Origin of the sequence: Photobacterium makurazakiensis, from assembly GCF_050336715.1 — a bacterium.
Lineage (GTDB): Bacteria > Pseudomonadota > Gammaproteobacteria > Enterobacterales > Vibrionaceae > Photobacterium > Photobacterium makurazakiensis.
Genome location: NZ_JAKJSJ010000012.1, coordinates 57,672 through 115,342, shown reverse-complemented (window position 1 = coordinate 115,342; position 57,671 = coordinate 57,672). Strand labels below are relative to the sequence as shown.

Annotated in this window: 50 protein-coding genes, 2 tRNA genes and 1 pseudogene (2 of these 53 cut by a window edge); 43 read left to right on the top strand and 10 right to left on the bottom strand. The window is 45.3% G+C overall.

Features of this window, described 5'->3' with window-relative positions; genetic code table 11:
- Positions 1 to 207, top strand: partial view of a hypothetical protein gene (locus L4D09_RS05165; protein WP_428456428.1) — the 3' portion only. 39 nt of this gene lie to the left of the window's left edge; 207 of the gene's 246 nt are visible here — the last part of the coding sequence; the start codon falls outside the window, past its left edge; it ends in the stop codon at positions 205 to 207.
- Positions 208 to 497: 290 nt separating this feature from the next.
- On the opposite strand, the gene L4D09_RS05160 is transcribed toward L4D09_RS05165, so the two are convergent.
- Complete coding sequence (locus L4D09_RS05160; RefSeq protein ID WP_428456427.1) at positions 498 to 1,532, bottom strand: NADP(H)-dependent aldo-keto reductase; 1,035 nt, start codon at positions 1,530 to 1,532, stop codon at positions 498 to 500.
- Between the two features lie 184 nt (positions 1,533 to 1,716).
- On the opposite strand from L4D09_RS05160, the gene L4D09_RS05155 reads away from it, so the two are divergent.
- Complete coding sequence (locus tag L4D09_RS05155) at positions 1,717 to 2,019, top strand: DUF6482 family protein (RefSeq protein ID WP_428456426.1); 303 nt, start codon at positions 1,717 to 1,719, stop codon at positions 2,017 to 2,019.
- Between the two features lie 2 nt (positions 2,020 to 2,021).
- Here L4D09_RS05155 and mutH read toward each other — a convergent pair whose 3' ends face one another.
- The gene (gene mutH / locus L4D09_RS05150; protein ID WP_428456425.1) at positions 2,022 to 2,690 is read right to left on the bottom strand and encodes a DNA mismatch repair endonuclease MutH; all 669 of its coding nucleotides are present in this window, start codon (positions 2,688 to 2,690) and stop codon (positions 2,022 to 2,024) included.
- A gap of 780 nt (positions 2,691 to 3,470) precedes the next feature.
- Between mutH and rppH the strand changes: the two genes are divergently transcribed.
- The 5 genes from rppH (at position 3,471) to L4D09_RS05125 (ending at position 8,951) form a co-directional block, all read left to right on the top strand.
- Complete coding sequence (rppH, locus tag L4D09_RS05145) at positions 3,471 to 3,980, top strand: RNA pyrophosphohydrolase (RefSeq protein ID WP_428456424.1); 510 nt, start codon at positions 3,471 to 3,473, stop codon at positions 3,978 to 3,980.
- Positions 3,981 to 4,029: 49 nt separating this feature from the next.
- Positions 4,030 to 6,285, top strand: a complete 2,256-nt coding sequence (ptsP, locus tag L4D09_RS05140) for a phosphoenolpyruvate--protein phosphotransferase (protein WP_428456423.1) — start codon at positions 4,030 to 4,032, stop codon at positions 6,283 to 6,285.
- Between the two features lie 5 nt (positions 6,286 to 6,290).
- Positions 6,291 to 7,133 (top strand): sulfite exporter TauE/SafE family protein, encoded by an 843-nt coding sequence (locus tag L4D09_RS05135; protein ID WP_428456422.1) that lies wholly within the window; start codon positions 6,291 to 6,293, stop codon positions 7,131 to 7,133.
- 45 nt (positions 7,134 to 7,178) lie between these two features.
- Positions 7,179 to 7,985: a prolipoprotein diacylglyceryl transferase gene (gene lgt / locus L4D09_RS05130; RefSeq protein WP_428456421.1), complete on the top strand. Its 807-nt coding sequence runs from the start codon at positions 7,179 to 7,181 to the stop codon at positions 7,983 to 7,985.
- A gap of 114 nt (positions 7,986 to 8,099) precedes the next feature.
- A complete protein-coding gene (locus L4D09_RS05125; RefSeq protein WP_428456420.1) occupies positions 8,100 to 8,951 on the top strand; it encodes a thymidylate synthase in 852 nt (283 codons plus the stop codon).
- Between the two features lie 141 nt (positions 8,952 to 9,092).
- On the opposite strand, the gene L4D09_RS05120 is transcribed toward L4D09_RS05125, so the two are convergent.
- Positions 9,093 to 10,238 (bottom strand): Na/Pi symporter, encoded by a 1,146-nt coding sequence (locus L4D09_RS05120; protein ID WP_428456419.1) that lies wholly within the window; start codon positions 10,236 to 10,238, stop codon positions 9,093 to 9,095.
- A gap of 479 nt (positions 10,239 to 10,717) precedes the next feature.
- Between L4D09_RS05120 and nhaA the strand changes: the two genes are divergently transcribed.
- The 4 genes from nhaA to L4D09_RS05100 all read left to right on the top strand — a co-directional run bounded on the left by nhaA (position 10,718) and on the right by L4D09_RS05100 (position 13,580).
- Positions 10,718 to 11,875 (top strand): Na+/H+ antiporter NhaA, encoded by a 1,158-nt coding sequence (nhaA, locus tag L4D09_RS05115; protein WP_428456418.1) that lies wholly within the window; start codon positions 10,718 to 10,720, stop codon positions 11,873 to 11,875.
- Between the two features lie 2 nt (positions 11,876 to 11,877).
- Entirely contained in the window at positions 11,878 to 12,144 is a 267-nt protein-coding gene (locus L4D09_RS05110) for a hypothetical protein (RefSeq protein ID WP_428456417.1), read from the top strand.
- A gap of 145 nt (positions 12,145 to 12,289) precedes the next feature.
- On the top strand, positions 12,290 to 13,177 hold the full coding sequence (gene nhaR, locus L4D09_RS05105; protein WP_428456416.1) for a transcriptional activator NhaR: 888 nt from the start codon (positions 12,290 to 12,292) through the stop codon (positions 13,175 to 13,177).
- Between the two features lie 106 nt (positions 13,178 to 13,283).
- Complete coding sequence (locus tag L4D09_RS05100; RefSeq protein WP_428456415.1) at positions 13,284 to 13,580, top strand: ArsR/SmtB family transcription factor; 297 nt, start codon at positions 13,284 to 13,286, stop codon at positions 13,578 to 13,580.
- Positions 13,581 to 13,650: 70 nt separating this feature from the next.
- Here the strand turns inward: L4D09_RS05100 and rpsT are convergent, their stop codons facing one another.
- A complete protein-coding gene (gene rpsT / locus L4D09_RS05095) occupies positions 13,651 to 13,911 on the bottom strand; it encodes a 30S ribosomal protein S20 (protein ID WP_428456414.1) in 261 nt (86 codons plus the stop codon).
- A 208-nt stretch (positions 13,912 to 14,119) separates the two neighbouring features.
- On the opposite strand from rpsT, the gene murJ reads away from it, so the two are divergent.
- The 10 genes from murJ (at position 14,120) to L4D09_RS05045 (ending at position 28,952) form a co-directional block, all read left to right on the top strand.
- Entirely contained in the window at positions 14,120 to 15,679 is a 1,560-nt protein-coding gene (gene murJ, locus L4D09_RS05090; protein WP_428456413.1) for a murein biosynthesis integral membrane protein MurJ, read from the top strand.
- A gap of 146 nt (positions 15,680 to 15,825) precedes the next feature.
- Entirely contained in the window at positions 15,826 to 16,797 is a 972-nt protein-coding gene (gene ribF / locus L4D09_RS05085) for a bifunctional riboflavin kinase/FAD synthetase (RefSeq protein WP_428456412.1), read from the top strand.
- Entirely contained in the window at positions 16,794 to 19,634 is a 2,841-nt protein-coding gene (gene ileS, locus L4D09_RS05080) for an isoleucine--tRNA ligase (RefSeq protein WP_428456411.1), read from the top strand. Before ribF ends, ileS begins: the two co-directional genes overlap by 4 nt.
- Positions 19,634 to 20,164, top strand: a complete 531-nt coding sequence (gene lspA / locus L4D09_RS05075) for a signal peptidase II (protein WP_428456410.1) — start codon at positions 19,634 to 19,636, stop codon at positions 20,162 to 20,164. The genes ileS and lspA overlap by 1 nt, the downstream gene beginning before the upstream one ends.
- Positions 20,165 to 20,262: 98 nt before the next feature.
- Positions 20,263 to 20,697: an FKBP-type peptidyl-prolyl cis-trans isomerase gene (gene fkpB, locus L4D09_RS05070; protein WP_428456409.1), complete on the top strand. Its 435-nt coding sequence runs from the start codon at positions 20,263 to 20,265 to the stop codon at positions 20,695 to 20,697.
- 12 nt (positions 20,698 to 20,709) lie between these two features.
- Positions 20,710 to 21,651: a 4-hydroxy-3-methylbut-2-enyl diphosphate reductase gene (gene ispH / locus L4D09_RS05065; protein ID WP_428456408.1), complete on the top strand. Its 942-nt coding sequence runs from the start codon at positions 20,710 to 20,712 to the stop codon at positions 21,649 to 21,651.
- 134 nt (positions 21,652 to 21,785) lie between these two features.
- Positions 21,786 to 22,595: a 4-hydroxy-tetrahydrodipicolinate reductase gene (gene dapB, locus L4D09_RS05060; RefSeq protein ID WP_428456407.1), complete on the top strand. Its 810-nt coding sequence runs from the start codon at positions 21,786 to 21,788 to the stop codon at positions 22,593 to 22,595.
- 564 nt (positions 22,596 to 23,159) lie between these two features.
- Positions 23,160 to 24,299 carry a glutamine-hydrolyzing carbamoyl-phosphate synthase small subunit gene (carA, locus tag L4D09_RS05055; RefSeq protein WP_428456406.1) on the top strand — a complete coding sequence of 380 codons (1,140 nt, stop codon included), beginning with the start codon at positions 23,160 to 23,162 and terminating at the stop codon, positions 24,297 to 24,299.
- A gap of 17 nt (positions 24,300 to 24,316) precedes the next feature.
- The gene (carB, locus tag L4D09_RS05050) at positions 24,317 to 27,541 is read left to right on the top strand and encodes a carbamoyl-phosphate synthase large subunit (protein WP_428456405.1); all 3,225 of its coding nucleotides are present in this window, start codon (positions 24,317 to 24,319) and stop codon (positions 27,539 to 27,541) included.
- A 556-nt stretch (positions 27,542 to 28,097) separates the two neighbouring features.
- Entirely contained in the window at positions 28,098 to 28,952 is an 855-nt protein-coding gene (locus L4D09_RS05045) for a magnesium transporter (RefSeq protein ID WP_428456404.1), read from the top strand.
- Positions 28,953 to 29,055: 103 nt separating this feature from the next.
- Here L4D09_RS05045 and dacB read toward each other — a convergent pair whose 3' ends face one another.
- Both dacB and L4D09_RS05035 read right to left on the bottom strand, forming a co-directional pair.
- Positions 29,056 to 30,474: a serine-type D-Ala-D-Ala carboxypeptidase gene (gene dacB, locus L4D09_RS05040; protein WP_428456403.1), complete on the bottom strand. Its 1,419-nt coding sequence runs from the start codon at positions 30,472 to 30,474 to the stop codon at positions 29,056 to 29,058.
- Positions 30,475 to 30,587: 113 nt separating this feature from the next.
- Positions 30,588 to 31,583, bottom strand: a complete 996-nt coding sequence (locus L4D09_RS05035) for a porin (protein WP_428456402.1) — start codon at positions 31,581 to 31,583, stop codon at positions 30,588 to 30,590.
- A gap of 761 nt (positions 31,584 to 32,344) precedes the next feature.
- On the opposite strand from L4D09_RS05035, the gene greA reads away from it, so the two are divergent.
- The gene (gene greA / locus L4D09_RS05030; RefSeq protein WP_428456401.1) at positions 32,345 to 32,818 is read left to right on the top strand and encodes a transcription elongation factor GreA; all 474 of its coding nucleotides are present in this window, start codon (positions 32,345 to 32,347) and stop codon (positions 32,816 to 32,818) included.
- Positions 32,819 to 32,908: 90 nt separating this feature from the next.
- Here greA and yhbY read toward each other — a convergent pair whose 3' ends face one another.
- The gene (gene yhbY / locus L4D09_RS05025) at positions 32,909 to 33,205 is read right to left on the bottom strand and encodes a ribosome assembly RNA-binding protein YhbY (protein WP_428456400.1); all 297 of its coding nucleotides are present in this window, start codon (positions 33,203 to 33,205) and stop codon (positions 32,909 to 32,911) included.
- Between the two features lie 226 nt (positions 33,206 to 33,431).
- Between yhbY and L4D09_RS05020 the strand changes: the two are divergent.
- The 15 genes and pseudogenes from L4D09_RS05020 to nlpI form a co-directional block, all read left to right on the top strand.
- A pseudogene (locus L4D09_RS05020) lies at positions 33,432 to 33,709 on the top strand (SAM-dependent methyltransferase); the annotation flags it as partial.
- A gap of 49 nt (positions 33,710 to 33,758) precedes the next feature.
- Entirely contained in the window at positions 33,759 to 35,717 is a 1,959-nt protein-coding gene (ftsH, locus tag L4D09_RS05015; protein WP_428456399.1) for an ATP-dependent zinc metalloprotease FtsH, read from the top strand.
- Positions 35,718 to 35,839: 122 nt separating this feature from the next.
- Entirely contained in the window at positions 35,840 to 36,688 is an 849-nt protein-coding gene (folP, locus tag L4D09_RS05010) for a dihydropteroate synthase (protein ID WP_428456398.1), read from the top strand.
- 60 nt (positions 36,689 to 36,748) lie between these two features.
- Positions 36,749 to 38,086 (top strand): phosphoglucosamine mutase, encoded by a 1,338-nt coding sequence (glmM, locus tag L4D09_RS05005; RefSeq protein WP_428456397.1) that lies wholly within the window; start codon positions 36,749 to 36,751, stop codon positions 38,084 to 38,086.
- A 195-nt stretch (positions 38,087 to 38,281) separates the two neighbouring features.
- Positions 38,282 to 38,614 (top strand): preprotein translocase subunit SecG, encoded by a 333-nt coding sequence (gene secG, locus L4D09_RS05000; RefSeq protein WP_428456396.1) that lies wholly within the window; start codon positions 38,282 to 38,284, stop codon positions 38,612 to 38,614.
- A gap of 11 nt (positions 38,615 to 38,625) precedes the next feature.
- A tRNA-Leu gene (locus L4D09_RS04995) sits at positions 38,626 to 38,710 on the top strand.
- A 59-nt stretch (positions 38,711 to 38,769) separates the two neighbouring features.
- Positions 38,770 to 38,846, top strand: a tRNA-Met gene (locus L4D09_RS04990).
- A 180-nt stretch (positions 38,847 to 39,026) separates the two neighbouring features.
- The gene (gene rimP / locus L4D09_RS04985; RefSeq protein ID WP_428456395.1) at positions 39,027 to 39,482 is read left to right on the top strand and encodes a ribosome maturation factor RimP; all 456 of its coding nucleotides are present in this window, start codon (positions 39,027 to 39,029) and stop codon (positions 39,480 to 39,482) included.
- 22 nt (positions 39,483 to 39,504) lie between these two features.
- Positions 39,505 to 40,992 (top strand): transcription termination factor NusA, encoded by a 1,488-nt coding sequence (gene nusA, locus L4D09_RS04980; RefSeq protein ID WP_428456394.1) that lies wholly within the window; start codon positions 39,505 to 39,507, stop codon positions 40,990 to 40,992.
- A 26-nt stretch (positions 40,993 to 41,018) separates the two neighbouring features.
- The gene (infB, locus tag L4D09_RS04975; protein ID WP_428456393.1) at positions 41,019 to 43,769 is read left to right on the top strand and encodes a translation initiation factor IF-2; all 2,751 of its coding nucleotides are present in this window, start codon (positions 41,019 to 41,021) and stop codon (positions 43,767 to 43,769) included.
- Between the two features lie 95 nt (positions 43,770 to 43,864).
- Complete coding sequence (gene rbfA, locus L4D09_RS04970; RefSeq protein WP_428456392.1) at positions 43,865 to 44,263, top strand: 30S ribosome-binding factor RbfA; 399 nt, start codon at positions 43,865 to 43,867, stop codon at positions 44,261 to 44,263.
- Between the two features lie 3 nt (positions 44,264 to 44,266).
- Entirely contained in the window at positions 44,267 to 45,217 is a 951-nt protein-coding gene (gene truB / locus L4D09_RS04965) for a tRNA pseudouridine(55) synthase TruB (RefSeq protein WP_428456391.1), read from the top strand.
- A gap of 219 nt (positions 45,218 to 45,436) precedes the next feature.
- Positions 45,437 to 45,706 (top strand): 30S ribosomal protein S15, encoded by a 270-nt coding sequence (gene rpsO / locus L4D09_RS04960; RefSeq protein WP_006646210.1) that lies wholly within the window; start codon positions 45,437 to 45,439, stop codon positions 45,704 to 45,706.
- Positions 45,707 to 45,954: 248 nt separating this feature from the next.
- Positions 45,955 to 48,078, top strand: coding sequence for a polyribonucleotide nucleotidyltransferase (pnp, locus tag L4D09_RS04955; protein ID WP_428456390.1), 2,124 nt, complete (start codon positions 45,955 to 45,957; stop codon positions 48,076 to 48,078).
- 147 nt (positions 48,079 to 48,225) lie between these two features.
- On the top strand, positions 48,226 to 49,137 hold the full coding sequence (nlpI, locus tag L4D09_RS04950) for a lipoprotein NlpI (protein ID WP_428456492.1): 912 nt from the start codon (positions 48,226 to 48,228) through the stop codon (positions 49,135 to 49,137).
- A 99-nt stretch (positions 49,138 to 49,236) separates the two neighbouring features.
- On the opposite strand, the gene L4D09_RS04945 is transcribed toward nlpI, so the two are convergent.
- The 3 genes from L4D09_RS04945 to L4D09_RS04935 all read right to left on the bottom strand — a co-directional run bounded on the left by L4D09_RS04945 (position 49,237) and on the right by L4D09_RS04935 (position 53,316).
- On the bottom strand, positions 49,237 to 50,112 hold the full coding sequence (locus tag L4D09_RS04945; RefSeq protein ID WP_428456389.1) for a U32 family peptidase: 876 nt from the start codon (positions 50,110 to 50,112) through the stop codon (positions 49,237 to 49,239).
- A 10-nt stretch (positions 50,113 to 50,122) separates the two neighbouring features.
- The gene (ubiU, locus tag L4D09_RS04940) at positions 50,123 to 51,130 is read right to left on the bottom strand and encodes a ubiquinone anaerobic biosynthesis protein UbiU (protein ID WP_428456388.1); all 1,008 of its coding nucleotides are present in this window, start codon (positions 51,128 to 51,130) and stop codon (positions 50,123 to 50,125) included.
- A 143-nt stretch (positions 51,131 to 51,273) separates the two neighbouring features.
- Complete coding sequence (locus L4D09_RS04935; protein WP_428456387.1) at positions 51,274 to 53,316, bottom strand: sensor domain-containing protein; 2,043 nt, start codon at positions 53,314 to 53,316, stop codon at positions 51,274 to 51,276.
- Between the two features lie 204 nt (positions 53,317 to 53,520).
- On the opposite strand from L4D09_RS04935, the gene ubiT reads away from it, so the two are divergent.
- The 6 genes from ubiT to glgX form a co-directional block, all read left to right on the top strand.
- Complete coding sequence (gene ubiT, locus L4D09_RS04930; protein WP_428456386.1) at positions 53,521 to 54,042, top strand: ubiquinone anaerobic biosynthesis accessory factor UbiT; 522 nt, start codon at positions 53,521 to 53,523, stop codon at positions 54,040 to 54,042.
- Entirely contained in the window at positions 54,032 to 54,535 is a 504-nt protein-coding gene (locus tag L4D09_RS04925) for a GNAT family N-acetyltransferase (RefSeq protein ID WP_428456385.1), read from the top strand. The genes ubiT and L4D09_RS04925 overlap by 11 nt, the downstream gene beginning before the upstream one ends.
- A 129-nt stretch (positions 54,536 to 54,664) precedes the next feature.
- A complete protein-coding gene (locus L4D09_RS04920) occupies positions 54,665 to 55,066 on the top strand; it encodes a DNA polymerase III subunit psi (RefSeq protein ID WP_428456384.1) in 402 nt (133 codons plus the stop codon).
- Positions 55,056 to 55,502, top strand: a complete 447-nt coding sequence (gene rimI, locus L4D09_RS04915; protein ID WP_428456383.1) for a ribosomal protein S18-alanine N-acetyltransferase — start codon at positions 55,056 to 55,058, stop codon at positions 55,500 to 55,502. Before L4D09_RS04920 ends, rimI begins: the two co-directional genes overlap by 11 nt.
- A gap of 188 nt (positions 55,503 to 55,690) precedes the next feature.
- Positions 55,691 to 57,271 carry a peptide chain release factor 3 gene (gene prfC / locus L4D09_RS04910; RefSeq protein ID WP_428456382.1) on the top strand — a complete coding sequence of 527 codons (1,581 nt, stop codon included), beginning with the start codon at positions 55,691 to 55,693 and terminating at the stop codon, positions 57,269 to 57,271.
- 195 nt (positions 57,272 to 57,466) lie between these two features.
- Positions 57,467 to 57,671 carry the 5' end (the start) of a glycogen debranching protein GlgX gene (gene glgX / locus L4D09_RS04905; RefSeq protein ID WP_428456381.1) on the top strand. The gene runs 1,883 nt beyond the window's last position, so 205 of the gene's 2,088 nt are visible here — the first part of the coding sequence; it begins with the start codon at positions 57,467 to 57,469; its stop codon lies off the right edge, out of view.

Genomic DNA, 57,671 nt, shown 5'->3' with positions numbered 1-57,671 from the left:
GTTCAACTCGACCTTCAGAAAGAAGATGCCGCATGGCGGCGTGAACACCGTCGAGTGAAAGTATATTTGCCACATTTATCAGAGCATATGCTTAATGATATTGGTGTTGGTAAAGATCGACGCGTTGCGAGTCATTTGGCTTCAACGCCTGCTAGCCGTAAGGTACGCCATCTTAGGCGGAAGTATCAATCGAAGTTTGCGACGTAATCGTCCCCCTCTGCTTGCGAGCTGGGGGGAGTGACAGCGTGAAGAATGATTATTGATGTCGCTAGACACGGTTCGTAACACTTACCAACGCTTTGCGACGAAAGTGCAGTAGGGTAAGCAGAAGGAATTGAGATAGAGTTACCGGACATCAACAAAGGTATTAACCGACGTTGGTTGAGCTAATGTTTTTCGCCTCCGTATATACGGAGGCTTTTTTTTATTTGTCTATTTTTAGTCAGTTGTTATGTAGCCGTTTCACTGAACAAGTTAACACGGCATCAAGCTGTTCGTTACGGGCATGGATTAGAATATTGGATCCCAACCTCTTGTAAATCGGCAAGTACGGCATCAGAGAGTGCTAAATCGATACTTTCAATATTACTTTCTAGTTGCTGTAAGTTGGTTGCGCCAATAATGTTTGATGCAACAAAAGGGCGTTGATTAACGAATGCCAGTGCCATTTGGGCTGGGTCAAGGCCGTGCTTGTGGGCAATATCGACATAGGCTTCTGTTGCTGCGATACCTTGTGGATTAAAGTAGCGGGAAAAGCGCTCGAACAGTGTACAGCGGGCCCCCTTAGGGCGTTTACCCTGAAGGTATTTACCACTCAGAGCCCCAAAGGCGAGTGGAGAGTATGCCAGCAATTCTACCCCTTCATGGTGGCTGATCTCAGAAAGACCGACTTCAAAGCTACGATTAAGCAGGTTATACGGGTTCTGGATGCTTACCACACGTGGTAGTTCATGTTTTTCAGCCAACTTTAAGTAAGACATCACCCCCCATGGTGTTTCATTTGATAGACCAATATAGCGTATCTTGCCTGCACGCACTAACTCGGCCAGCGCCTCAAGGGTATCAGTTATCGTCACACCAGAGTGATCTTCTTTATATTGATAATTCAGCTGCCCAAAGCAATTGGTTTCGCGTTGCGGCCAGTGCAATTGGTACAGGTCGATATAGTCGGTTTGGAGTCTATTCAGACTATCTTCGACGGCATCATGAATATTACGGCGATCAAGTGCCATGTTATTACGGATATAAGGAAGAGTGCGAGGGCCTGCAACTTTCGTCGCTAATACGACTTTGTCTCGGTTTCCGGTTTTTTTTAGCCAGCTACCAATATACTGTTCGGTAGCACCCTGAGTTTCTGGCTTTGGTGGGACGGGATACATCTCTGCGGTATCAATGAAATTCACGCCGCGCTCGAAAGCGAAATCTAACTGGTTATGTGCATCACTTTCATTATTTTGTTCACCAAAAGTCATAGTGCCAAGGCAGATTTTGCTCACCTCAAGAGTCGAGTGAGGAATTTTGTGGTATTTCATGAGCCCTCCTTGGACTGATTATCTAATACCAATGATAGGCAGTTAGTCTCATTTGAATATACCGTGACTTTTCTGTGGGTGAAAGTAGTTTGAGTACCCAGCCTATTGGCTGCGCTGATATCACTGCAGCCACTATGGTATATAGTTAATACAGAAACGGTGGTATCGATGGCAGGGAGAGTGTATGAAGTTGTCACAACTTAAGCATTGGAGTAAAGCCGATAATGGCTTATTGCCGATGTGTATTTTAACCAGTTATGCGGGATGCTCTGATTACTTGGTTGAAGTTGAGTTTAAAAATAAACTTGTTCCGTTAAAAGGTGATAGCGATGAAATGATCAAGTTTCAGTCGATTGAGCAAGCCAAGAATTTTTTACGTCCGCTTGGTTTTCGTTCGGTTATTTTACGGGTAACAGATCCCTATGACGAATTTTCACCCGACGGACAAGTCTCTAACTGTCGTGAGGATATGACCATTTCCTTATAGTGCTAGATAACAAAGTAACGTTCCAGTAACCCTGCCGTAAAGTGTGTTTTGAGGTAAAAACCGCGTGGTAAGGTTTTTATTGGCTGCCCATTTGCACCATACGCTTCGGTTAACGCCTTGCTATTGGCTGCTTTGGGTCTGAGTTGTAGTACTTCGCCATGGCGTGCCGTGATTTGTTCAACTCGGCCAAGTACGATCATATCCATGAGCTCTTCCCAGTCTTGTTTAAGCTGAAGCTCTTCTTCGTGCGATGGGCTCCAAAGTAACGGCGAGCCGACATGGCGATCAGCTAAGGGAATATCACGCTCCCCTTCTACAGGTATCCACAAAACTCTAGCCAGCTTATGGCGAATATGACTATTTTCCCAACTAAGACCTTGTAGCCCAATGAGTGGTGCGACACAGACAAATGTTGTCTCAAGGGGGCGGCCATTGTAACCGATTGGAATCGTCTTAAGCTCGATACCGAGCTCAACAAAATCAGGCACGGGTTTGCTGCCTGCTGTCGCACCCAAATGCCATTCTAGCAACTGTCCAACCCACCCTTTATCACGTTTTAGATCGGGGGGAGGAACGATGCCAGCGTCATGGGCGAGTTCGCCAAGTGTTAAGCCTGCAAGTGCCTGAGCTCTAGTGAGTAACTCATGCTCTGTTGTGGGTGTTGAGCGCATATTCGATACCATCGATAACGGGGGAGGGATCCTACCATAGCCAAAACAAAAGCCGAATCTGGAATTAAGTAGAAAATAACATATTGATGAAAAAATAGACGATCATTTTCGAACTGCTGTTAATAAATGGTTTTATATGCATGCGGTATACTTTTAACTTATTGATTTTATTGATCTTGATCGTGGGTTTAGGTTGGGGTATACACCAGAGAACGAGTAAAAATGGCATGATGAGGTGCTGAAAATATGATCTTTTCTAAAGATATCCACAGGATGAGCGGCGAATTTATTTAATTTTATCATTACTGACTATTTATACAGGGGTTAGCTGGCTTATTGAGCACTGTTGTGGTGGGTTTTTCATCGGTGTTGATTGTTTGTTGTGGGTAAAGTCAGGATTGGTCGATCTTTGACCGATCGATATTTTGGCTTTGCTTTATCATGATGCTTATTGCTATTTTAAGTGATGATGTTTTTTTAAGTGTTTGTTTTAAATTCTTAATTGAAGCGGTTTTAATTTTTGTATCTATGTTTTTTTTATTTCGTTATGATTGTTTTTTCAGGGTGTTTAAGGCTTCTTCACAAATCTATCCACAGAAAACGTGTATAAATGTGCCCTAGGTCTCATTCGGTTGTTTATAAAACAAACCGTGTGGGGAAGTTATCCAGAATATGAGGCTTAGGTAGGAAAAAGCGCTGATAAATTAGAATGTTTGTTTACCCATAGGGTGGTCTGTGAAAAAATCACTATTAATAAAGATTTATACTTGAGGTCGTCCAGTGATTGATGGCGATGGATACCGCCCAAATGTGGGTATTGTGATCTGTAATAGCCATGGCGAAGTATTCTGGGCTCGACGATATGGACAACATTCCTGGCAGTTTCCGCAAGGTGGCATTGATGAAGGGGAAACCCCGGAGCAAGCCATGTATCGGGAGCTCTACGAGGAAGTGGGGCTAACCAAGAAAGATGTACGAATTTTGGCGTCAAGTCGTCATTGGCTTCGCTATAAATTACCCAAGCGATTGGTTCGCTGGGACTCTAAGCCTGTTTGTATCGGACAAAAACAAAAGTGGTTTTTGCTGAGTTTAGAATGTGATGAGTCAAAGGTTAATATGCAACGCGGCAGTACGCCGGAATTTGATGGCTGGCGGTGGGTCAGTTATTGGTATCCGGTTAGGCAGGTTGTGTCTTTTAAGCGTGATGTTTACCGTCGTGCACTAAAAGAGTTCGCTGCTATGGCAATGCCGTTTAAAGAACGCAAAAAGCGCCGGGGTAAGCGAGGGTAACCTAGCCATAAAATGGGATACCCCAGCATAACGTGGGACAAGGCGAGATATGCTGACGCAACTGAGAGAAATTGTCGAAAAAGTAGCAAGTGCCCCTAATTTGATCGAAGCATTGGATCAGTTGGTTATTAGTACTTGTCGAGCAATGAAAACAGAGTGCTGTTCCATTTATATTGCTGATCATAAACGTCAGCAGTATACCTTGATGGCGACACAAGGGCTGAAAAAACCTCATCGCCATGCTGGACTGGCGTTTGGTGAAGGGTTAGTTGGGTTAGTCGGAGAGCGTGCTGAACCCATAAACGTTGCCGATGCCCGCCATCATCCCCACTTCAAACATCTTCCGGGTACGGGGGAGGAATCCTTCTGCTCGTTCTTCGGTACGCCTATTATTCACCAACGCCAAGTATTGGGCGTATTGGTTATTCAGCAGCGCCAGCAACGTGAATTTGATGAAAGTGAAGAGTCTTTCATGGTTACGCTGGCGGCGCAGTTGGCTGTTTTGTTGGCGCATGCAAAAGCACAAGGTATGTGGCTTGATCAGCATAACGGCCTGCATTTAGTTGGCTCTGCGGCCTCAACGGGCGTTGCTGTTGCTCGGGCTTGGTGGGACGATAACCAGCCAAGATTGGAGACGGTTTACCCTGCATCTTGCCTTGACCGCGAGTCTGAACAAGAGCGGTTGAGTATTGCAATTGAATTAGCCAGTGCTGAATTTCGCCGATTGAGAAAACGGTTTGATAGTGAGTTACACAAAGAAACCTTGGCTATTTTCGACCTATTCAGTCATTTGCTCAATGATCCGATGTTGCGAAAAGATTTATTTGCCAAAGTTTCTGATGGCGATTTAGCCGAATGGGCAATTCGGCAGGTGGTGGAAAGCTACTCGACGCGCTTTGCTCAAATGAAAGACAACTACCTCAAAGAGCGTGCGCATGACATCCGCGAATTAGGCCAACGTTTATTATATTTCCTTCATAATGAAAATGTTGCTGAGCATCAATGGGAAGAGCCCGTTGTATTGCTCACACGAGAATTAACAGCCGCCATGCTCGCAAGTGTCCCTAAAGGCAAACTTGCCGCTGTTGTTTCGCAAGAAGGTGCAGCGAACTCTCATGCTGCTATTTTATCGCGGGCATTAGGGATCCCGGCAATTATGGGGGTTGATTTTGTTCCTGAGAAAATCCATAACTGCCAAGTGATTGTTGATGGTTACCGAGGTGATTTTCTCGTAAACCCCAACCGACATGTATTAGCGGAATACACGCGGCTGCTGAAAGAAGAAAATGAGTTAGCCAAAGTCGTTGAAGATGGACTCGATCAACCCGCTTCGACACGGGATAATCATCGTATTCAGATCCATTTAAATGCCGGTCTGAGCGCTGATACCAGTATCGCGGTGAATAAAGGCGTCGATGGCGTTGGGCTATACCGAACTGAAGTGCCTTTCTTATTGCAACGTAGCTTCCCTTCTGAAGAAGAACAAACGCAACAATATCACTCTATTTTATTAACCTACCGTGATAAGCCAGTGGTCATGCGCACCTTGGATATTGGCGGTGATAAACCATTACCTTATTTGGCGATAGAGGAAGATAATCCTTTCCTTGGCTGGCGTGGGATCCGTTTTACGTTAGATCATCCAGAAATATTCATGATCCAAGTGAGAGCGATGCTTAGGGCAAGCATTGGTCTAAGTAACATGGATATTTTGCTGCCCATGATTTCGGGAATTGCCGAACTCGACGAGTCGATTGCTTTGATAGATCGAGCGTATATAGAGGTCGCGAAAGTAGCCCAGCAGCGTGGTGAGGTGCTCACGCGACCGCGCATTGGTATTATGATAGAAGTGCCATCAATCTTGTATCAATTGCCAGTTCTGAAGGGAAAAGTCGACTTTATTTCCGTGGGTAGTAATGATTTAACTCAGTATTTATTGGCGGTCGATCGGAACAATTCACGGGTTGCGAGTGTCTATGATGCATTGCACCCTGCGGTCTTGCATGCAATGAAGCATATTATCGATGCCAGTCGGCAGTTACAGCTACCTGTAAGTGTCTGTGGTGAGTTAGCTGGTGATCCGGTAGGGGCGTTATTATTGGTCGGTATGGGGTATCGTTCACTCAGTATGAATACCCGTAATGTCGCAAAAATTAAGTATATTCTCCGACATATTTCGTTAGAAGATATGGAGCAACTTGCTCAATATGCGCTGACAGCGACGTATGCCGATGAAGTACGTGATAATACGATAGACTTTGTTGACGGGCATGGGTTAGGCGGCTTTATCCGCGCAGGTAAGTAGGTGTAATGTTTGAAAAGATAGCGTGGCTGCCCACTGTATTTATAGGCTTTGAGTCAGAGCTGTGGTTATTTAGCCTGTGTTTGCTGCTTGGTTGTTTAGTGGGAACGTTAGCGGGTTTGCTGGGAATTGGCGGTGGTTTACTTGTAGTGCCAGCTTTAGTTTGGCTATTGCCAAAAGCAGGTATTGAACCATCACTGGTTATGCATATTGCGTTAGCGACATCATTAGCAAGTATTGTTTTAACATCAGGGGCATCAGCTCGTAACCATTATAAGCTGGGCAATATTGATTTTGGTATTGTGAAAAGCTTAGCGCCTGGGGTGATCCTTGGTGGTTTTGGCGGAAGTGTGGTTGCAGAGCTTGTGCCTGCGGAACTATTACCAAGGATTTTTGCCATAATAGTATTGTTGTTGGCATGCCAAATGTTGGCTTCAATACGATTTAGTGGTCGAAGCCCGCTACCGGGTAGTACTGGTATGTTTAGTTCTGGGTCGGTGATCGGGGTGGTTTCTAGCCTTGCTGGTATAGGCGGTGGCTCACTTACCGTTCCCTATTTGAGCTGGCACGGTATTGAAATGCGAAGAGCAATTGGGTGTGCGTCATTTTCAGGCGCATTAATTGCTGTTGCAGGTATGAGTGGGTTCATTATTGCAGGTGTGGGTGATGAAGCATTACCTCCACTGAGTCTTGGTTATGTTTATTTACCGGCATTGATAGGTATTGCTCTTACCTCAATGTATACCACGCGCTTTGGCGCGGCATTGGTCAGTAAACTGCCTACATTAGTATTAAAAAAGATATTTGCCGTCTTTTTACTGTTTATCAGCATTAAGATGTTTTTGGGATAAGTAAAGAGTAAGCACGTTGTGCTTGCTGTCGATTGAGATGATTACATGAGTCAAGGTTATTTAACGTTTCCGAATATCGATCCGATATTGATTGAAATTGGTCCATTAGCTATACGCTGGTATGGCATGATGTATCTATTAGGGTTTGCTTTTGCGATGTGGCTGGCAAATCGACGGGCAGATAAACCAGGCAGTGGTTGGACCCGCGATCAGGTAAGCGATTTATTGTTTGCTGGATTTTTAGGGGTCGTGCTTGGTGGGCGAGTCGGCTATGTCCTCTTCTATAATTTTGATCTGTTTGTCTCTAACCCGCTGTACTTATTTCAAGTGTGGACAGGGGGAATGTCATTCCATGGCGGGCTGCTAGGTGTTATTACCGCGATGTTCTGGTATGCGCGTAAGCATAACCGTACCTTCTTTAACGTCGCAGACTTTGTCGCGCCTCTTGTGCCTTTTGGTTTAGCGGTTGGGCGTTTAGGTAACTTTATTAATGGCGAGCTGTGGGGACGAGTTTCAGATGTGCCTTGGGCGATGGTGTTTCCTACCGGAGGACCTCTGCCTCGTCATCCGTCCCAACTTTACCAGTTTTTCTTTGAAGGCTTTTTACTGCTGATCATTCTGAATGTTTTCATTCGCAAGCCACGTCCTGCGGGGGCGGTATCAGGCTTGTTCCTATTCGGTTATGGTAGTTTCCGCTTTATAGCTGAGTACTTCAGAGAGCCGGATGCCCACCTTGGCTTATTTGCCGGTTGGATCAGCATGGGGCAGATCTTATCATTGCCAATGGTCTTTGGCGGTATTTTGATGATGATCTGGGCGTATAAGTATCAGCCAAAAGGAAAAGCGGCTTAGGCGTATAGCTCGATAAGTTAAGTTTTCTTGTAAAGGGCAGTCTCTATGGGGACTGCCCTTTTTCGTGTAGAATTATCACCAATTTTTATCGGTTAAATTAAGGCCAGCGGAAAGATGAAACAATATTTAGAGCTGTGTCAGCGCATCGTTGACGAAGGGGTATGGATTGAAAACCAGCGTACAGGCAAGCGTTGCCTGACCGTGGTAAATGCCGATTTGAACTACGATGTTGCTAATAATCAGTTTCCGCTGATCACGACCCGGAAAAGCTTCTGGAAATCGGCGATTGCTGAATTGCTGGGTTATATCCGTGGTTATGATAATGCAGCAGATTTCCGTCAGCTGGGTACCAAAACTTGGGATATGAATGCCAATGACAACCAAGCTTGGCTTAATAACCCTCACCGTAAGGGGGAAGATGACATGGGGCGTGTTTATGGTGTGCAAGGCCGTAGCTGGCAGAAGCCTGACGGCACTACGATTGATCAGCTCCGCAAGATTGTTGAGAATCTAACGAAAGGGATTGATGACCGCGGTGAAATTCTGACGTTTTATAACCCAGGTGAGTTTGATATGGGCTGCTTGCGCCCTTGCATGCATACACATACCTTCTCGCTGCTTGGTGATACCTTGTATTTAACCAGTTACCAGCGCTCTTGTGATGTGCCGCTAGGGCTTAACTTTAACCAAATTCAAGTTTATACCCTACTGGCGTTAATCGCTCAAATCACGGGTAAAAAGCCAGGTCAGGCTTACCACAAAATCATTAATGCCCACATCTATGAAGATCAGCTTGAGCTAATGCGTGATGTACAACTACAGCGTGAACCACTTGCGTTACCGCAGTTGAAGATTAATCCAGAGATCAAATCACTCGAAGACTTAGAGACTTGGGTCACAATGGATGATTTTGAGGTTGTCGGTTATCAGCATCATGAACCTATAAAATACCCTTTTTCTGTGTAAGTTTATTTCAGAAGGTAACCATTGGTGCAGATTGACACATTTGACTTTGTTTTTTATTTGTGATTTCTTTTTTGCTCTGTGAGTTCTGAAATAAAAAAAAAGCCCCGCGATGCGGGGCTTTTTTCGTTTTTAATTAATGGGTTATGCAGTCAGGGCTAGGATTGTACCTGGAATGGCAACAAAGACTAAACCAAGGTAGCCTGCAACAGCCGCTTTATTTTTTGTCCCAAGCTCACCGATAAAGAAAGCACCTTTCAATGGTAATTCTCGTAGGAATGGAATACCAAAGATAAGCAGGGTAGCTAAGACATTAAATACAAGGTGTACTAAAGCAATTTGTAATGCAAAGACCGCGTACTCACCTGTTACTGCCGTTGCTGCAAGCAATGCCGTGATACAAGTACCGATGTTAGCACCAAGTGTGAATGGGTATACATCGCGTACTTTTAGTACGCCAGTACCTACTAGCGGTACCATCAAGCTAGTCGTTGTTGATGAAGACTGCACCAAGATAGTAACAACCGTGCCTGACGCGATACCGTGGATTGGACCACGACCGATAGCGCTTTTTAGGATATCTCGAGCACGGCCTACCATTAAGCTACGCATGAGTTTACCCATAACGGTAATTGCCATGAAGATAATCGCAATACCAATGGCAATCATGATTAGGCCACCTGTTTGGCCGAATGATTGCAATGGACCTTTAATTGCAGAAACCGCTGGCTGAGTCAGCACTTTCATGAAATTTAACCCGTCCATGCTCATGTCGCCCGCGCTCATCATTGGCGAGACTAACCATGTTGAGATTTTATCCAGCAGGCCAAACATCATCTCTACAGGTAAGAAAATGACGACGGCAAGTAGATTGAAAAAGTCATGGATAGTGGCACTTGCAAATGCACGGCGGAACTCTTCTTTACAACGAGCGTGGCCTAAACTAACTAACGTATTGGTTAATGTTGTGCCAATGTTGGCACCCATTACCATAGGGATAGCTGTTTCAACTGGCAAACCACCAGCAACTAAACCAACGATGATAGATGTTACTGTACTTGATGACTGGATTAGTGATGTGGCGACAAGGCCGATCATTAATCCTGCAACTGGGTGAGAGGCAAATTCAAACAATGTTTTTGCTTGTTCGCCAACAGACCATTTAAAGCCGCCGCTTACCAGTGAAACTGCAACTAATAGTAGATACAGCATGAATACAAGGTTAGCCCAGCGGACCCAACGCATAGAGCTGCTCAATGGCTGTTCAGCAGTAGTGGCTTGGGTAGTCATAATCATTTCTCCATGACAGGAATATGTCGTTTTGGTTTCATTTTTTTGAAATCTGTGGGCGATGGTAGAGATCGAATATTTCAGAAATATGACACCGTCTGTCATAAAGTTAATTTGTGCTTCTTTTGTGAGCTGAACAGAAATTAATTACTGTAAAGAATATTGAACTGGTTTTTTAAGTTGGTGATTTATATGCATTTATTGTTGTGCTGTGCTAGTTTTACGAAGAAGGCATTTTTTTTGTTTTATTTGTTTTTTTTCGATTCTATATTGGTTATTACTGCGTTTATGACAGTTACTAGTGATAAGTTTGGCTTTAAATAGAGATAGTGCGGATATTGCTTTGTATACATATGTAATGCTCGGTTTTTCCGATGTCTAACTTCTGAACAAACGATTTAACAATTTCGTGCTGTGACGGCTAAACTAAATTTACATTTTATTTGTAAAATTTGTTTCATTTAAAGGAGTTCCGGTCAATGACCGATGCGATTCGTAAATTTCTAAAGTTAGAGTCTGCTGGCGGGATTATCTTAATCATTGCTGCGATTGTTGCGATGGTAATAGCAAACTCCCCGTTACAAGAAATTTATAACGGGACTCTACATACTTATATTGCAGGACTATCAGTCGCCCACTGGATTAACGATGGCCTAATGGCGGTGTTTTTCCTTTTGATTGGTTTGGAAGTTAAGCGTGAGTTAATTGAAGGTGCGCTTAATACTAAAGAGAAAGCGATATTTCCCGCAATTGCAGCTGTCGGCGGTATGCTTGCTCCTGCACTTGTTTACGTTGCGTTCAACTATGCAGATCCACTAGCGTTACAAGGGTGGGCGATTCCAGCCGCAACAGATATCGCTTTTGCGCTTGGCGTAATGGCGTTGTTAGGTAAACGTGTTCCGGTTAGCCTGAAAGTATTCCTACTTGCGCTGGCCATTATTGATGACCTTGGCGTTATCGTTATTATTGCACTGTTTTATAGTAGTGATCTGTCTACGCTGGCATTGGCAGTCGCTTTTGCTTCAACAACAGCTTTGTTTGTGATGAACGCAAAGAACGTCACTAAATTATCTTGGTACGTCATCGTGGGTGCCGTGTTGTGGTTCAGCGTGCTGCAATCAGGCGTGCATGCAACACTTGCAGGTGTCGTGCTTGGGTTTGCGATCCCATTATCTGGCGAAGACGGGCGCTCTGATACGTATTCACCGTTGAAACATCTAGAGCATGTATTGCACCCTTATGTTGCATTCTTGATCCTACCGTTGTTTGCGTTTGCAAATGCAGGTATCTCGCTACAAGGTGTTTCACTGTCGGGCTTAACCTCCATGTTGCCTTTAGGCATCGCGCTTGGACTATTGATTGGTAAACCACTGGGTATTTTTACATTCAGCTACCTCGCGATTAAAACGGGGATGGCAAAAATGCCTGAAGGGATAGGGCTCAAACAGATTTTTGCAGTATCAGTGCTATGTGGTATCGGCTTTACGATGTCGATCTTCATTTCGTCGCTGGCCTTTGTCGGCGCACCTGAAGACTTCAGTACATATTCTCGCTTGGGTATTTTACTGGGGTCGACGATTTCGGCGTTGCTTGGTTATGCCTTGCTGAGTCGCTCGTTGCCAAAAACCGAGGGGTAATTATGAAAGGACTTTTGATTATTATCGCGGCGCTAACATCAGCATCTGTTGTTGCTGTGCCTTCTGACTATGACAGTTGTCTACATGAAAGCGACAGTAAGCTCTGCCAAGCTTATCTTGCGGGCTTGAATCACGGGAAAGAAAGTTTACAAGTGGCAGCCATTGAGCCAGTCAGTACTTTCCGTTCGCGCGCGTTAGAACAACGCGTTGGTGAACGCTCGCGAAGAATGGTGTCGGTTGATAAAAAGGCAGCATCATCAGCAGAATAGACTATTACGGCCAATTATCGGTATTATAGTCGGTAATTAGTGTTGAAGCTCCCAGGTCCTGAGCGTAAGCTGAGCCCTGGGATTTTTATATGGGTAATATTAAGTACAAGATATTACTTTATATTTTGGATAATGGTTTCTTACGATGTCTCACTTAAACTATAACCACTTATATTACTTCTGGATGGTATGTAAGCAGGGGTCGGTAACTAAAGCGGCTGATGCGCTTTTTCTTGCGCCACAGACAGTTACAGGACAAATTCGAGCACTAGAAGAACGGCTAAAAGGCAAGTTGACCAAGCGAGTCGGGCGTAATATCGAGCCTACAGAGCTGGGGCAGCTAGTTTTTCAGTACGCCGATAAGATGTTTGACTTGAGTTATCAGATGCTTGATATCGTCAACTACACCCAACGAGAGAACCTTTTGTTGGAAGTGGGTGTTGCGGATGCTCTCTCTAAGCGGCTCGTCAGTAAAGTGCTGATGGAAGGGTTACCAGAAGATGAACGTATTCACTTGCGGTGTTATGAGTCGACTCATGAAATGCTGCTTGAGCAGCTCTCTCTACATAAAGTGGATATGATCCTATCGGATTGCCCTGTTGATTCGAGTCAAAGCCCTGGCTTGTATAGTAAGAAGCTGGGTGAATCGACCATGAGTTTCTTTTGTACTGAACCTGATGCTGTGCTGAATTTCCCTGCTTGTATTGAAGATTTCAAGCTATTGATCCCAGGGCAACGTACCGCGATGGGGCGTAAGCTACACCATTGGTTCGATCAAATGGGTCTTACACCTAATATTCTCGGTGAATTCGATGATGCGGCACTGATGAAAGCATTTGGTCGCTATCAGAAGTCGATGTTTGTTGCGCCTTCCATTTATGCCGCAGAGCTTGAAGATGACAGTAATATCCGCGAAGTAAGGCGAGTGAAGGAAATTAAAGAAGAATACTATGTTATTTTTGCCGAGCGAATGATCATGCACCCTGCGGTGAAGAAGATATGTGAGGCAGATTTTAGCAAGATGTTTAAATAAGGTTTCAGTTTTTTGCTGAACAGTTGGATTATTTGCTGTAGGTGGCTAGAAAACCCCTAATAAATTAAGTACATTAGCATTAACTGAATTTAAAGGTGGTAGCAGTATGGAACTGCAGCAAATGGAGCAGAATGCTCCTAAGGCCGTAGCGCTGCTTAAAGCCATGGCGAATGAACGGCGTTTGTTTATTCTTTGCTATTTGCTTGAAGAAGAAATGTCAGTGGGAATGATGAGTGATAAGCTAGGGCTTAGCCAGTCAGCGTTGTCCCAGCATTTAGCCTGGCTTCGGCGGGATGGTCTAGTGGAAACGAGAAAAGAGGCTCAGACCGTGTTTTATCGCCTTAAAAGCGATGAAGTGAAGGCTATGATCCAATTACTTCATAAAATGTACTGTCGAGCCTAGTGCGACAGTAAAATGAAGATATAAAAAAACCGGCGCAAGCCGGTTTTTTTATCAAAAATCAGAACTCAAATTAAAGAGCTTTGATCTTAGTCACTAGACGAGCTTTTTGACGTGCAGCTTTGTTTTTGTGGATCAGGCCTTTAGTAGCCATGCGGTCCAAAACAGGTTGCATTTCATTGAAAGCTTGAGTAGCAGCTTCTTTGTTACCAGCTTCGATAGCAGCAACAACTTTCTTGAAGAAAGTACGCATCATAGAACGACGGCTAGCGTTATGCTGGCGGCGTTTTTCTGAAGTAAGCGCACGTTTCTTAGCAGATTTGATATTTGCCAAGGGTATAACTCCAAATCTTGGTACGGTGACAATTTAAGGCCGAGGACTATGCCTCTTAAACCGAATAATGTCAAATGATTTGTGCAAATAACCGCCGAACCAATTGAATTGGCACTTGCGGATTAACACAGTTAATATGGCGGCAGATTTTACCAGCATTTGGACTCAGAAGTCACCTTTTGGGGCCATCTTTTATGAGGTTTTTTTTGTGAGCAAGCGTCTTTTACGCTCAGGACTGATTGTTAGTACGATGACACTGGTCTCGCGAGTGCTTGGTTTAGTACGTGATGTGGTGGTAGCAAACCTAATGGGGGCGGGGGCTGCGGCCGATGTTTTCTTTTTTGCCAATAAGATTCCGAACTTTCTACGGCGGTTATTTGCAGAAGGGGCTTTCTCGCAGGCATTTGTGCCTGTCTTAACCGAATATCATGCCTCGGGTGATATAGATAAAACCCGCCAACTAATTGCCCGTGCATCGGGCACGCTGGGTATCATCGTCACCATCGTAACGCTCCTGGGGGTATTAGGCTCAGGGGTTGTTACCGCATTGTTTGGTGCCGGCTGGTTTATTGATTGGCTAAATGGCGGCCCAGCAGCACCAAAATTTGAGTTGGCGAGCTTGCTGCTGAAAATTACGTTCCCCTACCTATGGTTTATCACCTTTGTTGCACTGTCTGGGGCAATATTGAATACCTTGGGTAAATTTGCGGTTTCATCATTTACCCCTGTATTTTTGAATGTCGCTATTATTGGCTGCGCCTGGTTTTTAGCGCCTAACCTTGCTCAACCTGAAATTGGGTTAGCCATTGGTGTTTTCCTCGGTGGCCTCATTCAGTTTCTATTTCAACTGCCTTTTCTTTATAAAGAAGGCATGCTGGTTAAACCTCAGTGGGGTTGGCGTGATCCTGGGGTTGTTAAAATTCGCACTTTGATGATCCCCGCCCTGTTTGGTGTATCGGTGAGTCAAATTAACTTATTGTTTGATACCTTCATTGCAAGCTTCCTTACGACGGGGTCAATCAGCTGGTTGTATTACGCTGACCGACTGTTGGAGTTTCCGTTAGGTTTGTTCGGCATTGCTATTGCGACAGTCATATTGCCTGCTCTGTCACGAAAGCACGTTGACCAAAACCCAGAGCAGTTTTCCCAGACCATGGATTGGGGCGTACGAATGGTACTGTTACTCGGTGTGCCAGCGATGCTAGGCTTGATGGTATTAGCTAAACCGATGTTAATGGTATTGTTCATGCGTGGTGAGTTTTCAGCATTTGATGTTGAGCAAGCGTCACTATCGCTGCTTGCTTATGCGTCTGGTTTACTCAATTTTATGATGATCAAGGTATTGGCCCCTGGCTATTACGCTCGTCAAGATACTAAAACACCAGTGCGTTACGGCATCATAGCCATGATCACGAACATGGTATTTAATGCCATTTTTGCTTATTTTTATGGTTATGTAGGTTTGGCAATGGCAACGGCGCTGTCAGCATTGGTCAATGCCGCGCTGTTATACCGCGGACTTCACCGTGGTGGCATATATCGAATTAGTAAAGAAACGTTGGTATTCGTTGTTAAATTAGTGATTGCCGGCACTGCAATGGTAGCGATGCTGTTATCGGTGTTGCCTGCAATGACTCAATGGCTCGGCTGGACGCTATTAATGCGTGTCGGCTGGTTAGTTGGCTTGATTGGTGTGGGTGCACTTGTATACTTAGTCTCGGTCTTATTGCTAGGGGTTCGTCCTCGACATTTGAGAGCGGCGAGCTAGAAAGTTAAGCATATTTATGGTTTGAACATTTAGAAAAGGTGATAAATTATTCGCTAAGTGGTCAGAATCTGAATCAGATTGGTATGATGGGTTGAGAGTAGTATATAATCCGTCAGTTTTTCACTCTGCGAAAATAATAACGGCGCATGGAATTAATCCGAGGTATACATAATATCCAATCTAGGCATCGTGGATGCGTATTAACGATTGGTAATTTTGACGGTGTTCATCTTGGCCACCAAGCTGTGTTGCGCAAGGTGATAGCCAAGGCGCAGGCACTTGGCTGCCCCGCGACGGTGATGAGCTTCGAGCCTCAGCCGCAAGAGCTATTTGCTGGCGACCATGCTCCGGCCCGTTTAACCCGCTTTCGAGACAAGTATTCGCATCTCAAGCAAGTCGGGTTAGATCGCTTTTTATGTGTTAATTTTAACAGCCATTTCGCCAGCTTATCTGCGCAAGATTTTATCCGTCGCTTGTTGGTTGAGCAATTGGGTGTTAAATTTTTGGTTGTCGGTGATGATTTCCGCTTTGGCCAAGGCCGTAGCGGTGATTTTGCTTTATTAGAAGCCGCCGGAAAAGAACATGGCTTTACCGTCGTTAGTACGCAGAGTTTCTGTGTCTCAGAGCAACGTGTAAGTAGTACGGCTATTCGCCAAGCCTTGGCGAGTGATCAACTTGTACTTGCTGAGTCTATGTTAGGGCGTCCATTTAGTATCTCTGGGCGCGTATCACATGGGCGGAAGCTTGGGCGGACTATTGGTTTTCCAACCGCAAATATTCCACTTAAGCGTCGAGTTTCTCCGGTATCTGGCGTTTATGCAGTTGAAGTACACGGTATTGCTAGCACCCCGCTACCCGGGGTTGCAAATGTTGGTCGTCGACCAACAGTCAACGGGGTACGCCGCCAATTGGAAGTGCACCTGTTTGATTTTAAAGCTGACCTTTACGGAGTTCAGCTAGATGTCGTATTGCAGCATAAGCTGCGCGACGAAATAAAATTCGAATCATTCGATGCGCTAAAAGCACAAATCGAGCGTGATGCTCAAACAGCACGGGTGTGGCTGTCTGAGCGTAATAATGTCCAACTTCGCCCAAGTAACGGAATCGAGAATCAATGAGTGACTATAAAGATACCCTGAACTTACCTGAAACAGGGTTTCCGATGCGAGGCAACCTGGCACAACGTGAGCCAGTAATGCTAAAACGTTGGAATGATGAAGATCTTTACGGTGAAATCCGTAAAGCTAAGAAGGGGAAGAAATCCTTCATATTGCACGATGGCCCTCCATACGCCAACGGTGATATTCACATTGGTCACGCGCTAAATAAAATTCTTAAAGACATTATTATTAAGTCAAAGACACTTTCTGGCTTTGATGCTCCTTACATTCCAGGTTGGGATTGCCACGGTCTACCTATCGAATTGATGGTAGAAAAAAAGTGGGGTAAGCCTGGTCGTAAACTGACAGCTGCTGAATTCCGTCAAAAGTGTCGTGAGTACGCAGCGGGTCAAGTTGAAGGTCAAAAAGAAAGCTTCGTTCGCCTAGGTGTACTAGGTCAGTGGGACAAGCCTTACCGTACAATGGATTTTGCAACAGAAGCGAACATCATTCGTTCTCTGGGCAAAATTGCAGATAACGACCACCTACTGAAAGGCTTTAAGCCTGTTCACTGGTGTACTGATTGTGGTTCTGCATTGGCTGAAGCTGAAGTTGAATACCAAGATAAAGTATCACCTTCTATCGACGTTAAATTTAAAGCGGTTGATGAAGCAGGTGTTGTTGCTAAATTTAACTGTGCCGAAGGCCATGAAGGTCAAGGTGATGTGTCTGTTGTTATTTGGACAACCACGCCTTGGACGCTTCCAGCTAACCGTGCCGTTGCTGTACGTGATGATCTTGAATATGTATTAGTTCAAGTTGACGCAACAGATGAGCAACCAGCACACCGACTTATTGTTGCAGCAGAGCTAGCTAAAGATGTGATGGATCGTGCTGGTATTGAGCACTTCCATAACCTTGGTTTCTGTAAAGGTGCTGATTTAGAGCTTGTACGCTTCAATCACCCATTCTACAGCTTTGATGTGCCAGTGATCCTTGGTGATCACGTGACGACTGAATCTGGTACGGGTTGTGTACATACCGCTCCAGGCCATGGTCAAGAAGACTTCGTAGTTGGTCAAAAATACAACCTTGAAGTGGCGAACCCAGTTGGTAGTAACGGTGTTTACTTACCTGATACTGAGCTGTTTGCAGGTCAACACGTCTTTAAAGCTAACGATGTTGTTGTAGAAACACTAAAAGAGCACGGTGCGCTATTACACCACCATGCTTATGAGCACAGCTACCCACATTGCTGGCGCCATAAAACACCTATTATCTTCCGTGCAACGCCGCAGTGGTTCATCTCAATGGACAAAGCAGGCCTTCGCGCTAAAGCACTAGGTGAGATCAAGGGCGTTCAATGGTTACCTGAATGGGGCCAAAGCCGTATCGAAGGTATGGTTGAAGGTCGCCCAGAATGGTGTATCTCTCGTCAACGTACTTGGGGTGTACCAATTGCCCTGTTCGTTCATAAAGAAACTCAAGAGCTTCACCCTGACACGCGTGAGCTTATTGAAAAAGTGGCACAGCTTGTTGAGCAAAAAGGCATTCAAGCATGGTGGGATCTTGACCCAGCAGAATTAATGGGCGAAGCGGATGCTGCTAACTACGAGAAAGTACTTGATACACTAGACGTATGGTTCGATTCTGGTGTAACGCACTTCTCTGTTGTTGATAGCCGCGAAGAATATAACGGCCATGCTGCTGATCTATATCTAGAAGGTTCAGATCAACACCGAGGTTGGTTCCAGTCTTCATTGATTTCATCTGTCGCAATGAAAGGCAAAGCACCTTACAACCAAGTATTAACGCACGGTTTCGTGGTTGATGGCCAAGGTCGTAAGATGTCTAAATCTGTTGGTAACGTTGTGGCGCCAAAGGATGTAACTAACAAGCTGGGTGCTGATATCTTGCGCCTATGGGTTGCATCAACGGATTACACTGGCGAAGTTGCGGTTTCTGATGAAATCCTAAAGCGTTCGGCTGATGCATACCGTCGTATTCGTAACACATCGCGCTTCTTCTTAGCGAACTTGAGTGGCTTCAACCCTGAAACCGATCTAGTTGCACCAGAAGATATGGTTGCACTAGACCGCTGGGCTGTGGGTCGCGCAATGGCGGCACAAGAAGAAATCATTAAAGCGTATGACGAATATAACCTACACGGTGTAACGCAGCGTTTGATGCAATTCTGTTCTGTTGAGATGGGTTCTTTCTACTTAGACGTAATCAAAGATCGCCAGTACACAGCCAAGCAAGGCGGTCACGCACAACGTAGCTGTCAGACTGCGCTGTACTACATCGTAGAAGCACTGGTTCGCTGGATGGCACCGATTATGTCATTCACTGCAGACGAAATCTGGAATGAGATGCCAGGCCAGCGTGACAAGTTTGTCTTTACTGGCGAATGGTTCGACGGTCTATTTGGTCTTGCAGAAGGCGAAGAGCTAAACAACGAATTTTGGACTGAAATCCAGACCGTTCGTGGTGTAGTAAACAAATTGCTTGAAGGTGCGCGTAAAGACAAAGTCATTGGTGGTTCTTTACAGGCAGAAGTTGTTCTGCATGCAAATGAAGCATTGGCGACGAAATTGAATACGCTTGAAGATGAACTGCGCTTTGTCCTATTAACGTCGAAGGCTGCTGTTGCAATTGCAGATAGCAAGCCGGAAGGCGCTCAAGAAACGGATGTTGAAGGTCTATTTGTGACTGTTAATGCATCTGAAGCGGCGAAGTGTGATCGTTGTTGGCACCATGTTGCTGATGTTGGCACTATCGAGGGGCACGAAGAAGTTTGTGGCCGTTGTGTGACTAACGTTAGTGGTGAAGGCGAAGAGCGTAAGTTTGCCTAATGACTAAGTTATCGCCTGAGAAAGGACTACCGCTTAAACAATCAGGAGTTCGCTGGCTTTGGCTAGCGGTTCTGGTATTCATTGCCGATGTTGCGACTAAGCTTATCGTGATGAATACGATGGAGTACGGTTGGCCAAACCGTATTGAGCTGCTGCCATTTTTCAATTTGCTCTATGTTCATAACTACGGTGCGGCATTTAGCTTTTTGAGTGATGCTGGTGGTTGGCAGCGTTGGTTATTTACAGCGATAGCTTTGGGTGTTTGCGCAATGCTGACCTATTGGATGCGAAAAGCCCCTGCGACAAATAAAATCGCTAATGTGGCTTATGCGCTGATCATCGGTGGTGCATTAGGTAATTTGTTTGATCGGATATATCACGGCTTTGTGGTTGATTTTCTAGACTTTTATGTTGGAACTTATCACTGGCCAGCCTTTAACCTAGCTGATACAGCAATTTGTATTGGCGCTGGTTTGATTATTTTAGAAGGCTTCTTGTCAGATAAAAAGAAACAACCCGTTAAGCACTAAAAGCGGATATACTCGATAACCCTAAGCGCTGTCCGTTGATACGGGTGGCGCTTTGTTGTTAAATGGGCACAATAAAGGCAGTAATCAAAGGATGTAACATGTCGGTAATTGTGGAAAACAGTGAAGTACTCATGCACTTTGCCATTAAGCTGGATGATGGTTCAGTCGCAGATTCAACCCAAGCAATGGGCAAACCGGCAAAATTTCGGATGGGTGATGGTAGCCTAACGGATAACTTCGAAAAATGCTTACTGGGTTTAGAGCAAGGTCAAAAGAGTAGCTTTGTCCTTGAACCTGAAGATGCATTTGGAATGCCAAATCCAGATAATATCCACCATGTTGATCGCACTAAATTTGGGGCGGATGCTCCTGCTGAAGTCGGCAATATTATTGCCTTTGCTGGCCCTGATGGTGGCGATATTCCTAGTATTATTACTGACGTTGCCGGTGACTCTGTGACCGTTGACTTCAATCACCCTCTTGCAGGGCAGCGCGTTACTTTCGATGTGGAAGTCGTTGCCATTGAACATTAAGAGCTGTTAGCAATGAAAATCTTACTTGCAAACCCTCGTGGTTTTTGTGCCGGTGTTGACCGTGCCATCAGTATTGTTGAACGTGCATTAGAAATGTACCAACCACCGATCTATGTTCGCCATGAAGTTGTTCATAATCGTTTTGTCGTCGAAGGCTTGAAGCAACGAGGGGCGATCTTTGTTGAAGAGCTTCATGAAGTGCCTGATGACAATATTGTGATTTTTTCTGCTCATGGTGTATCACAAGCAGTACGCAGTGAAGCTAAATCCCGACAACTCACCGTCTTTGATGCCACTTGCCCATTGGTGACCAAAGTTCATATGGAAGTGGCGCGCGCGAGCCGCCGCAACATGGAAGTGGTCTTGATTGGCCATGCTGGCCACCCGGAAGTTGAAGGAACGATGGGGCAGTATGCGAGTGATGAGGGTGGTATGTATTTGGTTGAAAAACCAGAAGATGTCGAGCTATTGCAAGTTAAAGATCCAAGTAACTTCCACTATGTAAGCCAAACTACGCTATCAGTTGATGAAACAGCAGATGTAATCACCAAACTGCGTGAAGTATTCCCTGAGATCCAAGGGCCACGTAAAGATGATATTTGCTATGCAACGCAAAATCGCCAAGATGCAGTACGAGAAATGGCAGCAAACGTTGATGTCATGATAGTCGTCGGTTCTAAAAACTCATCAAACTCGAACCGACTACGCGAACTCGCTGAAAAATTAGGGACGCCAGGTTATTTAACCGATTGTCCTGAAGATGTCGATGGTGCATGGTTTACGGGTAAGGCGAAAGTTGGGGTAACAGCTGGGGCATCTGCACCTGAAGAGCTGGTAAACCAAATCATTGCACGTATTCAAGAATTGAGCGGTGCTGATGTGGAAGAGCTTAGTGGCCGTGAAGAAAATATGTTCTTTGAAGTGCCGCGAGAGTTACAAGTTAAAAACGTGTAACCAGCCGGGACATAGCATGATCTGGTCATATTGAAAGCCTTGGTAGCCACCGAGGCTTTTTTTTGTCTTTTTTTATCAGTCTCAACAAGCTACATTGGTGTTCACGAAACAGAAAACTAGGGAGATGTAACGCAATGGTTAGAATCGCGATTGCTGGTGCGGCAGGACGTATGGGCCGGCAGCTATTGAAGGCGACATATTTATCGGAAGCGGCAGAGATTGGTACTGCCACTGAGCGAGCAGAGTCGACATTGGTTGGCGCCGATGCTGGTGAATTAGCTGGTGTTGGTGCAGTATCAGTCGTTATTGTTGATGATCTCGCAAAAGCGATTAATGATTTTGATGTCTTGATTGATTTCACTGCGCCAGCTGCGACGTTAGCCAATATTAAAATTTGTCAGCAACACGGTAAAAAGGTGGTGATTGGCACGACGGGCTTTACCGAAGAAGAGCGTGTAATTATCGACCAAGCGGCCAAGGCGACGCCCATAGTGATGGCACCCAACTACAGCGTTGGGGTGAACTTAGTCTTTAAGTTGCTCGAAAAAGCGGCCAAGGTGATGGGTGATTATTGCGACATCGAAGTCATCGAAGCTCACCACCGCCATAAGGTGGATGCACCTTCTGGTACAGCAATTGGTATGGGCGAGGCGATTGCTGGTGCAATGGGCAATGAACTTAGTGATGTTGCCGTGTATGCGCGCGAAGGGATAACAGGCGAACGTAGCCGTGATGAGATTGGTTTTGCCACGATCCGCGCCGGTGATATTGTTGGTGAACATACCGCAATGTTTGCTGATATTGGTGAACGTGTAGAGATCACCCACAAAGCGACTGACCGAATGACATTTGCTAACGGCGCAGTGCGTGCCGCTGTTTGGTTAAATAATAAGCAATCTGGCTTTTATACCATGCATGATGTGCTGGGGCTTGATGAGTTGTAATCAAGCTAATTGATACCAGAACATACTATTAATACCCTTTGGTCACTTATTGCTAGAGGGTATATTCACTATTGTTAGCGATTTGCTCATTTCTTTTTATGCATAAACGTGTAAAAAAAAGCCCTACCTTTTATTTTATCTTATATGCGAAATATGCGTGATCTTAGCTAATTTTAGTGTGTGATGTTTTTGGTTTTCGCTGTGTATTTGTAGTGAAAGCATTAAAAAGATAACTTTTGTTGGCTATTTTTGGGCTTTTTACTTGAGAAGAGTTGGTGTCCGTTGCGCAAGAAAAAAGCAAACGATAAAACGGATCTTGCTTCACACAATGAGTCATTAAACAGATGCAATTCTTTGCGTTTTTTATGTTTAGAGCTGTTTTTGTCCTGAGTCTTCCGTAATGTGATTTTATTTTGGCGGAAAAGTTGACAGAGTCCACTCTGAAACATAGAATGCGCGCAATTTGTCAAAATTGCGCTTGACTCGGTTTTTGACGTTGTATGGAATGGGTAATTGCAAGTTTATCTGTTTTGACTGCATTTTTATTATTTTTTGGAGGTTGTCTTGAGCAAATTAGCACTGTTAGTCCTAGAAGATGGGACAGTGTTCCGCGGCGTGTCCATTGGGGCAGATGGTTCGGCCGTTGGTGAAGTTGTTTTTAATACCTCGATGACGGGGTATCAGGAAATTCTCACTGACCCTTCTTACTCTCAACAAATTGTTACTCTTACTTATCCCCATATTGGCAACACCGGAACCAATTCCGAAGACGAAGAATCAACTTCAATCCACGCGCAAGGCTTGGTAATTCGTGATCTCCCTCTTATTGCTTCAAACTTCCGCTGTGAACAAACTCTCTCTGATTACTTAAAATCACAAAATATCGTTGGTATTGCCGATATCGATACCCGCAAGCTGACACGAATTCTTCGTGAGAAAGGCGCACAAAACGGTTGTGTGATTGCGGGTAATAACCTTGATGAAGCGCTAGCACTAGCGAAAGCGAAAGAGTTCCCAGGCCTGAAGGGCATGGACTTAGCAAAAGAAGTAACAACCTCAGAAGCATACACTTGGAAACAAGGTTCTTGGACGCTTGAAGGCGGTTTACCAGAAGCAAAGGCTGACAGCGAATTACCGTTCCACGTTGTCGCGTATGATTTCGGTGCTAAACGTAACATCCTACGTATGTTGGTTGACCGAGGCTGTCGTTTAACGGTTGTTCCTGCTCAAACTTCAGCTGAAGACGTATTGGCTCTGAATCCAGATGGTGTGTTCTTATCGAACGGCCCTGGTGATCCAGAACCATGTACTTACGCAATTGAAGCAACCAAGACGTTCCTAGAAAAAGGCCTACCGGTATTTGGTATCTGTCTTGGCCACCAAATTCTTGCTCTGGCAAGTGGCGCGCAAACAGTAAAAATGAAATTTGGTCACCACGGTGCAAACCACCCGGTTAAAGACCTAGACCGTGATGTAGTAATGATCACTGCACAGAACCACGGTTTTGCCGTAGATGAAGCAAGCTTACCTGAGCACCTACGAGCAACGCATAAATCACTGTTTGATGGTTCACTACAAGGTATTCATCGTACAGATAAACCAGCATTTAGCTTCCAAGGTCACCCTGAAGCAAGCCCTGGTCCACACGATGCAGCACCATTGTTTGATCACTTTATCGAATTGCTAAAAAAGCACAGCGCCTAAGTCCGGAGTAGTAAAAGATGCCAAAACGTAATGATATTAAAAGTATTCTGATTCTAGGTGCTGGCCCGATTGTTATCGGCCAGGCTTGCGAATTTGACTACTCGGGTGCGCAAGCGTGTAAAGCACTTCGTGAAGAAGGCTACCGTGTAATTCTTGTTAACTCGAACCCAGCAACAATCATGACTGACCCAGACATGGCTGATGCGACTTATATCGAACCAATCCACTGGGAAGTGGTTCGCAAAATCATCGAAAAAGAACGTCCAGATGCAGTTCTGCCGACTATGGGTGGTCAAACAGCATTGAACTGTGCGCTTGATCTTGAAAAGCACGGTGTGCTGGCTGAGTTCGGCGTTGAAATGATTGGTGCAACGGCCGACGCGATTGATAAAGCAGAAGATCGTTCTCGCTTTGACAAGGCGATGAAATCAATCGGCCTTGAGTGTCCACGTGCTGATACAGCAAAAACGATGGAAGAAGCATACCGCGTTCAAGAGATGGTTGGCTTCCCTTGTATTATCCGTCCTTCTTTCACTATGGGTGGTACCGGTGGCGGTATCGCATATAACAAAGAAGAGTTCGAAGAAATCTGTCGTCGTGGCCTTGATTTGTCACCAACGAACGAACTGCTTATCGATGAATCATTGATCGGCTGGAAGGAGTACGAGACAGAAGTCGTTCGAGACAAAAATGATAACTGTATCATTGTTTGTACGATCGAAAACTTCGATGCCATGGGCATCCACACGGGTGACTCGATCACAGTTGCACCGGCACAAACATTAACAGACAAAGAATACCAGCTAATGCGTAATGCATCGCTAGCAGTATTGCGTGAAATTGGTGTTGAAACGGGCGGTTCAAACGTACAGTTTGGTATTAACCCGAAAGATGGCCGTATGGTTATCATCGAGATGAACCCACGTGTATCGCGTTCTTCTGCACTAGCATCAAAAGCGACAGGTTTCCCGATTGCTAAAATCGCAGCGAAACTTGCGGTTGGCTTTACGCTTGATGAACTGATGAATGACATCACAGGTGGCGCAACACCAGCTTCATTTGAACCAACTATCGACTACGTTGTTACAAAGATCCCTCGTTTTAACTTCGAAAAATTTGTTGGTGCTAATGACCGCCTGACTACACAGATGAAGTCAGTTGGTGAGGTGATGGCGATCGGTCGTAACCAACAAGAATCACTACAAAAAGCGCTGCGTGGCTTAGAAGTTGGCGCTAACGGTTTTGATGAAATGGTTGATTTAGATGCACCTGATGCACTAACAACTATTCGTCATGAACTAAAAGATGCGGGCTCTGAGCGTATTTGGTACATCGCCGATGCATTCCGTGCGGGCATGTCAGTTGATGGCGTATTCAACCTAACCAATGTTGATCGTTGGTTCCTAGTACAAATCGAAGATCTTGTAAAAGAAGAGCAAGCGGTTAAAGACGGTGGTTTCGCTGGTCTGAACGCAACGGTACTACGTAAGCTTAAGCGTAAAGGCTTTGCTGATGCACGTCTTGCGACGCTACTTGGCGTGGCTGAGTCAGAGATCCGCAGGCTGCGTGACCAATTTGATATCCACCCTGTGTACAAGCGTGTTGATACTTGTGCGGCAGAGTTCTCATCTGACACCGCTTACATGTACTCATCATACGATGAAGAGTGTGAAGCTCAGCCAACAGACAACGACAAAATTATGGTACTTGGTGGCGGTCCAAACCGTATCGGCCAAGGTATCGAGTTTGACTACTGTTGTGTACATGCATCATTAGCACTGCGTGAAGATGGTTATGAAACCATCATGGTTAACTGTAACCCAGAAACGGTATCGACAGATTACGATACGTCTGACCGCCTATACTTCGAGCCAGTTACACTGGAAGACGTACTGGCTATCGCACGTGTTGAAAAGCCGAAAGGCGTTATCGTGCAATACGGTGGTCAAACACCACTGAAATTAGCGCGTGCGCTAGAAGCGGCAGGTGTGCCAATTATTGGTACCAGCCCTGATGCGATTGACCGTGCAGAAGACCGTGAACGCTTCCAAGCGGCTGTTGAGCGTTTAGGTTTGCTACAGCCAGAAAATGCGACCGTAACAGCAATGGAACAAGCCGTTGAGAAATCAAAAGAAATTGGTTTCCCTCTTGTTGTTCGTCCATCGTATGTTCTAGGTGGTCGTGCGATGGAAATCGTATACGACGAGCAAGACTTACGCCGTTACTTCAACGAAGCCGTTAGCGTTTCAAATGAATCACCAGTACTGCTTGACCGCTTCCTTGATGATGCGATTGAAGTAGATGTGGATGCTATCTGCGATGGCGAGCGTGTGGTTATCGGCGGTATCATGGAGCACATCGAGCAAGCGGGTGTTCACTCAGGTGATTCAGCATGTTCACTACCTGCTTATACCTTAAGCAAAGAAATCCAAGATGTAATGCGCCAGCAAGTTGAAAAGCTAGCGTTTGAACTGGGTGTTCGCGGCCTGATGAATACGCAATTCGCGGTTAAAGACAATGAAGTTTACCTGATTGAAGTTAACCCGCGTGCAGCGCGTACTGTCCCGTTCGTTTCTAAGGCGACAGGTGCACCACTGGCGAAAATTGCAGCGCGTGTAATGGCTGGTCAATCTTTAGAGTCGCAAGGCTTTACTAAAGAAATTATTCCACCTTACTACTCAGTGAAAGAAGTGGTATTGCCATTCAATAAATTCCCAGGCGTTGACCCACTATTAGGCCCAGAAATGCGCTCTACTGGTGAGGTTATGGGTGTTGGTGATACGTTTGCTGAAGCCTTTGCTAAAGCTGAGCTTGGTTGTAGCAAAGAGAAGCAAGCAAAAGGTCGCGCACTGCTGTCTGTTCGCGGTAACGACAAGCAACGTGTAGTTGACCTGGCTTCTAAGCTGGTTAAACAAGGTTATGAGCTTGATGCTACACACGGCACAGCTGTGGTACTTGGTGAAGCTGGCATTAACCCTCGTTTGGTTAACAAGGTACACGAAGGTCGTCCTCATATTCTTGACCGTATCAAGAACAATGAGTACACCTACATCGTGAACACCGCTGAAGGCCGTCAAGCGATTGAAGATTCTAAAGTACTTCGTCGCGGTGCGTTGGCAGAGAAGGTGAACTACACCACGACGCTAAATGCAGCGTTTGCAACGTGCATGGCATGGAGTGCAGATGACCGCAATAAGGTTACTTCAGTTCAAGAACTTCATGCTCGCCTGAAAGATGCATAATCATCATTGATTAAAATTGAAAATGGCCTGCTTATGCAGGCCATTTTTTTATCTATGCTAAGCCCTAAATATGGTTAATAGGCAGGCGTTAGAAATATTTAATTCAAACTAATGTCATAGTCTTGTGAATGTGTTAACCCATTAATATTTTGTGTTGTTTATAATGTAAATATCGCTTGAACTGATAACTGAATTGCGTAAAATTAGCCGCGTCGTATAAACGACATTTATTCTTTGGAGACTTTAATGAACGATACCGACCATCCCCCGAGTATGAAGGTGGAAAATCAAACCTGTTAATGGTGTCGTCGGTCTCTAATTTCCGAACCACCCTCAGGTTCGGAACAGTCTGTTCTCTTTATCACTTCTGATAATCTTTTTAAGACAAACTTTTCCTCGATTTTCTTGCCGTATTCTCAATAATGAATGTTTTTAACATAGCGTAACTGTGCGTGATTTTCGTGGCTTTACTCAAGTCTTGAGGTCAGATGTAGCACGTACTTTATGTTAGATATATTCTGGTGGTCGTTACTGTTAGCCAATCGGGAGATTCGCCATGGCGGTAATGAACTATGCAGCTGATGCTGCACTGGTAAATGAAAATTTAGCTCAGAACGATGTTCTAGCTGTTCGTAATGCATTTTTGAAGTATGACATTAATGAGCAAGCAAGATTGCTCATTAAAATGCCGATGTCTGAAGCGATTGCAATGCTTCATGAGGTGCCTTTGCGCCATGTACAGACGCTGCTTGATCTACTTGATGAAATGGATGAAGAGGTCTGCATGCGCCACTTGGCCAACGGCCTTGGTTTGATTTGTTCTGAAGCAGAGCCTGCTGGGCACTACTTGCAAAACAGTGTATTTAGTCATGTTCGTGAGCGTATTGGCTGGATTGTCGGCTTAGCATTGCTAGGCATTGTTTCTGGCTTGATTATTTCACATTATGAAGACACGCTAAGCCAGCTAGTATTATTGGCAATTTATATGCCTGTAATTGCTGCAGCGGGTGGTAATACGGGCTCTCAAGCCGCGACCTTGGTGGTTAGGGCCCTCGCGATGGAAGAAATACGCTGTCGTGACTGGGCTAAAGTGATGTGGAAAGAGTTTCGCGTTGCGATGGTTATTGCTGGCGTTCTGGCTGCGGTTATCGTTGGTCGAGTGATGATGTTCAGTGATAGTTCTTCGCTTCCGGCTGGGATGCAATTAATTGATATCGCACTGGCGATTGGCGTTGCTATTTCAATGCAGGTGGTACTATCTACAACCGTTGGTGGCGTGCTGCCGATGATTGCCCGTGCTTGTAAGCTCGATCCTGCAGTATTGGTAAGCCCGGTTTTAGCCTCTGTGGTTGATATCACCGGTATGATCATCTACTTCAAGACGGTAAATCTGTTTTTGGGGTTAGCTTAAACGTAAGTTAAAGGCAAAACCCAAGCAAAGCATCATTGATTAAAGCGAGTGGCTTAATAAACCACTCGCTTTTTTGTTTGGGCTTTAACCAGTAAGACTGAACTTAATAGCGTTCATATAATTCCCGGTACAATTGCCTTTCAAATGCTTCAATCGGGGGAGCTACCTTTGGCGCATTCTCATCACCTTGAGGCGGATGATAGTTGGTAACCATCTGGACAAAGATCAGCGTTTTACCTGATTTTGCTTTTAACGTACCAGCTAGATTGTACGTACCATACAGCGATCCACTTTTTGCATTAATTATGCCCTTTAACGGTGGCTGACGCAGGCTCTGTCTATAGTGTAATGTGCCACTTAGCCCACTAATTGGCAGGGTATCAAGCAGTTGTAATTGTTGATCGTGTTGATAAAGGTAAGTGATCACTTCGGCCATTGTGCTTGCAGTTATTCGGTTGTTGCGTGACAACCCTGAACCATCAACCAAAATGCTATTGGTAAGATCAATGCCTGCGTGTTCTTTGATAATTGCCTTGATGGCTGCCGTACCATTCGCAAAACTACCTGGTTGTTGATAATAACGAGCGCCGAGTGTTTTGGTTAGGTTATCAGCGATCAGGTTATCTGATGCCTTCATCATAGTATCAAGTAGCTCAGGAAGTGGCTTTGAGTTGTGAGCAGCGATGAGCTTGCCCTGTACGTTATCATCACGCTTCACTGTGCCTTCAAGTCCAATCCCTTGACTACTTAGTTCACGTTTAACCACCTCACTGATATAGCGCGTTGTGTTCTGCACCGCGAAATTTAGTGGCAGGGGCTTGTCGCGTTGAATCAGGCAGCCATTAAGCTGGTAGTTATTGTTTTGGCCTGCAATAAGCTCTAAATCGCAATGCTTTTGTTTTTGTTGCTCTTTAGTGACGACTGTCGCGTTGGTTGATACCGTAATAGGCTGGTGGCGAGGCACATTGACTCGGGTATTTTCGCCAATCGACTTATTGCTATATAGCGCGCCCTGTACGCAATTGTGCTCAAGGCTAAGGCTACTTGCTGGGGCACTGTAACAAACCCCTAGAATATCCCAAGGCCAGCCCGCTGCGCGCTCATAACCTGCGAACTGACTGCCATTAAGCAGTACATCCCCTTGAATGGAGGTAATGCCTTTCCGTTTGATTTGTTTGATCAATCCCGATAAGTCACTGCGCATTAGGGTCGGATCACCACTAAAACGAATGATCACATCATCGTTAGATTGCTCTATTTGGGTGGTAAACCGAAAATCTGCTGGCAGATAATGCTTAGCGGCAAGCGCCGTAATGGCTTTCTGGGTACTGGCGGGGGGCTGGTAGCGTTCTTCCCGCTGCTGGTAAAGCGTACGACCACTATCGGCATCAATAACCACTAAGGCGGTATCATGGCCTGCTGGTAGCATAGAGAGCGTGTTATCTAAAGAGAGGGAGTTACCTTCAGCTAAGCTCTGGTGAGCGGTTAGCGAAAGCAGCACGGTAATAAAAAAACGAAGCATGATGAACCTATTAAGGTATTAGGCAACAGGGATAGCCATCATCATAAAACAAAAAAATGCAGACCCGAAGGCCTGCATTCTATTTGCTTGTAACGCTTTTAATCCAAATGGGATTAGAAGTCGTAACGTGCACCTAGTACGAACTCGTCAGATGCAGCAGCGTTGCCAACATCTTTCTTGTCTAACATGTTGAACTTGTACGAAGCGTAAGTACGGAAGTTCTTGTTAAAGTAGTGAGTTGCGTCAATAGCAACAGAGTCTTTAAGGTCAGAGTCGCTACCAGAAGCCTTTGAGTCTTCTAGGTAGTTGTAAGTTGCAACAAATACAGTTTTACCGTATGTGTACGCTGCAGCAAATTCGTAACCAGTTGATTCAGCAATTAGCTCGCCGCCAACAACTGTGTTGCGTGAATCTTGGTATAGACCTGCAACGTAGATGTCACCAAACGTGTAAGAAAGGCCACCAAATGCTTGCTTGCCAGTCTTATCTTGACCGTCTTGACCTTCTTGCTCACCGTAACCAGCACCGAACGCTAGACCCATGTCTAGAGCGTAGATACCACCGATAGAGTAGCCGTTGTTGTCAAAAGACTTAGTCTCAGAATCATCAAATACGTAGTTAGCTTTAACAGTTAGGTTATCGCCACCTAGGTCGAAAGAACCCACGTATGCTAGGTTGTTGCCAACACGGTCAGCAGCAGCGATTTTGTTGCCAGCTTCGTTACCGTGGTAAGACATGATATCAGTCATGTCAGTGATCATGCCTAGAGAACCGTCAGTTTTACCGTAACGAACTTGACCGAAATCACCACCGATACCAGCGTTGATGTGACGGTGGTTTACATCGTTACCGTCTGTGTACTCAGCTTCGTAGAAACCTAGCGCGTATACAGTGTCAGTGATGTCTGTTTTACCAGCGATGTTTAGACGTACACGAGATGCGTCAGATACTTTGCTGTCACCAAGATCGTTATCAGCTAGTACTGCACGCGCTTCAAAACGACCGCCAACAGCTAGGCTAGATGTTTCGTCAGAGTAAACTTCTGCAGCTGTAGCTACTGAAGAGATAGATGCTGCTGCTACTGCTAGAGCAATCAGTTTCTTGTTCATTGTCGAATCCTTTTGGAATTATTTTGATGTATGCATACATAACTGTGCTAAATGCATGGTGTTCTTTTTACGTTGTCTAGGCGGCAAGAGTTAGTAAAAAATTCTTAAAAATTACAATTGTCTGAGTGGGTGAGGGGTTTACTTTGTGTTTTGGTCTATTAAAAACAGTGGCTTAGCTTTAGTTGTAAAAGTTCCATTTACATGTGGCTTTTTAGTGGTATTTAGGTTTATTTTTAGGTTTTTTGTGGTTTAAATATTTGTTACTTGATGTGTTTTTGTGATGTTCTGCACGTTAAAAAAGTTGATTTTGTGGGTTATTTGTACGTTCTCGTATTGGCTGGATATAAGCGGGAAGGTAGCTGTTAGCGTATAAGCCGAGGGTTAGATGGCATGAAAGGCGTGATGTTATCTTTGTGGGGTATGCTTCAAGTGTTGATTTGAGGTTGATGTAGTGGCTGGAAATCATGATTGATACTCGAATAAATAGAATGGCCGACAAGCCGCTGCTTTTTCATCAGGCAATGACGCACCGTTTACGCTGTACCGTCGTTGGACGGTATTTTCCAATGGTTAATGTGTTTTCTTTTGTGAGCGGCTTGGAAAAATTAAAACCGCATTGAATCACAGGTGATCTTCGGCGTATCTTTGTTTAGAATGGTTAGGTTCCCTATTAACAATCTGTAAGTTCGGTGATGGTGCCGGGCTGGCTTTTTTTTGTCTTTAATAGCAGCTGCTATTGAGGCGTTGAGGTAAGTAAATTTATGGATAAGATCCCAATGACAGTTCGTGGCGAGAAGCTGCTACGTGAAGAACTGGATGCATTAATGAAGCGCCGCCCAATCATTTCTCAAGCTATTGGCGAAGCGCGTGAGCTCGGTGACCTTAAAGAAAATGCAGAATACCATGCTGCACGTGAAGAGCAGGGTATTTGTGAAGCGCAGATCCGTGATATCGAATATAAGTTATCGGTATCTCAGGTGATTGATGTCACAAAAATTAACAATACCGGTAAGGTTATTTTCGGTGTCACCGTTACGCTGATTGATGTTGATACTGAAGAAGAAGTGACATACCAAATTGTTGGTGACGACGAAGCTGATATCAAGGCGGGGCGTATTTCGGTTAACTCACCGATCGCACGTGGCCTAATTGGTAAAATGCAAGACGATGAAGTCGTTATCACCACCCCGGGTGGCCAGCGCGAATTTGAAATCTCTGAAGTGGCTTATTGCTAACAGTTTTGTTAGTAAATATGACTAGAAGTAATAAATCACGGCATTCCATGCCATGATTAGGTATAAAAAAGGCCGCAGCGGCGGCCTTTTTTATTTGCGAGGAAGCTCGATTTTACGCTCTTCGCTCTGGCGGTAAAGAACCAGTGTCTTACCGATAACCTGAACTTTCTCAGCTTTGGTTTCGCGGACAATTGCGTCAACGATCAAAACTTTGGTCTCACGCTCTTCAGCTGCGATTTTAACCTTGATGAGTTCATGGTGGTTAAGTGCTAGTTCAATTTCAGCCAAAACTGCTTCAGTCAGGCCATTTGCACCCATAAGGACAACAGGTTTTAGGTTGTGAGCAATACCTTTTAGGTGTTGCTTCTGTTTGGTGCTTAGATTCATGTCGACTCTATTTATATATTAGGGTTGAAAACACGGTATTCTAACGCCATATAGTCTAGAAGACTAATTTGTTTAGTATACGCCATCCATTCAGTGGTTGAGTATGCTTAATTAGTACTCAAACTCATTAGCTAAATCATGAGTAGAAAAAGCAGTCGGCTAGTTCAGGCTGTTGGCTGAAAGAGCATTTTGATGATAAATATGTTCTAGAGGCGCAAAAAAGGCTATCGCTCTCGTGCTTTCGGATATGGCACCGAACATGAGTGGCAACTTGGCTTCAGATCAGCCTAGAGCAATGTATCTTGTTGAACTAGCATTAGATATGTATAGGCAAGTACTGGCACCAAACGGCAGCTTTGCGGTAAAAGTTTTCCAAGGTGAAGGCTTTGACCAATATCTGGCTGATGTGCGCAGTATGTTTAAGTAGTCAAAATTCGTAAACCTGATTCTTCACGAGATCGTTCTCGTGAGGTATATATTGTGGCTACAGGTTATAAACTGTAGTACCCTAAATTCATCTATTAGTTATCGCGGGGTTAACACCTTGAGTGACATGGCAAAAAACTTGATTTTGTGGTTGGTCATCGCTGTGGTTCTGATGTCTGTTTTTCAGAGCTTCGGTCCAGGTGATAGTGCTGGCCGTCAAGTCGACTATACAACCTTTGTCCGTGAAATCGGTCAGGATCAGATAAGGGAAGTACGATTCAATGATCGTGAAATTACCGTATACAAACGTGATAACTCGCGATACGTCACTTATCTACCTGTCTATAACGATCAAAAGCTGTTAGACGACCTTATTAACGCTAACGTAAAAGTAATGGGTACACCGCCTGAAGAGCCAAGCCTACTGGCTTCAATCTTCATATCGTGGTTCCCGATGTTACTTCTCATCGGTGTTTGGATTTTCTTTATGCGCCAAATGCAGGGCGGCGGTGGCAAAGGTGCCATGTCGTTCGGTAAGTCTAAAGCTCGAATGATGGGTGAAGACCAAATCAAAACACTGTTTACAGATGTAGCCGGTTGTGATGAAGCGAAAGAAGACGTAAAAGAATTGGTTGACTATCTGCGTGATCCTAGCCGCTTCCAGAAGTTGGGTGGTAAGATCCCAACGGGTGTGCTGCTGGTTGGTCCTCCAGGTACAGGTAAAACGCTGCTAGCAAAAGCCATTGCGGGTGAAGCAAAAGTACCATTCTTTACTATTTCGGGTTCTGACTTTGTTGAAATGTTTGTTGGTGTGGGTGCATCCCGTGTCCGTGACATGTTTGAACAAGCGAAGAAAGCGGCACCTTGTATTATCTTCATCGATGAAATTGATGCAGTCGGTCGTCAGCGTGGTGCTGGTGTTGGCGGTGGTCATGATGAACGTGAGCAAACGCTGAACCAAATGTTGGTAGAGATGGATGGCTTTGAAGGTAATGAAGGTATTATCGTTATCGCTGCAACTAACCGTCCAGATGTTCTTGACCCTGCGCTACTTCGCCCAGGTCGTTTCGACCGTCAGGTTGTAGTTGGTCTACCGGATGTTCGTGGTCGTGAACAGATCCTAAAAGTGCATATGCGTAAAGTACCGCTTGATGGTGATGTAAGACCTGAACTGATTGCACGTGGTACACCAGGCTTCTCAGGTGCCGACCTTGCAAACCTTGTGAACGAAGCTGCGTTATTTGCTGCTCGTGGCAACAAGCGTGTAGTGTCAATGGTTGAGTTCGAATTGGCGAAAGACAAAATCATGATGGGCGCAGAGCGTAAATCAATGGTTATGTCTGAAGACCAGAAAGAATCAACTGCCTACCATGAAGCAGGCCATGCCATTATTGGTCGTTTGGTACCTGATCATGACCCTGTTTACAAAGTGTCTATCATTCCTCGTGGTCGTGCGCTTGGTGTAACTATGTACTTGCCTGAGCAAGATCGTGTTAGCCATTCGCGTGAATTCCTTGAGTCGATGATTTCAAGCTTGTACGGTGGTCGTTTGGCTGAAGAGCTTATCTACGGTGTTGATAAAGTATCGACGGGTGCATCGAATGATATCGAGCGCGCGACTGATATCGCCCGTAAGATGGTAACTCAGTGGGGCTTCTCTGATAAATTAGGTCCATTGCTTTATGCTGAAGATGAAGGTGAAGTATTCCTTGGCCGTTCAGTGACGCAAAGCAAGCACATGTCAGACGACACGGCGAAGCTTATCGATAATGAAGTTCGTACGCTTATTGATCGCAACTATGAGCGAGCGCGTGAAATCCTTGAGCAAAATATGGATATCATGCACGCAATGAAAGATGCGTTAATGAAGTACGAAACGATTGATGCTGGTCAAATTGATGACCTCATGGAGCGTAAGACAGTTATTCGAGCACCAAAAGGCTGGGGTAATGAAGACGACACCATGAAATCTACTGACGAGTCAGTAAAAGAGGAAAAAGCGGAGGAAGCACCAGCGGCTTCTGAAGATACCTCTGAGACTCAACCAGTACAAAATAAAGAAGACGATACTAAGCCTCAGGCTTAATCATCGCTTTGTGATACCAAACCCCGGCTTAGGTCGGGGTTTTTTATTTATGCTGAATAAATAAAACAAATTAACCATAATTTGATACGCCAGTGCGATAATTTGCCAGTGATCGTTAAGGCATGCTTAGGAGCAAGGTTGTGATACTGACCAGCAAGGATAAAACCCTCAATTTGTCGCGCCCTCATACAATGGGGATTCTGAATGTTACGCCAGACTCTTTCTCTGATGGCGGCCAATTTAACCATCTTGATAATGCATTATTCCATGTAGAGCGTATGTTAGATGCAGGCACTAGCATCATTGATATTGGTGGTGAATCAACCCGGCCAGGCGCTGCTGATGTAGAGCTAGATCAAGAGTTAGACCGTGTTGTCCCTGTGATTGAAGCGATACGCCGACGCTTTGACTGTTGGGTGTCAATTGATACGAGCAAGCCCCAAGTAATGGTTGAGGCGGTGAGTGCGGGCGCAGATTTGATCAATGATGTGCGGGCACTGCAAGAGCAAGGCGCATTGCAAGCAGCGGCTAGTACTGGTGTACCTATATGTTTGATGCATATGCAAGGGCAACCACGTACAATGCAAAGCCAGCCAAGCTATCAGGATATTATCGCCGATGTGGGTGATTTTCTTACTGAGCGAGTCAATGCTTGTGAGCAGGTAGGCATTTCGCGTAGCCAGCTTTTACTTGATCCCGGCTACGGCTTTGGCAAAACATTAGAACATAATTACCAATTGCTTGCGCAGTTGGATAAATTTCATCGTTTTGGATTACCCTTACTGGTTGGGATGTCGCGTAAATCGATGATTTTTAAATTACTCAATAAACAACCTGCTGACTGCCTGGCGGGCAGCCTCGCTTGTGCGGCAATTGCCGCAATGAAAGGCGCACAAATCATCCGAGTACATGATGCTCAGGAAACCGTTGATGTGTTGAAAGTGTGCGAGATGACGCTGTCGCAAGGGTAAGTGCTTATTCACTTACCAGTAGGGTGAGCAAATAAATGATAAATTGGCTAGGAGCGAATAATGTCTGAACGTAAGTTCTTTGGTACTGATGGAATACGCGGTTTAGTTGGGCAGGCCCCAATTACACCTGATTTTGTTTTGAAACTTGGATGGGCTGCTGGCCGTGTATTGGCGAAGCAAGGCACCAAAAAAGTTATCATCGGTAAAGATACGCGGATCTCGGGCTACATGTTGGAATCTGCGCTAGAAGCAGGTTTAGCGGCTGCAGGTCTACAAGCTGCTTTCACTGGTCCAATGCCAACGCCAGCGGTTGCCTATTTAACGCGTACATTCCGCGCGGAAGCAGGAATTGTTATTTCCGCCTCTCATAACCCATATTATGACAATGGCATCAAATTCTTCTCATCTGAAGGTACCAAGTTACCAGATGAAGTTGAACTAGCAATTGAAGCTGAAATGGAAAAGCCGTTAACCTGTGTTGAATCGGCCATGCTAGGTAAAGCTTACCGTATCAATGATGCGGCAGGGCGTTACATTGAGTTTTGTAAAGGCACCTTCCCTAGCAAGTATGATCTGGCTGGCTATAAAATTGTGGTTGACTGTGCCCATGGTGCAACGTACCACATTGCGCCGAACGTATTTAAAGAGCTGGGTGCAGAAGTGGTCACTATTGGTTGTGAGCCAAATGGTACCAATATCAACGATAAAGTGGGTGCGACTGATGTTGCGGCACTGCAAGCCAAAGTGTTGGAAGAAAAAGCCGACTTTGGTATCGCGTTGGATGGCGATGGCGATCGCGTGATCATGGTTGACGAGGAAGGTAACAAAATCGATGGCGATCAAATTGCCTATATCGTTGCTCGTGATGCGTTACGCCGTGGAGAGTTGAAAGGTGGCGTAGTTGGTACCCTTATGACCAACTTGGGCATGGAAAATGCCTTGAAAAACCTCGGTATTCCATTTGTACGCGCTAACGTTGGTGACCGCTATGTGATGGAAGAGCTGAAAAAGCATGGTTGGCTAATTGGTGCTGAGAATTCAGGCCATGTTATCTTGCTGGATAAAATTACAACCGGTGATGGCATTGTTGCAGGTTTGCAGATTATGGCCTCGATCGTTGGGAGCAAGATGACACTGAAAGAGCTGGCTGATGGCATGACCATGTACCCGCAGGTGTTAGAAAATGTTCGCTTTGCTGGTGAAGCGAACCCGCTGGAATCTGACGCGGTACTTTCTGCTCAGGCGGCAGCAGAAGCTAAACTTGGTGATAAAGGGCGCGTGTTACTGCGTAAGTCTGGTACAGAGCCTTTGATCCGAGTGATGGTAGAAGGTGAAGATGCTGAGTTAGTACAATCATCAGCTTTAGCCATTGCTCAAGCCGTGAAAGATAACTGCTAAATAGCATAAAATCTTATCTTTAATGCCGGCTTTGCTTATTTATTGGACAAGTGATTCACTGTTATGACTTTTTGTCTAAATTTTACTTGTCAGTAGCGGTGGCTTTCGCTAGTATTTGTCCCGCTCCTTAATTAAGGGGTGCGCTGGCGGTGCTAAAGTAAAGTCGGCACAATAATTTAACCATAGGTGGAACCCATGTACGAAATTCTACTTGTGATTTACCTGGTTGCTGCGCTTGGTGTTATTGGCCTAGTCTTGGTTCAACAAGGTAAAGGCGCAGATATGGGAGCTTCATTTGGGGCTGGCGCATCAGGAACACTGTTTGGCGCAAGCGGCTCTGGAAACTTCCTGACCCGAATGACTGCAGTTTTTGCAACTGTGTTTTTCATTATTAGCCTTGTTCTTGGTAACATGAGCACGAAAAATGCCACACAGACCAGCGGTTGGGAAGACCTAAGTGCCCCAGCAACTGAGCAAGCTGTAGAAAAAACTGAGAATGCACCTATAAATAGCGACATTCCTCAGTAATTAAAGATTTAGCCGAGATGGTGAAATTGGTAGACACGCTAGCATGAGGTGCTAGTGCCGCAAGGTGTAGGGGTTCAAGTCCCCTTCTCGGCACCATTATTCTGGTTACTTGAAAGAGTAACATCTGAGCGTTATAATCGCTTTCAGATTACGGACGCGGGGTGGAGCAGCTTGGTAGCTCGTCGGGCTCATAACCCGAAGGTCGTCGGTTCAAATCCGGCCCCCGCAACCACTTTCCGAAAAAACGACTATCCTATTAAGGACGTATGTTTTTTCTATCACAGCTCAGTGTTGTGATAATCAGGGTCCAGTGATAAAAAACCCCGTAATTCGGGGTTTTTTATTATCTGAAACATGACCATTCAGGTATCTACTGGGCTTTTAGCCCTTTTTTTGTTTCCGGGGGGTTGTTTTGACAGCTTTAGAGATGCAATTGACCGAACTGCTTGAGGCGCCGGTAACGGCAACTGGCTTTGAGTTGGTCGGTTTGGAATTTATTCGTGCCGGTGAGCACTCAACACTACGCGTTTTTATTGATCATGAAGACGGTATTAATGTTGATGCTTGTGCCGAAGTTAGCCGTCAGGTTAGCGCAGTAATGGATGTTGAAGATCCAATCACTGTTGCTTATAACCTGGAGGTATCTTCCCCTGGTCTTGAAAGGCCGCTATTTAAAGCCGCACATTACCAACAGTTTATTGGCCACGAAGTCAGTCTAGTGTTGAAAATGGCGATGGATAACCGTCGCAAGTGGAAAGGTGACATCGTTACCGTTGATGGCGAGCTCGTTACGCTAAAAGTTGATGGCAATGAAGAAACATTTGCACTAAGCAATATTTCCAAGGCCAACCTGGTTCCAAAATTCTAACCGCTAAATTGGGGCATTAGAAATGAACAAAGAAATCTTGGCTGTCGTTGAAGCGGTATCCAACGAAAAAGCTGTTCCTCGTGAGCGTATCTTCGAAGCACTCGAGATTGCACTAGCAACAGCAACAAAGAAAAAAAGCGAAGCAGAAATTGAAGTACGTGTTGAAATCGACCGTAAAACGGGCGAATTCATTACTTACCGTCGCTGGAAAGCAGTTGAAGAAGTAACTCAGCCTACGCTAGAGATCACTTTAGAAGCTGCGCAGTATGATGATGAAACCATTGAACTTGACGATTTCGTTGAAGACGAAATTGAATCTGTAACGTTTGACCGTATTACGACTCAAACGGCTAAGCAGGTTATCGTGCAAAAAGTACGTGAAGCTGAGCGTGCACAAATCGTTGAGCAGTTTATTGACAATGAAGGTGAGCTAATCACTGGCATAGTCAAGAAAGTTAACCGCGATGCTGTTATCATTGACCTTGGTAACAATGCAGAAGCTGTTATCCAGCGTGATGATCAGCTACCTCGTGAAAACTTCCGTCCGGGTGACCGTGTGCGTGGCCTACTGTATGCAGTTCGCCCTGATGCACGTGGCTTTCAGCTATTCATGACGCGTTCAAAAGCTGAAATGCTGATTGAGCTATTCCGTATTGAAGTGCCAGAAATTGGCGAAGAAATGATTGAACTAATGGGCGCAGCTCGCGATCCTGGTTCTCGTGCGAAAATTGCTGTTAAAACTAACGATAAGCGTATTGACCCTGTGGGTGCGTGTGTTGGTATGCGTGGCGCACGTGTTCAAGCTGTTTCTGGCGAGCTTGGCGGCGAGCGTATTGATATCGTACTTTGGGACGAAAACCCAGCTCAGTATGTTATCAATGCAATGGCGCCTGCTGAAGTTAGCTCTATCATCGTTGATGAAGACAACCACACTATGGACATCGCTGTTGAGAAAGATAATCTTGCTCAAGCAATCGGTCGTAGTGGTCAGAACATTCGTCTAGCTTCTCAGCTTACTGGCTGGGAACTGAATGTGATGACAGTTGAAGATTTACAGAAAAAACACCAAGAAGAAGCGCAAGAGTCTATCGAGCTATTCGCTAAGCATCTTGATGTTGATGCAGACTTTGCAACAGTTCTTGTTGAAGAAGGCTTCACCACGCTAGAAGAAATTGCTTATGTGCCAGTGGCTGAACTAATGACCGTTGAGGGCTTAGATGAAGACACTGTAAATGAACTGCGTAGCCGTGCTAAAGAAGCACTGACAACGCTAGCTCTTGCTCAGGAAGAATCTTTTGAAGGCGTTGAACCAGCAGAAGATCTTCTTGGTCTTGCCGGCCTAGAACGCGAAATTGCGTTTAGATTGGCCGCAAAAGGTGTTTCAACACTGGAAGACTTGGCTGACCAAGGTACTGACGATATCTCTGATATCGAAGGGCTTGATGAAGCTAAAGCGGGTGAGCTAATTATGGCTGCTCGTAATATTTGTTGGTTCAGTGACGAAGCATAAAATTCATTACGCAAGGGAGAAGCAGCATGTCAGAGGTTACAGTTAAAGCATTAGCCGAGGAAATTGGTACGCCGATTGACCGTGTGCTTCAACAGTTTGCCGATGCTGGTATCAGCAAGAAAGCTGAAGAAAGCGTAAGCCAACAGGAAAAACAGACGTTGTTAGCCCACCTGAAGAAAGAGCATGGTGGTGATAGCAGCGCTGGTGAGGCTCCTACACGCCTTACTCTGCAACGTAAAACTCGAAGCACGCTGAGTGTTTCGGGTACAGGTGGCAAGAATAAAAGTGTTCAGGTAGAAGTGCGCAAAAAGCGTACCTACGTTAAACGTTCTGCGCTTGAAGAAGAACAGCGTGCCGCAGAAGAAGCTAAGCGTGAGGCCGATGATGTGGCAGTTCGTGAAGCGGAAGAAGCAGCTCAACGTGCAGCCGAAGAAGCTGCCAAGCGTGAAGCAGAAGAGCAAGCGAAGCGTGAGGCTGAACTAGCCGCACAGCGCGCCGCTGAAGAAACGCGCTTAGCTGACGAAAAAGCTAAGCATCAAGCAGAACAGAAAGCTGAACTTAGCGCTGAGGAACAGCAGCTACGTGAAGCTCAAAATAAGCGTTTAGCTGAAGAAAAAGCAAAACGCGCCGCCGCTGATGAACAGGCTAAGATTGATGCCGAGGCGCTCCAACGTCGCCGGGAAGAGGAAGCCAAGCGTAAAGCCGAAGAAGAAAGTCAGCGTCAGCTAGAAGAGGCACGCAAGATGGCAGAAGCAAACGAAAAGAACTGGTCAAAGCCTGATCAGGAAAAAGGTAATATGGATAAAACAGACTACCATACTACGACGTCTAGCTACGCACGCGCAGCAGAAGACGAACAAGATCGTAAAGAAGAAGGTGGTGGTACTACCCGCCGTCGTAAGAAGAAAAAAGCGGGTCCTAAACAAGACAACCGCGGTGGTCGTAACCAACGTGGCCGCAAGCCACAGATGACCAAACCAACTTCGATGCAGCACGGTTTTGATAAATCAGCTACCGTAGCTAAGCAAGATGTTGTGATTGGCGAGACTATCGTCGTTTCTGAACTTGCTAACAAGATGTCTGTAAAAGGCGTTGAAGTTATCAAAGTGATGATGAAGATGGGTGCAATGGCAACCATCAACCAGGTTATTGACCAAGAAACTGCAGCACTTGTTGCAGAAGAAATGGGTCACAAAGTTGTTCTTCGTAAAGAGAACGAACTAGAAGAAGCAGTACTATCTGACCGTGATGCAGATCTAGCTGTTGTTCCTCGTGCACCTGTTGTTACTATCATGGGTCACGTTGACCATGGTAAAACATCTACACTGGATTACATTCGTAAAGCACACGTTGCTTCTGGCGAAGCCGGTGGTATTACCCAGCACATTGGTGCATACCATGTTGAAACTGACAACGGTATGATCACTTTCCTTGATACTCCTGGACACGCCGCGTTTACCGCTATGCGTGCACGTGGTGCTCAAGCGACAGATATCGTTGTTCTTGTTGTTGCTGCTGATGATGGCGTTATGCCACAAACAGTTGAGGCTATCCAGCACGCGAAAGCGGCAGGCGTTCCTCTGATTGTTGCAGTTAACAAAATCGATAAAGAAGACGCGAACCCAGACAACGTTAAGAATGAGCTAGCTCAGTACGATGTTATTCCTGAAGAGTGGGGCGGTGAGAACATGTTTGTTCACATCTCTGCGAAACAAGGTACTAACATTGATGGCTTGCTAGAAGCTATCTTGCTTCAGTCTGAAATTCTTGAGCTGACAGCAGTTGAAGAAGGCATGGCTAGCGGCGTTGTTGTTGAATCTCGCCTTGATAAAGGTCGTGGTCCAGTTGCAACTGTACTGGTTCAATCTGGTACGTTGCGTAAAGGCGATATCGTGCTTTGTGGCCTTGAACACGGTCGTGTTCGTGCTATGCGTGATGAGCTTGGTCAAGACATCGAGACTGCGGGTCCTTCGATCCCAGTAGAAATCTTAGGCCTATCTGGTGTTCCTTCATCTGGTGACGAAGCAACAGTTGTTCGTGATGAGCGTAAAGCTCGTGAAGTTGCGCTTTACCGCCAAGGTAAATTCCGTGACGTGAAACTAGCACGTCAACAGAAAGCGAAACTAGAGAACATGTTCTCTAACATGACTGCTGGTGAAGTTGCTGAGCTTAACGTTGTACTGAAAGCTGATGTACAAGGTTCTGTTGAAGCGATTGCTGATTCACTACTTAAACTGTCAACTGACGAAGTTAAAGTTAACATCGTTGGTTCTGGTGTTGGTGGTCTAACCGAGACTGATGCAGTACTTGCTGCAGCATCAAACGCTATTCTTCTTGGCTTCAACGTTCGTGCTGATGCATCAGCGCGTCGTACGATTGAAAACGAGAACCTTGACCTACGTTACTACTCAATCATTTACCAATTGATTGATGAAGTGAAATCGGCAATGGGCGGTATGCTTGCTCCTGAATTCAAACAGGAAATCATCGGCCTTGCTGAAGTTCGTGATGTATTTAAGTCACCTAAGATTGGTGCTATCGCGGGCTGTATGGTTACTGAAGGCGTCATTAAGCGTAACAATCCTATCCGCGTACTGCGTGATAACATTGTTATCTACGAAGGTGAGCTAGAATCACTACGTCGCTTCAAAGATGATGTTCAAGAAGTTAAGAATGGCTACGAATGTGGTATCGGCGTTAAGAACTACAATGATGTTCGCGTTGGTGACCAAATCGAAGTATACGAAATTGTTGAAATCCAGCGTACTCTTGACTAATACTCAGAGATAACAAGCTGTTTTATAACAAATGATTTATGGGGAGCTTCGGCTCCCCATTCTTTCAAGAGAGTTTTCTCTAAGAGAGGAATTGAATGTCTAAAGAATTTAGCCGTACTCAGCGCGTTGCTCAGCAACTGCAAAAAGAGCTAGCGGTGATCCTACAGCGCGAGCTAAAAGACCCACGTATCGGTATGACGACTATCTCAAGTGTCGACGTATCTCGTGATATGGGTTATGCGAAAGTGTACGTTACCTTCCTGACTATTGGTGAGCAAACACCAGAAGGTAGCCTAGAAGTACTACGTGAAATGGCACCATACATTCGCTCATTGCTCGGTAAGCAAATTCGTCTACGTGTAACGCCAGAACTGACGTTTATCTACGACCAATCGCTAACTGAAGGTATGCGTATTTCTAATCTGGTATCAAAAGCTGTGCGTGACGATGAAGATCGCCGCGGCGACGAACCAGAAGCAGAAGGCGAGGAATAAAGCATGGCACGTCGTCGTAAGGGCCGTCCAATTGACGGTGTAATTCTGGTGGATAAGCCAACGGGCATTAGTTCAAATGATACGCTTCAAAAAGTGAAGCGCATCTTTTTTGCTCAAAAAGCCGGCCATACAGGTGCGTTAGATCCTTTAGCGACGGGCATGCTGCCGATTTGTTTTGGTGAAGCAACCAAGTTTTCGCAGTTTTTGTTGGATTCAGATAAGCGCTACCGTGTAGTCGCTAAACTGGGTGAGCGAACAGATACCTCTGACTCTGATGGTGAAGTGGTACAAACGCGTGATGTGAAAGTTGACCGCGGCCAACTTGAGCGCTGTATTGCTAAGTTTCGTGGTACAACCGATCAGATCCCATCCATGTACTCGGCACTGAAGTACCAAGGCCGTAAATTGTATGAATATGCCCGTGAGGGGATTGAAGTACCACGTGAATCACGCAAAATTACGGTTTACTCGCTGGAGTTGTTGCGTTTTAGTGACAATGAGGTTGAGATGGAACTGCATGTGTCAAAAGGCACCTATATCCGTACCATCGTCGACGACCTTGGAGAAATGTTAGGTTGCGGCGCACACGTTACTTATTTACGTCGCACGGGAGTGTCTAATTTCCCAATGGATCGCATCATGACCATTGAGCAACTAGAGGCACTATTTGAGCAAGCGAAAGCCCAAGGTATTGAGCCTGGCGAGCTGCTTGACCCGTTAATGTTACCAACGGATACCGCGGTACAAGACTTACCAGAAGTGAATATTACCCCAGCATTGGCAGTATTTATTTTAAATGGTAATCCAGTACAAGCTGGTCGTGTACCCGCTGAAGGTACACTTGTACGTATTACGGTTGCAGATAAACGTGAGTTTATTGGTATTGGTACAATTGATGCTGATGGTTTACTCGCACCAAAACGTGTGATGGCCAACAAGCAAAGCGAGTCGTGATACTGGCAGCTTTCTTTGTAACTGCATGACAGCTAATTATTTCGTTGATTAATGAGAGCAGAATATCCGTTAAAGATATTCTGCTCTTTTGTTTCTCATCCTTTTCACTCGAATATTCGCTTGTAGTCATGCTGACCTCCAAGTATAATCCGCGGCTTGGGTGCCGGCTGAATCAGAGATTGGCGGCACAAATTAAAACATTTAGTATTAGGAAGAGTTATGTCTCTGAATGCAGAAACTAAAGCAGCAATCGTTGCTGATTACGCGCAGTGCGAAAACGACACTGGTTCACCAGAAGTTCAGGTTGCTTTGCTAACAGCACAGATCAACCACCTTCAAGGTCACTTTGCTAACCACAAACACGACCACCACAGCCGTCGCGGTCTACTACGTATGGTTTCTCGTCGTCGTAAGCTTCTAGATTACCTTAAAGGTAAAAACCTAGATCGCTACCAAGACCTAATCAAGCGTCTAGGCCTACGTCGCTAAGATTGCTTTCAGAAAGGAGCCGAATGGCTCCTTTCTTTTTATCTAAGTACTTTATTTAGTAATTGCACGAGTCGTTTTCGTCGACCTTAAGGTCGCGGCTAATGACAGTTCTTCCAAAGTTGGAGAGTTTTCATTAGTCGCGATGCGTGAAATTACCGTAAAGTGCCTTTCATCACATGACGCTTTTCCTTGTGTCAGATATACTTAACGGCGCAAATAGAAAGCGGAATTAATTTAAGGAAATTCACGTGAATCCTATCGTAAAGACTTTCCAGTACGGTAACCACACAGTTACCCTTGAAACTGGTGTAATGGCTCGTCAGGCTACTGCAGCTGTTATGGCTAGCATGGACGATACTTCTGTATTCGTTTCTGTTGTTGGTAAGAAAGCGGCAGTTGAAGGCCAAGACTTCTTCCCACTTACAGTAAACTACCAAGAGCGTACATACGCTGCTGGTAAAATCCCTGGTGGTTTCTTCAAGCGTGAAGGTCGTCCTTCTGAAGGCGAAACACTGACTGCACGTCTGATTGACCGTCCAATCCGTCCGCTATTCCCAGATGCATTCAAAAACGAAGTGCAGGTTATTGCGACAGTGGTTTCTGTAAACCCTGACGTAAACCCAGACATGATCACGATGATCGCAACGTCTGCCGCGCTTGCAATTTCAGGCCTACCGTTCAATGGTCCTATTGGTGCAGCTCGTGTTGGTTATGTTAACGATCAATTCGTTCTTAACCCAAGCAACACAGAACTAGAAGAAAGCCGTCTAGACCTAGTTGTTTCTGGTACTAAAGACGCCGTTCTGATGGTTGAATCAGAAGCTGATCGTCTGTCTGAAGAAACAATGCTACAAGCTGTTGTTTACGGTCACGACCAGCAACAAGTTGTTATCAACGCAATCAACGAGTTTGCGGCTGAAGTAGCGACACCTGCATGGGATTGGACTGCTCCAGTAGTTAACACTGAGCTTAAAGCCCTTGTTGCTGAAAAAGCAGAAACACGTCTATCTGACGCGTACCAGATCACTGAGAAGATGGCACGTTACGACCAAGTTGGCGCAATCAAGAATGACGTTGTTGAAGCGCTTCTTGGCGAAAACGAAGAACTTGACGAGCGCGAAATTCGCGGCATGTTAAGCTCGCTAGAGAAAAACGTTGTACGTAGCCGCATCATTGCTGGCAACCCACGTATCGACGGCCGTGAAAAAGACATGGTTCGTGCGCTAGACGTACGTACTGGTGTACTTCCTCGTACACACGGTTCTTCTTTGTTCACTCGTGGTGAAACTCAGGCGCTTGTTACGGCTACGCTTGGTACACAACGTGATGCTCAAATCATCGATAGCCTAATGGGTGAGAAGAAAGATCACTTCCTTCTACACTACAACTTCCCTCCATACTGTGTAGGTGAAACTGGTTTCGTTGGTTCTCCTAAGCGTCGTGAAATTGGTCACGGTAAGCTAGCTAAGCGCGGTATTGCTGCGGTTATGCCAACAGTTGAAGAATTCCCATACACAGTACGTGTTGTATCGGAAATCACAGAATCTAACGGTTCATCTTCAATGGCTTCTGTATGTGGTACTTCTCTAGCACTTATGGATGCTGGTGTGCCAATCAAAGCGTCTGTTGCGGGTATCGCAATGGGTCTTGTGAAAGAAGGCGACGATTTCGTTGTTCTTTCTGACATCCTAGGTGACGAAGATCACCTTGGTGACATGGACTTTAAAGTAGCGGGTACTGACGACGGTATCACAGCTCTTCAGATGGATATCAAAATTGAAGGTATCACTCAAGAGATCATGCAGATCGCTCTAAACCAAGCTAAAGGTGCACGTAAGCACATTCTTAGCGTGATGGACGATGCGATCGGTACTCACCGTGATGATATCTCTGAGTTTGCACCTCGCATCCACACGATGAAAATCAACTCTGATAAGATCAAAGATGTTATCGGTAAAGGTGGCGCAGTTATCCGTGCACTTACGGAAGAAACTGGCACGACGATTGAAATCGAAGATGACGGTACTATCAAGATTGCAGCAACCGAAGGTACTGCAGCGAAAGAAGCTATCCGCCGTATCGAAGAGATCACTGCTGACGTTGAAGTTGGTCGTATCTACACAGGTAAAGTAATGCGTATCGTTGATTTCGGTGCGTTCGTATCTGTTATCGGTGCGAAAGAAGGCCTAGTACACATTTCTCAAATCTCTCAAGAGCGTATCGAGAAAGTTGCTGATCACCTAGAAATGGGTCAGGAAGTACAGGTTAAGGTTCTTGAAATCGACCGTCAGGGCCGTATCCGTCTAAGCATGAAAGAAGCACAAGCTGATCAGAACCCTGCTCCAGCAGGCGAAGCGAAGCCAGAAGCATAAGTCTTTTTTCTAAAAGCATGATATAAAGGGGCTATTGAGCCCCTTTTTTATTGCTATTGCTTTTGTATGCCCTTGTATTGCCCTGTATGGTATATGCTAGAGATAGACTTAGAAGAGTCAGTTGTATTCACCCTAGGGAGAACTGCATTGATTGCAAACAGGATAAAAATCGCATGTCTGGCATTAGTCTTTATGCTGGCAGGCTGTTCGTCACCTAATACTCAATGGACCCAGCCTCCGATGGCTGTCCCATTCCAGCCTACGATTCAGCAGCAAATTCAGCTCGCGCGAATTGATCAGTTATTAAAGCGTGACGATTTAGATAACCAAACGTTGGCTCAAGTTTATTATGAGCGTGGCTTATTACATGACAGCCTAGGGCTGCGTGATTTGGCACGACTGGACTTTAATCAGTCATTATCACTCAAACCTGATCAGCCTGATGTGTTTAATATTCTTGGTGTCTATTTTACGCAAAGTGCCCATTTTGATGCCGCCTATGAAGCATTTGATTCAACCCTTGAGCTGAATGTTCGTCACCCTTTTGCCCAGCGAAATCGAGGTATTGCATTATATTATGGGGGACGCTACGAATTAGCCTTTGATGATCTTAATGCGCATTATCAGCAGGATGTTAATGATCCCTATCGGGTTATTTGGTTGTATCTTACTGAGTTAGAGCAAGATGAAGCGACCGCATTAGAAAAGTTACGCATCCGTTATGAAGCCAGTGATAAGCAAGATTGGGGCTGGCAAATTGTGCGCTACTATCTAGCAGATATCACTGAGAGTGACTTTTTGCGCCAGATAGCCGTAGAGAGCGAAGGCAATGATATGTTGGCTGAGCGTTTAACCGAAGCGTATTTCTATATGGGTAAAATCTACCATTACAACCAAGATTACCCTGCGGCATTGATGCTATATAAACTTACGTTAGCAGGTAATGTCTATGAGTTTGTTGAGCATCGTTTTGCGACATTAGAACTAAGCCGCTTGATGATTGAAGCCAATAAAGAACAACTCGTGACCACACCAGTCAATGAGGTTGAAGGCGAGTAATTATTGATTGCGAAATGCTAAAAAGCCGCGAAATATCGCGGCTTTTTTAGGTCTCAACTGACATAGTCAGGCTTTGCTAAGAGGTTTTAGCTAGTCACTTTACTCTATGTTTAACCCCGCCACATTATGCCAGTAGCCATTACAGTGATGGCCCCCTTCAAGCGGGTGCTGAATCGCACTGTTTTTGTTTGAGCGGAAGTCATCAACCAAAGACAGCGTATCAATACCAAGCGGACTTAAACGCACCACATCGACCAGCTCGGCCATACCTTTTTGGTCGTTAATCAGGTTATAGCAGTAACCCGATTGAGTCTGAATACCATTTAACGTGAAGATTTTTTGCTCTTCCTGGCTGTTAACCGTGATCCCTGTCGGGTACTTAATACAGCAGGTTTCACAGTCGTCTTTCGCTTTGTCTTCTGCGCGAGCAGTAAAACAGCGCGCCGAGTAGGCGAGTGGTAAATAGCCATAGCTGAAGACCTCGGTTTCAAACTTATCGCGAATACCTATTGCTTCACACTCTTTGACAACGTTGTGTAGCCATTCGCGTGACAGTTCGACAGGCATACACCAGCGAGTCATCCCCTTTTTTAAAAATAGGTTCAGGGTTTGTGCGTTGTAGCAATTTACCGCCGGCCCTACCACAAAAGGAACCTTTGATTCGTGCGCCAGCTGGATGGCGGAAACATCGTTGGCTTCAACAATGAAATCGCCGTTATCAATGTATTTTTTCATCACATTGACTTCGCTTGGTGCTTCTAGCAGTGCCATGGTCGATAACACAACTTGCTTGCCTGTGGCAGAGATGTCTTTGGCAATCTCTAACCAATGAGCGGGCTTCATCTCACGGCGCTTAGAGCACACAGTTTCGCCTAAGTAGATGATATCGCTATTACTGTTTTTTGCTTGCTGATAGAAATCTTCAACGTCGGTTTTCGGCCAGAAATACAAGAGAGGGCCAAGGGAATATTTCATGCTGGCTCCTTTATTGCCATTTACGGTGGTAAGCACCGAGTGTCGTTTGCTTACCTTCTGAGACATTGCCTAAGCAACTGTTCCAAGCGGGTTCAACGCTGTAGTTTTCAGGATCTGCTTTATAGCGATCAATCGCTGCGCGCCATGTGCGTGTTACCTGTTCAACATAGGCAGGGCTACGCTGACGTCCCTCGATTTTTACCGATGAGATATTGGCTTTAAAAAGCTCAGGTAAAATTTCAAGGGTATTCAAGCTTGTTGGCTCTTCGAGTGCATGGAAGCGACGATTTTCGCCATCAATATTGATGTCAAAACGGCCTTTGCATAAGGTCGGATACCCCGCATTTTCGCCGTTGACATAGCGGTCGATCAACACTTCATTCAGGCGAGACTCTAACCCTGTTGCAGTTTCTTGCCAGCGAACATATTTAGCTGGCGAGCAAGCGCCGACCGTATTCGGGGATTCCCCTGTCATGTATGACGAAAGGTAGCAGCGACCTTCCGCCATAATGCATAAACTACCAAAGGCAAACACTTCAAGGTCGACATCGGTATTACGTGCCAGCTGCTTCACTTGGTGAATAGACAGGACGCGAGGTAGCACCACCCGTTTTACATTGAAATTCTGTTTGTAGAAATCAATGGCTGCCGTATTGGTGGCAGAAGCTTGTACTGATAAATGCAGCTCGAGATCAGGGTACTTCGTTGCCGCATACTCAAGCACGGCAATATCAGCCACAATTAGCGCATCAACCCCCATAGCGGCCGCATTATCAACGGCATTACGCCAGCGTTCAAAGCCGTCAGGGTGGGCAAAGGTATTTAATGCAACGTGCAGTTTTCTGTCGTGATCACGTACGTATTGCACAGCTTTTTCGAGTTTGCGACCTGTAAAATTGAGTCCTGCAAAATGGCGCGCGTTAGTATCATCTTTAAAACCGATATATACCGCATCAGCACCGTTATCAATGGCAGTTTTCAGCGCGGGCAGGTTACCAGCGGGGCAAAGTAGCTCCATATTGTTTTTATCTACCAGTGTGGAAGTAAAGTAATGGAACAAATAGTAGGGGGCGAGGTGCCCCCGTGTTTTGATATCAGGCAGGTTTTGTTGATTTAGAACAACTTATTTTGCATTTTTACCACAAAGGATTATATGCCAACTTAGTGGCGTGCGTGCTTGTGCAAAATGGCCTCAATTTCATTTTTTGGCGCGGGTTTATAGAAGTGAAATCCCTGAATTGAATTGCAGTTCAGATTGGAAAGTAAGGTGGCTTGCTGGCGAGTTTCGACGCCTTCAGCAACCACACTCATGTTGAGCGATTTACCTAAATTAATAATATTTTCAATTAAGGTGACCTGTTTGGGCACACTCTCAATGTCTTTGATAAAGGCGCGGTCAATTTTTAGCTCATCTAATGGAAAGCGGGCGAGATAAGATAATGAGGAATAGCCAGTGCCAAAGTCATCGATGGAAAGGGAGAACCCCTGTTTTTTAATCGCGTTAAGCATTTGAATGGTATGTTCACCATCGCTCATTACGGCGCTTTCAGTCAGCTCAAAGGTAATATCGTTCGGGTTAACGCCTGTGGCTTTACGTAATTTATCGACAAAGGCGATAAGGTTGGGATTGCCAAATTGTTGCGGCGATAAATTAATAGCCACTTTACCGTTTAAGATTCCATGATCTTTCCAAGATTTGACCGTGGTGAAAACCTCGCGCATTACCACTTGGCCTAGCTGTTCGATAAGCCCTGAGCGCTCTGCGACCGGGATAAACTGTGCAGGGCTGATGTAACCTTCGACAGGGTGTTTCCAGCGCACCAGTGCTTCTGCACCATCGATAGCAAAATCTCGTGCGTTGACTTTGGGTTGGTACCAGACTTCCAGACCATTATTTTGCAGTGCTTTTTGTAGTTCAATTTCAAGCCAGAGCTGCATTCTTGCTTCTTTGTTCATTTCCTCACTGAACTTAACTAACCGGTTTCGCCCCCGATTTTTCGCCTCATACATGGCGGTGTCGGCATTTTGCAGCAAAATGCGTGCATCGTTGCCATCGCCTGGGTAGCTAACCATGCCAATGGAGCAGGCAAGGTGTTTACTAAAATGGTGCAGGTCGAAAGGTTGGTTGATCAGGGAAATAATTTGCTGGGCAGTGAGATCGCCAGTACGGGCATGCTCTGGGTTGGGTAGTAGTACGCCAAATTCATCCCCACTGAGGTGGCCGAGAACGGCGTTCTCAGGTAATTGTTGCTTGAGTCGTTGAGAGATCTCTTGCAGCACTCGGTCCCCAATATGATGGCCGAGTGAATCGTTAATGTTCTTGAAGTTATCAATGTCCAAGTAAAGCATCACGAGTGAGGTCTTCTCAGTAATGAGTTGCTCTAAATGGCGGCTGAAGCCGTGTCGATTATAAAGACCAGTGAGTGCATCGGTTTGAACCAGTTGATCTACCTTTTCTTGCTCCATTTTTATTTGCGGTGAATCTTTCTGTGCTTGCAGCAAGAATAACTTCGCTGGAGAGTTTAGTTGGGTAATGTCTGATGCGGTAAGTAAGAGTGCTCGACCCGGATTATTTTCCGTATTGGTGTGGCAGCTTCGCGTTTCACCTTGGCTCAGCTTATTAATTTGGCTGCCAAGTTGGCGCTTGTTCTGACTATCAATGAGTAACCGGCCCAACTCTTCGCCTTTTAGATCGCTTGCTGAGCTAAACCCCAGTAACTCCGCCGCTTTGGGGTTGGCATTAATGATGGTATTTCCTTCAACGATGCAACTGCCATCGGTGATCATTAAATTTAATTGCTGTAATTGGTTCTCCATTTCATGCAATGAATTAACCAGTACTTGCCGCTCAGAGGTGTCGGCACAGTGAAGTACAATATGGCTGATATCACCAGCAGAATTGCGAATGGGCGCAAGGCTGAAATGCATGCTACTGTCATGGCGGTTGTCATTGAGTACTACTTCACTTTCAACGCTCTCCCCATTGAAGGCGCGTTTATAATAAGGGCGCATGGATTGGTAGAAAGCTTGGCCTAGTACATCAACATCATTACGGCCAACCAGCTCATTACGCTCTAATCCACTGACTTCGCAATAGCGGTTATTCACAACCAAATAATCATGGTTAGGATCCAGCACCGCAAAAAGAAACGGGCTGTTGTCAGTCAGTAAAGGGAACCAATAATTGAGTTGCTCTGTTGGCATGGGCGGTAACGTATATCCGTATTTTGCTGCTTAATTGAAAATTAGGCGGCAAGTGTATGTTGTTGGTTACTATAACCCGTGTTTTAATCGCATTTCCAAACTTTGTATAGACAGACGCATTTTTTTTGACTCACGGCATAAAACAGCTGCCTACTCTTGCCATACAATCAGTAGATAGGTGCGACCCATACAGGAAAAAACACAGTGATAGCTCAACTTAGAAAACACTTGGTACAGCATGCTCCGTCAATTTTACGCGTACCAGCAAAGCTGACCCCATTTCCAGTACAAAAGAAAGTCATGCTGGAAGGTTTGGCAATGGTATTCAAAGAAGCCCTTGAAGATGGTGACTTTGAGTTTCTAGAAGATCGCTGGTTAAAGGTTGAAGTGAGAGACTTGAATCTGAAGTGGTTTATTAGCTATCAAGATGAGAAGCTGGTTGTCTCTGAACATATTGAACAAGAAGATGTGAGTTTCAGTGGTGAATGCAATGATCTGGTATTAATTGCAGCACGCAAAGAAGATCCTGATACACTGTTCTTCCAACGTCGTCTTCGGATTGAAGGTGATACCGAGCTTGGCTTGGAAGTGAAAAACCTGATGGACAGTATCGATTTGGATTCACTGCCATCCCCTGTCAAATTTGTATTGCAGCAGTCGGCAGACTTCATTCACAAAGGGATGCAAGCGTCAGCTGAGCAAAAAGAGGTTATGAATGCTCATTAGAACCGAAGCGCCAGCGGATATATTGCCGATTGATGCACTACTGAAATCTGTTTTCGAGACCGACGCAGAAGCTCAACTTGTGATGAAACTGCGAGAAAACGGCAAACGGACATTATCGTTGGTGGCTTGCAGTGATGAGGGGGAAATCCTTGGTCATTTGTTTTTTAGCCCAGTAACCTGTGATGGGGTTGATGATAATTGGCAAGGGCTGGCCCCGCTCGCAATAAAAGCTGAGTACCAGCGTCAAGGCATTGGCCAAGCGTTAATGGAAGAAGCCAAGCTGATGTTAGCCGACTTTGGCTACCCGGTTGTTGTGGTGTTAGGCCATAGTGACTATTACCCGAAGGTGGGTTTTGTTAAGGCCTCCGATCATGGCTTAGCGTCGACTTATCCGGTACCCGATGAAGCATTTATGGTGCTTGAGTTGATCCCGAATACATTAGGTGATCGAACCGGAACAATTGCCTATTGTGAAGAGTTCGCTGATGTGTAAACGTCGTAGATAGGCACTGGCAAAAAATACCACCATTCGGTGGTGTTTTTTATTGGTGGGCAATTCCGTTTAATAATAGATCTGGTAGTATCGCCTCTCAAGAAGCGATACCCAATAGGATATGACTGGATGAAACAGCGTAACTTACAGCTTATGCAGGAGATGGGGCTGACTTACTGGCAGATCCGTAAGCCTGCTTTTTATCCGGACATGGAAATACCAAGCATTGACTTACCTGAGGCGTGTAAACTGCTTTTTGTGTGTGACGATGAGCTAGATGACCATGATAAATGGTTATTTGGTAAAATTCTTAGCAGCATGAAGCTGACAGCAGAACAAGCATTATGTTTACCGCCTTCAGCGATTGAGCAAGTTCGAGAACACCATTTAACCTGGTGTTGGGTGGCAGGCTGTGAATCGCCACACCTTGCGGGTTGTCAGCTATTGACGTCCGTATCGTTAAAACAGATGCATACCAATCCCGCAAGTAAAAAAGCCTTATGGCAGCAGATTTGTTCTTATGACACATAATATTGTTTCACTCGAGCCACATCATTTGGATGATGTTTGGCGTATTGAGCAGGCTGCTCACATGTACCCTTGGGCAGAATCGATGATCCGCAAAGCGCCCAATAAAATTGCGGCCAATTATGGGTTTGAGGTTGATGGTCAATTAGTCGGCTATTGCTTTGGGCAGCTGGTGGCTGGTGAAGCAACATTGCTAAATATCGCCATTGATCCGGCTTTTCAAGGCAAAGGATACGGAAGGTTATTACTGGAAGGATTTCTTTCACAGCTTGAGTCAAAAAATGCCCAAGACGTGTGGTTAGAAGTGAGAGCCAGCAATCAGCGTGCTTATCAATTGTATGAAGCTTTAGGTTTCAATGAAATAAACCGCCGTGAAGGCTATTACCCTGGGCCAAATGGCCGTGAAGATGCCCTGATCATGACTTACATGATGATGTAGGCGGGCGGTTTAAGCTATTTTACGCTGCTGCCTAGGGTGTTAGCACTGTCTCTTTGGCTGGCGTTTGCGTATAATTCCGCCATCTTTGGGCTCAGTACCCTGAAAAATAAATTGGAACCTGCCGCTGTGCTATGCACATGGCTGTCACGGGTTCAATCAATGAAATCTCTCACAGGATTATCAACGCTATGTCTTTTCTATCTGAAGTGAACAAACGTCGTACGTTTGCTATCATTTCTCACCCGGATGCGGGTAAAACAACCATTACTGAAAAAGTTTTGTTATTCGGAAACGCAATCCAGAAAGCCGGCACGGTTAAAGGCCGTGGCTCAAACCAGCATGCTAAGTCTGACTGGATGGAAATGGAAAAAGAGCGTGGTATTTCGGTAACAACCTCGGTAATGCAGTTCCCATACAATGATTGTTTGGTAAACCTGCTTGATACTCCAGGGCACGAAGACTTTTCGGAAGATACCTACCGTACACTAACGGCGGTTGATTCATGCTTGATGGTTATCGATGCAGCAAAAGGTGTCGAAGATCGTACCCGTAAGTTGATGGAAGTTACCCGTCTACGTGATACGCCAATTGTCACTTTCATGAACAAATTAGACCGCGACGTACGTGATCCAATGGAAGTATTAGATGAAGTTGAAAGCGAGCTAGGCATGGCTTGTGCGCCAATTTCATGGCCAATTGGTTGTGGTAAAGAGTTTAAAGGTGTTTACCACATTCATCGCGATGAAACGATCTTGTATGAATCTGGCCATGGTCACGAGATCCAAGAAGTACGTATTATCAAAGGCCTTGATAACCCTGAGCTTGATGTTGCTGTTGGTGAAGATCTCGCGGCAAGCGTACGTGATGAGCTAGAGCTTGTGATTGGCGCTTGCCCTGAGTTCGATCTGGATCTTTTCTTAGCGGGTGAATTAACCCCTGTTTACTTTGGTACTGCACTGGGTAACTTTGGTGTTGATCACATGCTCGATGGCCTTACAAAATGGGCGCCAGCACCACAAACACGTAAAGCAAACGAGCGTGATGTTGAAGCGGCAGAAGAGAAATTCTCTGGCTTTGTTTTCAAAATCCAAGCAAACATGGATCCTAAGCACCGTGACCGTATCGCCTTCATGCGTATTGTGTCAGGTACTTATACCCAAGGTATGAAGATGAACCACGTTCGTACTGGCAAAAATGTCAGTATTTCGGACGCGGTAACCTTTATGGCAGGCGACCGTACACGTGCAGAGCAGGCTTTTGCGGGTGACATTATTGGTTTACATAACCACGGTAAAATCCAGATTGGTGACACATTTACCCAAGGTGAGAGCCTGAAGTTTGCAGGGATCCCTAACTTTGCGCCGGAGCTATTCCGTCGTATTCGCCTGAAAGATCCACTGAAGCAAAAACAGCTGCTTAAAGGTCTAGTACAGCTATCTGAAGAAGGTGCTGTTCAGGTCTTCCGCCCATTACAAAACAATGATCTTATCGTTGGTGCGGTAGGTGTGCTTCAGTTTGACGTGGTTGTTGCTCGCTTGAAAGCGGAATATAACGTTGAAGCTATTTACGAAGGCGTTAACGTTGCAACTGCTCGTTGGGTTGAGTGCGGTGATGCGAAGAAGCTGGAAGAATTTAAGCGCAAGAGTCAGTCTAACCTCGCACTAGATGGTGGTGATAACCTAAGTTACATCGCGCCTACCATGGTTAACCTGAACCTCGCGAAAGAGCGTTTCCCTGAAGTCGACTTCCGTGCCACTCGTGAGCACTAATCGCTTTCAGTGAAATCCTGAGCATTGATAGAGCCGTCACATTTGTGGCGGCTTTTTTTATTCTTTTGTGAGGTGCCAGCAACTCCTTTCAGTTTAAGTCTATTATTCTGGTTGATGCATATCAGTGCTGCGCATGGTGATTGTGATTTTTGCCATTGCATATAGTTTCGACAAGGAAGAGCAGGAGTGGATAGGATGATGGAGTTAGCATATGGTAACGAGGTTTATACATGGCCGGGAGAATCCTTTCCGTTAGGTGCATCCGTTAAGGGGGCGGGGGTAAACTTCAGCTTGTACTCAAAAGATGCCACACGCGTCACCCTTCACCTCTTTACCAGTGCTGATGCAGCCAGCCCACAGCATTCTTTCGAATTGAACCCATCGATACATAAGCGTGGCC

Bases quoted from the DNA above. Each gene is read 5' to 3' on its own strand.
- L4D09_RS05160 (WP_428456427.1), bottom strand. From the start codon at position 1,532: ATGAAATACCACAAAATTCCTCACTCGACTCTTGAGGTGAGCAAAATC.
- L4D09_RS05155 (WP_428456426.1), top strand. From the start codon at position 1,717: ATGAAGTTGTCACAACTTAAGCATTGGAGTAAAGCCGATAATGGCTTA.
- mutH (WP_428456425.1), bottom strand. From the start codon at position 2,690: ATGCGCTCAACACCCACAACAGAGCATGAGTTACTCACTAGAGCTCAG.
- ptsP (WP_428456423.1), top strand. From the start codon at position 4,030: ATGCTGACGCAACTGAGAGAAATTGTCGAAAAAGTAGCAAGTGCCCCT.
- L4D09_RS05135 (WP_428456422.1), top strand. From the start codon at position 6,291: ATGTTTGAAAAGATAGCGTGGCTGCCCACTGTATTTATAGGCTTTGAG.
- lgt (WP_428456421.1), top strand. From the start codon at position 7,179: ATGAGTCAAGGTTATTTAACGTTTCCGAATATCGATCCGATATTGATT.
- L4D09_RS05125 (WP_428456420.1), top strand. From the start codon at position 8,100: ATGAAACAATATTTAGAGCTGTGTCAGCGCATCGTTGACGAAGGGGTA.
- L4D09_RS05120 (WP_428456419.1), bottom strand. From the start codon at position 10,238: ATGACTACCCAAGCCACTACTGCTGAACAGCCATTGAGCAGCTCTATG.
- nhaA (WP_428456418.1), top strand. From the start codon at position 10,718: ATGACCGATGCGATTCGTAAATTTCTAAAGTTAGAGTCTGCTGGCGGG.
- L4D09_RS05110 (WP_428456417.1), top strand. From the start codon at position 11,878: ATGAAAGGACTTTTGATTATTATCGCGGCGCTAACATCAGCATCTGTT.
- nhaR (WP_428456416.1), top strand. From the start codon at position 12,290: ATGTCTCACTTAAACTATAACCACTTATATTACTTCTGGATGGTATGT.
- L4D09_RS05100 (WP_428456415.1), top strand. From the start codon at position 13,284: ATGGAACTGCAGCAAATGGAGCAGAATGCTCCTAAGGCCGTAGCGCTG.
- ribF (WP_428456412.1), top strand. From the start codon at position 15,826: ATGGAATTAATCCGAGGTATACATAATATCCAATCTAGGCATCGTGGA.
- ileS (WP_428456411.1), top strand. From the start codon at position 16,794: ATGAGTGACTATAAAGATACCCTGAACTTACCTGAAACAGGGTTTCCG.
- lspA (WP_428456410.1), top strand. From the start codon at position 19,634: ATGACTAAGTTATCGCCTGAGAAAGGACTACCGCTTAAACAATCAGGA.
- fkpB (WP_428456409.1), top strand. From the start codon at position 20,263: ATGTCGGTAATTGTGGAAAACAGTGAAGTACTCATGCACTTTGCCATT.
- ispH (WP_428456408.1), top strand. From the start codon at position 20,710: ATGAAAATCTTACTTGCAAACCCTCGTGGTTTTTGTGCCGGTGTTGAC.
- dapB (WP_428456407.1), top strand. From the start codon at position 21,786: ATGGTTAGAATCGCGATTGCTGGTGCGGCAGGACGTATGGGCCGGCAG.
- carB (WP_428456405.1), top strand. From the start codon at position 24,317: ATGCCAAAACGTAATGATATTAAAAGTATTCTGATTCTAGGTGCTGGC.
- L4D09_RS05045 (WP_428456404.1), top strand. From the start codon at position 28,098: ATGGCGGTAATGAACTATGCAGCTGATGCTGCACTGGTAAATGAAAAT.
- dacB (WP_428456403.1), bottom strand. From the start codon at position 30,474: ATGCTTCGTTTTTTTATTACCGTGCTGCTTTCGCTAACCGCTCACCAG.
- L4D09_RS05035 (WP_428456402.1), bottom strand. From the start codon at position 31,583: ATGAACAAGAAACTGATTGCTCTAGCAGTAGCAGCAGCATCTATCTCT.
- greA (WP_428456401.1), top strand. From the start codon at position 32,345: ATGGATAAGATCCCAATGACAGTTCGTGGCGAGAAGCTGCTACGTGAA.
- yhbY (WP_428456400.1), bottom strand. From the start codon at position 33,205: ATGAATCTAAGCACCAAACAGAAGCAACACCTAAAAGGTATTGCTCAC.
- ftsH (WP_428456399.1), top strand. From the start codon at position 33,759: ATGGCAAAAAACTTGATTTTGTGGTTGGTCATCGCTGTGGTTCTGATG.
- folP (WP_428456398.1), top strand. From the start codon at position 35,840: ATGCTTAGGAGCAAGGTTGTGATACTGACCAGCAAGGATAAAACCCTC.
- glmM (WP_428456397.1), top strand. From the start codon at position 36,749: ATGTCTGAACGTAAGTTCTTTGGTACTGATGGAATACGCGGTTTAGTT.
- secG (WP_428456396.1), top strand. From the start codon at position 38,282: ATGTACGAAATTCTACTTGTGATTTACCTGGTTGCTGCGCTTGGTGTT.
- nusA (WP_428456394.1), top strand. From the start codon at position 39,505: ATGAACAAAGAAATCTTGGCTGTCGTTGAAGCGGTATCCAACGAAAAA.
- infB (WP_428456393.1), top strand. From the start codon at position 41,019: ATGTCAGAGGTTACAGTTAAAGCATTAGCCGAGGAAATTGGTACGCCG.
- rbfA (WP_428456392.1), top strand. From the start codon at position 43,865: ATGTCTAAAGAATTTAGCCGTACTCAGCGCGTTGCTCAGCAACTGCAA.
- truB (WP_428456391.1), top strand. From the start codon at position 44,267: ATGGCACGTCGTCGTAAGGGCCGTCCAATTGACGGTGTAATTCTGGTG.
- rpsO (WP_006646210.1), top strand. From the start codon at position 45,437: ATGTCTCTGAATGCAGAAACTAAAGCAGCAATCGTTGCTGATTACGCG.
- L4D09_RS04945 (WP_428456389.1), bottom strand. From the start codon at position 50,112: ATGAAATATTCCCTTGGCCCTCTCTTGTATTTCTGGCCGAAAACCGAC.
- ubiU (WP_428456388.1), bottom strand. From the start codon at position 51,130: ATGGAGCTACTTTGCCCCGCTGGTAACCTGCCCGCGCTGAAAACTGCC.
- L4D09_RS04935 (WP_428456387.1), bottom strand. From the start codon at position 53,316: ATGCCAACAGAGCAACTCAATTATTGGTTCCCTTTACTGACTGACAAC.
- L4D09_RS04925 (WP_428456385.1), top strand. From the start codon at position 54,032: ATGCTCATTAGAACCGAAGCGCCAGCGGATATATTGCCGATTGATGCA.
- L4D09_RS04920 (WP_428456384.1), top strand. From the start codon at position 54,665: ATGAAACAGCGTAACTTACAGCTTATGCAGGAGATGGGGCTGACTTAC.
- rimI (WP_428456383.1), top strand. From the start codon at position 55,056: ATGACACATAATATTGTTTCACTCGAGCCACATCATTTGGATGATGTT.
- prfC (WP_428456382.1), top strand. From the start codon at position 55,691: ATGTCTTTTCTATCTGAAGTGAACAAACGTCGTACGTTTGCTATCATT.